At 36.0% G+C, this 57,671-nt stretch carries 60 protein-coding genes, 1 pseudogene and 1 riboswitch (2 of these 62 running past the window's edge); of the genes and pseudogenes, 47 read left to right on the top strand and 14 right to left on the bottom strand.

The annotated features are described in order from the left end of the window. The 3 genes and pseudogenes from AC4BHP_RS10970 to AC4BHP_RS10960 all read left to right on the top strand — a co-directional run. Positions 1-134, top strand: the 3' end of a protein-coding gene (locus tag AC4BHP_RS10970) for a TetR/AcrR family transcriptional regulator (protein WP_490552236.1). It extends 478 nt beyond the left edge of the window; the window shows 134 of its 612 coding nt (coding positions 479-612); its start codon lies off the left edge, out of view; it ends in the stop codon at positions 132-134. A gap of 18 nt (positions 135-152) precedes the next feature. Further along, a pseudogene (locus tag AC4BHP_RS10965) lies at positions 153-765 on the top strand (SpoVR family protein); the annotation flags it as partial. 297 nt (positions 766-1,062) lie between these two features. Beyond that, entirely contained in the window at positions 1,063-1,620 is a 558-nt protein-coding gene (locus AC4BHP_RS10960) for an Ltp family lipoprotein (RefSeq protein WP_490552234.1), read from the top strand. Positions 1,621-2,337: 717 nt separating this feature from the next. On the opposite strand, the gene AC4BHP_RS10955 is transcribed toward AC4BHP_RS10960, so the two are convergent. Beyond that, complete coding sequence (locus AC4BHP_RS10955; protein WP_066102172.1) at positions 2,338-2,862, bottom strand: hypothetical protein; 525 nt, start codon at positions 2,860-2,862, stop codon at positions 2,338-2,340. A 498-nt stretch (positions 2,863-3,360) separates the two neighbouring features. On the opposite strand from AC4BHP_RS10955, the gene AC4BHP_RS10950 reads away from it, so the two are divergent. Then, entirely contained in the window at positions 3,361-4,365 is a 1,005-nt protein-coding gene (locus AC4BHP_RS10950; protein WP_066102169.1) for a DNA/RNA non-specific endonuclease, read from the top strand. A gap of 450 nt (positions 4,366-4,815) precedes the next feature. After that, positions 4,816-5,016: a cold-shock protein gene (locus AC4BHP_RS10945; protein WP_066102150.1), complete on the top strand. Its 201-nt coding sequence runs from the start codon at positions 4,816-4,818 to the stop codon at positions 5,014-5,016. Positions 5,017-5,374: 358 nt separating this feature from the next. Here the strand turns inward: AC4BHP_RS10945 and AC4BHP_RS10940 are convergent, their stop codons facing one another. Next, on the bottom strand, positions 5,375-5,671 hold the full coding sequence (locus AC4BHP_RS10940; RefSeq protein ID WP_490552230.1) for a TetR/AcrR family transcriptional regulator: 297 nt from the start codon (positions 5,669-5,671) through the stop codon (positions 5,375-5,377). A 232-nt stretch (positions 5,672-5,903) separates the two neighbouring features. On the opposite strand from AC4BHP_RS10940, the gene AC4BHP_RS10935 reads away from it, so the two are divergent. Next, entirely contained in the window at positions 5,904-6,104 is a 201-nt protein-coding gene (locus AC4BHP_RS10935; RefSeq protein ID WP_066102150.1) for a cold-shock protein, read from the top strand. Positions 6,105-6,705: 601 nt separating this feature from the next. Beyond that, positions 6,706-6,906 carry a cold-shock protein gene (locus tag AC4BHP_RS10930; protein WP_066102150.1) on the top strand — a complete coding sequence of 67 codons (201 nt, stop codon included), beginning with the start codon at positions 6,706-6,708 and terminating at the stop codon, positions 6,904-6,906. 159 nt (positions 6,907-7,065) lie between these two features. Here the strand turns inward: AC4BHP_RS10930 and AC4BHP_RS10925 are convergent, their stop codons facing one another. Then, positions 7,066-7,776 carry a YwaF family protein gene (locus AC4BHP_RS10925; protein ID WP_066102161.1) on the bottom strand — a complete coding sequence of 237 codons (711 nt, stop codon included), beginning with the start codon at positions 7,774-7,776 and terminating at the stop codon, positions 7,066-7,068. Positions 7,777-8,631: 855 nt separating this feature from the next. On the opposite strand from AC4BHP_RS10925, the gene AC4BHP_RS10920 reads away from it, so the two are divergent. Beyond that, positions 8,632-8,832: a cold-shock protein gene (locus AC4BHP_RS10920; protein ID WP_066102150.1), complete on the top strand. Its 201-nt coding sequence runs from the start codon at positions 8,632-8,634 to the stop codon at positions 8,830-8,832. A 604-nt stretch (positions 8,833-9,436) separates the two neighbouring features. Next, positions 9,437-9,931, top strand: coding sequence for a hypothetical protein (locus tag AC4BHP_RS10915; protein WP_490552226.1), 495 nt, complete (start codon positions 9,437-9,439; stop codon positions 9,929-9,931). 189 nt (positions 9,932-10,120) lie between these two features. On the opposite strand, the gene AC4BHP_RS10910 is transcribed toward AC4BHP_RS10915, so the two are convergent. Next, positions 10,121-12,301: a beta-glucosidase family protein gene (locus AC4BHP_RS10910; protein WP_490552222.1), complete on the bottom strand. Its 2,181-nt coding sequence runs from the start codon at positions 12,299-12,301 to the stop codon at positions 10,121-10,123. Positions 12,302-12,877: 576 nt separating this feature from the next. Here AC4BHP_RS10910 and AC4BHP_RS10905 point away from each other — a divergent pair. The 4 genes from AC4BHP_RS10905 to arsC all read left to right on the top strand — a co-directional run bounded on the left by AC4BHP_RS10905 (position 12,878) and on the right by arsC (position 15,116). Then, positions 12,878-13,102, top strand: a complete 225-nt coding sequence (locus AC4BHP_RS10905; RefSeq protein ID WP_066102144.1) for a hypothetical protein — start codon at positions 12,878-12,880, stop codon at positions 13,100-13,102. 169 nt (positions 13,103-13,271) lie between these two features. Further along, positions 13,272-13,574, top strand: coding sequence for an ArsR/SmtB family transcription factor (locus AC4BHP_RS10900; protein ID WP_066102141.1), 303 nt, complete (start codon positions 13,272-13,274; stop codon positions 13,572-13,574). A gap of 26 nt (positions 13,575-13,600) precedes the next feature. Then, entirely contained in the window at positions 13,601-14,692 is a 1,092-nt protein-coding gene (gene arsB, locus AC4BHP_RS10895) for an ACR3 family arsenite efflux transporter (protein WP_490552217.1), read from the top strand. A gap of 4 nt (positions 14,693-14,696) precedes the next feature. Then, complete coding sequence (gene arsC, locus AC4BHP_RS10890; RefSeq protein ID WP_139891542.1) at positions 14,697-15,116, top strand: arsenate reductase (thioredoxin); 420 nt, start codon at positions 14,697-14,699, stop codon at positions 15,114-15,116. Positions 15,117-15,210: 94 nt separating this feature from the next. Here the strand turns inward: arsC and yeiL are convergent, their stop codons facing one another. After that, positions 15,211-15,873 carry a transcriptional regulator YeiL gene (yeiL, locus tag AC4BHP_RS10885; RefSeq protein WP_139891541.1) on the bottom strand — a complete coding sequence of 221 codons (663 nt, stop codon included), beginning with the start codon at positions 15,871-15,873 and terminating at the stop codon, positions 15,211-15,213. 93 nt (positions 15,874-15,966) lie between these two features. Between yeiL and AC4BHP_RS10880 the strand changes: the two genes are divergently transcribed. Next, positions 15,967-17,118 carry an MFS transporter gene (locus AC4BHP_RS10880; protein ID WP_490552209.1) on the top strand — a complete coding sequence of 384 codons (1,152 nt, stop codon included), beginning with the start codon at positions 15,967-15,969 and terminating at the stop codon, positions 17,116-17,118. A 59-nt stretch (positions 17,119-17,177) separates the two neighbouring features. After that, positions 17,178-17,579, top strand: coding sequence for a cytidine deaminase (locus tag AC4BHP_RS10875; RefSeq protein ID WP_066102130.1), 402 nt, complete (start codon positions 17,178-17,180; stop codon positions 17,577-17,579). A 41-nt stretch (positions 17,580-17,620) separates the two neighbouring features. On the opposite strand, the gene AC4BHP_RS10870 is transcribed toward AC4BHP_RS10875, so the two are convergent. After that, positions 17,621-18,907 carry an Ig-like domain-containing protein gene (locus AC4BHP_RS10870; RefSeq protein ID WP_148630802.1) on the bottom strand — a complete coding sequence of 429 codons (1,287 nt, stop codon included), beginning with the start codon at positions 18,905-18,907 and terminating at the stop codon, positions 17,621-17,623. Between the two features lie 331 nt (positions 18,908-19,238). Here AC4BHP_RS10870 and AC4BHP_RS10865 point away from each other — a divergent pair, with 331 nt between their 5' ends. Next, entirely contained in the window at positions 19,239-19,421 is a 183-nt protein-coding gene (locus tag AC4BHP_RS10865) for a hypothetical protein (protein WP_066102125.1), read from the top strand. A 115-nt stretch (positions 19,422-19,536) separates the two neighbouring features. On the opposite strand, the gene AC4BHP_RS10860 is transcribed toward AC4BHP_RS10865, so the two are convergent. Then, positions 19,537-19,767 (bottom strand): hypothetical protein, encoded by a 231-nt coding sequence (locus AC4BHP_RS10860; protein WP_066102123.1) that lies wholly within the window; start codon positions 19,765-19,767, stop codon positions 19,537-19,539. Between the two features lie 468 nt (positions 19,768-20,235). Between AC4BHP_RS10860 and AC4BHP_RS10855 the strand changes: the two genes are divergently transcribed. From AC4BHP_RS10855 to AC4BHP_RS10790, 14 genes are all read left to right on the top strand, one after another. Then, positions 20,236-20,436: a cold-shock protein gene (locus AC4BHP_RS10855; RefSeq protein WP_066102120.1), complete on the top strand. Its 201-nt coding sequence runs from the start codon at positions 20,236-20,238 to the stop codon at positions 20,434-20,436. A gap of 612 nt (positions 20,437-21,048) precedes the next feature. Further along, positions 21,049-21,645, top strand: a complete 597-nt coding sequence (locus tag AC4BHP_RS10850; RefSeq protein WP_140461114.1) for a protein kinase domain-containing protein — start codon at positions 21,049-21,051, stop codon at positions 21,643-21,645. Positions 21,646-21,870: 225 nt separating this feature from the next. Next, on the top strand, positions 21,871-22,203 hold the full coding sequence (locus AC4BHP_RS10845; RefSeq protein ID WP_066102117.1) for a zinc ribbon domain-containing protein YjdM: 333 nt from the start codon (positions 21,871-21,873) through the stop codon (positions 22,201-22,203). Positions 22,204-22,474: 271 nt separating this feature from the next. Continuing rightward, positions 22,475-24,091, top strand: a complete 1,617-nt coding sequence (locus AC4BHP_RS10840) for an alkaline phosphatase (RefSeq protein WP_306821540.1) — start codon at positions 22,475-22,477, stop codon at positions 24,089-24,091. Positions 24,092-24,675: 584 nt separating this feature from the next. After that, the gene (locus tag AC4BHP_RS10835; protein ID WP_490552200.1) at positions 24,676-25,575 is read left to right on the top strand and encodes an EamA family transporter; all 900 of its coding nucleotides are present in this window, start codon (positions 24,676-24,678) and stop codon (positions 25,573-25,575) included. A 643-nt stretch (positions 25,576-26,218) separates the two neighbouring features. Beyond that, positions 26,219-26,578: an ArsR/SmtB family transcription factor gene (locus tag AC4BHP_RS10830; protein ID WP_066102105.1), complete on the top strand. Its 360-nt coding sequence runs from the start codon at positions 26,219-26,221 to the stop codon at positions 26,576-26,578. 1 nt (position 26,579) lies between these two features. Next, on the top strand, positions 26,580-28,706 hold the full coding sequence (locus AC4BHP_RS10825) for a heavy metal translocating P-type ATPase (protein WP_490552198.1): 2,127 nt from the start codon (positions 26,580-26,582) through the stop codon (positions 28,704-28,706). Positions 28,707-28,810: 104 nt separating this feature from the next. Next, complete coding sequence (locus AC4BHP_RS10820; RefSeq protein ID WP_490552323.1) at positions 28,811-29,395, top strand: HAD-IIIA family hydrolase; 585 nt, start codon at positions 28,811-28,813, stop codon at positions 29,393-29,395. Next, positions 29,361-29,804, top strand: a complete 444-nt coding sequence (locus AC4BHP_RS10815) for a GNAT family N-acetyltransferase (RefSeq protein WP_490552196.1) — start codon at positions 29,361-29,363, stop codon at positions 29,802-29,804. The genes AC4BHP_RS10820 and AC4BHP_RS10815 overlap by 35 nt, the downstream gene beginning before the upstream one ends. Before the next feature lie 39 nt (positions 29,805-29,843). Further along, positions 29,844-30,317, top strand: a complete 474-nt coding sequence (locus AC4BHP_RS10810; RefSeq protein ID WP_490552194.1) for a methylated-DNA--[protein]-cysteine S-methyltransferase — start codon at positions 29,844-29,846, stop codon at positions 30,315-30,317. Positions 30,318-30,440: 123 nt separating this feature from the next. Continuing rightward, positions 30,441-31,280 carry a MerR family transcriptional regulator gene (locus tag AC4BHP_RS10805; protein WP_066102093.1) on the top strand — a complete coding sequence of 280 codons (840 nt, stop codon included), beginning with the start codon at positions 30,441-30,443 and terminating at the stop codon, positions 31,278-31,280. Positions 31,281-31,353: 73 nt separating this feature from the next. Then, positions 31,354-32,535, top strand: a complete 1,182-nt coding sequence (locus AC4BHP_RS10800; protein WP_490552191.1) for an MFS transporter — start codon at positions 31,354-31,356, stop codon at positions 32,533-32,535. A gap of 344 nt (positions 32,536-32,879) precedes the next feature. Then, positions 32,880-33,368: a GNAT family N-acetyltransferase gene (locus AC4BHP_RS10795; RefSeq protein ID WP_066102086.1), complete on the top strand. Its 489-nt coding sequence runs from the start codon at positions 32,880-32,882 to the stop codon at positions 33,366-33,368. A 997-nt stretch (positions 33,369-34,365) separates the two neighbouring features. Beyond that, positions 34,366-34,977, top strand: a complete 612-nt coding sequence (locus AC4BHP_RS10790; RefSeq protein ID WP_066102076.1) for a DedA family protein — start codon at positions 34,366-34,368, stop codon at positions 34,975-34,977. 49 nt (positions 34,978-35,026) lie between these two features. On the opposite strand, the gene AC4BHP_RS10785 is transcribed toward AC4BHP_RS10790, so the two are convergent. Further along, positions 35,027-35,965, bottom strand: a complete 939-nt coding sequence (locus AC4BHP_RS10785) for an alpha/beta hydrolase (RefSeq protein WP_490552188.1) — start codon at positions 35,963-35,965, stop codon at positions 35,027-35,029. A 284-nt stretch (positions 35,966-36,249) separates the two neighbouring features. On the opposite strand from AC4BHP_RS10785, the gene AC4BHP_RS10780 reads away from it, so the two are divergent. Next, a complete protein-coding gene (locus AC4BHP_RS10780) occupies positions 36,250-37,467 on the top strand; it encodes a BRCT domain-containing protein (protein WP_490552185.1) in 1,218 nt (405 codons plus the stop codon). A 34-nt stretch (positions 37,468-37,501) separates the two neighbouring features. Here the strand turns inward: AC4BHP_RS10780 and AC4BHP_RS10775 are convergent, their stop codons facing one another. From AC4BHP_RS10775 to AC4BHP_RS10765, 3 genes are all read right to left on the bottom strand, one after another. Continuing rightward, on the bottom strand, positions 37,502-37,912 hold the full coding sequence (locus AC4BHP_RS10775) for a putative ABC transporter permease (protein ID WP_066102067.1): 411 nt from the start codon (positions 37,910-37,912) through the stop codon (positions 37,502-37,504). A 40-nt stretch (positions 37,913-37,952) separates the two neighbouring features. Then, positions 37,953-38,081 carry a YpzI family protein gene (locus AC4BHP_RS10770; RefSeq protein WP_066102064.1) on the bottom strand — a complete coding sequence of 43 codons (129 nt, stop codon included), beginning with the start codon at positions 38,079-38,081 and terminating at the stop codon, positions 37,953-37,955. 182 nt (positions 38,082-38,263) lie between these two features. Next, on the bottom strand, positions 38,264-39,448 hold the full coding sequence (locus AC4BHP_RS10765; RefSeq protein WP_066102060.1) for a NupC/NupG family nucleoside CNT transporter: 1,185 nt from the start codon (positions 39,446-39,448) through the stop codon (positions 38,264-38,266). A gap of 257 nt (positions 39,449-39,705) precedes the next feature. Here AC4BHP_RS10765 and AC4BHP_RS10760 point away from each other — a divergent pair, with 257 nt between their 5' ends. The 8 genes from AC4BHP_RS10760 to AC4BHP_RS10725 all read left to right on the top strand — a co-directional run bounded on the left by AC4BHP_RS10760 (position 39,706) and on the right by AC4BHP_RS10725 (position 45,053). After that, complete coding sequence (locus tag AC4BHP_RS10760; protein WP_066102422.1) at positions 39,706-40,494, top strand: HAD family hydrolase; 789 nt, start codon at positions 39,706-39,708, stop codon at positions 40,492-40,494. Positions 40,495-40,672: 178 nt separating this feature from the next. Beyond that, positions 40,673-41,371, top strand: coding sequence for a Crp/Fnr family transcriptional regulator (locus tag AC4BHP_RS10755; protein WP_490552183.1), 699 nt, complete (start codon positions 40,673-40,675; stop codon positions 41,369-41,371). Between the two features lie 327 nt (positions 41,372-41,698). After that, positions 41,699-41,881, top strand: a complete 183-nt coding sequence (locus AC4BHP_RS10750; RefSeq protein ID WP_490552182.1) for a DUF1657 domain-containing protein — start codon at positions 41,699-41,701, stop codon at positions 41,879-41,881. Positions 41,882-41,913: 32 nt separating this feature from the next. Further along, positions 41,914-42,774 (top strand): DUF421 domain-containing protein, encoded by an 861-nt coding sequence (locus tag AC4BHP_RS10745; RefSeq protein ID WP_490552181.1) that lies wholly within the window; start codon positions 41,914-41,916, stop codon positions 42,772-42,774. Between the two features lie 80 nt (positions 42,775-42,854). Further along, positions 42,855-43,076 (top strand): hypothetical protein, encoded by a 222-nt coding sequence (locus tag AC4BHP_RS10740; RefSeq protein WP_490552179.1) that lies wholly within the window; start codon positions 42,855-42,857, stop codon positions 43,074-43,076. Beyond that, positions 43,073-43,651 (top strand): GNAT family N-acetyltransferase, encoded by a 579-nt coding sequence (locus tag AC4BHP_RS10735; protein ID WP_490552178.1) that lies wholly within the window; start codon positions 43,073-43,075, stop codon positions 43,649-43,651. Before AC4BHP_RS10740 ends, AC4BHP_RS10735 begins: the two co-directional genes overlap by 4 nt. 191 nt (positions 43,652-43,842) lie before the next feature. After that, complete coding sequence (locus tag AC4BHP_RS10730; protein ID WP_490552177.1) at positions 43,843-44,544, top strand: TVP38/TMEM64 family protein; 702 nt, start codon at positions 43,843-43,845, stop codon at positions 44,542-44,544. A 296-nt stretch (positions 44,545-44,840) separates the two neighbouring features. Continuing rightward, positions 44,841-45,053: a DUF3006 domain-containing protein gene (locus AC4BHP_RS10725; RefSeq protein ID WP_066102047.1), complete on the top strand. Its 213-nt coding sequence runs from the start codon at positions 44,841-44,843 to the stop codon at positions 45,051-45,053. A 174-nt stretch (positions 45,054-45,227) separates the two neighbouring features. Here AC4BHP_RS10725 and AC4BHP_RS10720 read toward each other — a convergent pair whose 3' ends face one another. Both AC4BHP_RS10720 and AC4BHP_RS10715 read right to left on the bottom strand, forming a co-directional pair. Beyond that, on the bottom strand, positions 45,228-46,505 hold the full coding sequence (locus AC4BHP_RS10720; protein ID WP_139891521.1) for an MDR family MFS transporter: 1,278 nt from the start codon (positions 46,503-46,505) through the stop codon (positions 45,228-45,230). A 241-nt stretch (positions 46,506-46,746) separates the two neighbouring features. Beyond that, positions 46,747-48,006, bottom strand: coding sequence for an esterase/lipase family protein (locus AC4BHP_RS10715; protein WP_490552175.1), 1,260 nt, complete (start codon positions 48,004-48,006; stop codon positions 46,747-46,749). A 247-nt stretch (positions 48,007-48,253) separates the two neighbouring features. Here AC4BHP_RS10715 and AC4BHP_RS10710 point away from each other — a divergent pair, with 247 nt between their 5' ends. The 5 genes from AC4BHP_RS10710 (at position 48,254) to AC4BHP_RS10690 (ending at position 53,297) form a co-directional block, all read left to right on the top strand. Continuing rightward, positions 48,254-49,105, top strand: coding sequence for a GRP family sugar transporter (locus AC4BHP_RS10710; RefSeq protein ID WP_066102037.1), 852 nt, complete (start codon positions 48,254-48,256; stop codon positions 49,103-49,105). A 23-nt stretch (positions 49,106-49,128) separates the two neighbouring features. Further along, positions 49,129-49,914 carry a glucose 1-dehydrogenase gene (locus tag AC4BHP_RS10705; RefSeq protein ID WP_490552173.1) on the top strand — a complete coding sequence of 262 codons (786 nt, stop codon included), beginning with the start codon at positions 49,129-49,131 and terminating at the stop codon, positions 49,912-49,914. A gap of 108 nt (positions 49,915-50,022) precedes the next feature. Then, positions 50,023-51,465: a 4-hydroxyphenylacetate 3-monooxygenase, oxygenase component gene (hpaB, locus tag AC4BHP_RS10700; protein ID WP_490552170.1), complete on the top strand. Its 1,443-nt coding sequence runs from the start codon at positions 50,023-50,025 to the stop codon at positions 51,463-51,465. Between the two features lie 275 nt (positions 51,466-51,740). Then, positions 51,741-52,061, top strand: a complete 321-nt coding sequence (locus AC4BHP_RS10695; protein ID WP_066102026.1) for a hypothetical protein — start codon at positions 51,741-51,743, stop codon at positions 52,059-52,061. An 804-nt stretch (positions 52,062-52,865) separates the two neighbouring features. Next, positions 52,866-53,297, top strand: coding sequence for a WapI family immunity protein (locus tag AC4BHP_RS10690; RefSeq protein WP_490552167.1), 432 nt, complete (start codon positions 52,866-52,868; stop codon positions 53,295-53,297). Between the two features lie 346 nt (positions 53,298-53,643). Here AC4BHP_RS10690 and AC4BHP_RS10685 read toward each other — a convergent pair whose 3' ends face one another. After that, the gene (locus AC4BHP_RS10685; protein ID WP_139891515.1) at positions 53,644-54,810 is read right to left on the bottom strand and encodes a pyridoxal phosphate-dependent aminotransferase; all 1,167 of its coding nucleotides are present in this window, start codon (positions 54,808-54,810) and stop codon (positions 53,644-53,646) included. 495 nt (positions 54,811-55,305) lie between these two features. Next, a riboswitch (SAM riboswitch) is annotated at positions 55,306-55,412 on the top strand. 81 nt (positions 55,413-55,493) lie between these two features. On the opposite strand from AC4BHP_RS10685, the gene AC4BHP_RS10680 reads away from it, so the two are divergent. The 3 genes in view from AC4BHP_RS10680 to AC4BHP_RS10670 are tightly spaced (at most 20 nt apart) and all read left to right on the top strand, a layout consistent with a single transcriptional unit that may run on beyond the window. Then, positions 55,494-56,507 (top strand): methionine ABC transporter ATP-binding protein, encoded by a 1,014-nt coding sequence (locus AC4BHP_RS10680; protein WP_139891514.1) that lies wholly within the window; start codon positions 55,494-55,496, stop codon positions 56,505-56,507. Beyond that, entirely contained in the window at positions 56,497-57,168 is a 672-nt protein-coding gene (locus AC4BHP_RS10675) for a methionine ABC transporter permease (protein ID WP_066102014.1), read from the top strand. Before AC4BHP_RS10680 ends, AC4BHP_RS10675 begins: the two co-directional genes overlap by 11 nt. 20 nt (positions 57,169-57,188) lie before the next feature. Next, positions 57,189-57,671: the 5' portion of a MetQ/NlpA family ABC transporter substrate-binding protein gene (locus AC4BHP_RS10670; protein ID WP_077247973.1), read on the top strand. 342 nt of this gene lie beyond the right edge of the window; 483 of the gene's 825 nt are visible here — the first part of the coding sequence; its start codon is at positions 57,189-57,191; its stop codon lies beyond the right edge, outside the window.

Below are 57,671 nucleotides of genomic sequence, written 5' to 3'. Positions count from 1 at the left end.
CTTACTCTATGATAGGAATTATCTCCTATTGGGTTGAACACAATTTTATCTATTCAGCCGATTTTATGAACGAACAACTACTAATGATTACTAGGTATTATGATTCAACTAAGATAACGTTTGTTAAACCATGAAATATATAGAATTTCTGCCAACGCATCCTCCGCGAACTTGATTTAACGAGCGGGGAATCAATCGAATTTGCAAAACTCAATGCAGGTGTGGTACAGCCATCACGAACATGTATTAACCGTTATCACTTGGGTATCAAGATGTTTGAGGATATCGAAGAACGATATAACAACCCAGACGAAGAGATGAAAAGGCGCGGGGTTAAACCAAATTCAGGCCGTGAAAAAATGTTTGAAGTGCAGGAGATTGAATCGGATATTTCCTTCCTCCGCAATTACCTCACAAAGGATTTAGTCATGCGTGAGGATATGTATCTGTTCCAGAAAAAAGGGCGCGATTATAAAATCGTCGATAAGGAATGGAAAGCGGTACGAGATCAGCTCGTTGGGATGCGGGTCAATGGAGGGTTCCCGTACATTACGGTGAATGATGGGGATTACTTGAAAAATGGAGAGCTCTATTTGAAACACTGGTTTGAAGATATCGAGCTGGATGTGAAGTATCTGGAGAAGGTTTTGCCGCATTTGCATTATTTATTTATGGGGTCGCACAGTTCATATGGAAACGGTGTTGGAAGGTAAGGGGATTTTGTTTAGTTATGATGGGAAGAGTGTGAGTCGGAAGTATGTGTGAGTGATGAGAAGAAGCCAATCCAAGATTGGCTTTTTTTGCAGTTAGGGATAACCAGTATTTCTCTTTCTTAATTTTGCTTTATTTAAAAATATTCATTCACAAACTTTTTCATATTATTTTTCTTTTAATATAGGAGTGCTGCTCTCCATTTGTGACATAAGAAAGCTTGTATTCCAGTACGCCACCATACTTGTGATAAAACAAATGGATAAATTGTGAAAAATAGCACAAACATCGGTAAATAAAGTAAAAATATGCTAAAGTGGTTTATATAGAAAGTATAAAGGAGTGTATATAGTGGGGGCAGTAGAAAAGAAGAAAAAGCCATTTTATAAAAAATGGTGGGTTTGGTTAATTGCAATCATATTGATTATAGCAGTGGGTACTTCTGAAGAAAATGAGGAGAGTAAGGCTGTTGATTCTTCTGATGTAAAAGAAACAAATGTAGTTAATGACACTAAAAACAAAGAACAAGAAAAAGAAGAAACAACTACTAAAGAAGTAGCAAAAGAAGAACCGAAAGAAGAAGCAAAAACTGAAAAAGTAAGTGTTTCAAGAGAATTTAGTTCTGCATTGAAAAAAGCAGAACAGTATGCTGAGAGCATGCATATGTCAAAGAACGCTATATATGACCAATTAGTTTCTGAATATGGAGAACAGTTCCCTGCTGATGCAGCTCAATATGCTATTAATAATCTTGAATTTGATTGGAATGCAAATGCATTAAAGAAAGCAAACTCTTATGCTGATGATATGGATATGTCAAAAAGCGCTATATATGACCAATTAGTTTCTGAATATGGAGAAAAATTCACTCCAGAAGAAGCTCAATATGCAATAGATAATCTAGAGTAATAGAATAATTTTTTTGACTAGAGTAGCAGTTTTGCTACTCTTTTTGTTAGGTGTTACAGGCATTATCCATCCATAGCAGAAGATGATTTGCATAAGATTATGAAACTAATTATAGATAAAGTGTGAAAAATAAAAGGTGAAAACTTCATTTCTGTTAATTTTATGGATAATGTTTGCTACGAATGATCCTGTATTGCAGGTTTGGCCGGTAAACCCGACTATGAGGAGCGGGGTGAGGTGAACCTGGATATGGTACGCCATTGATCAAACAGGGAAAAACCAGTTCATGGTCAAAGCAGACTGGGTGGATTCTGTGTGACCTGGTTCCAATTCGCCAGGTAGATCACGAAAAAAACGATGCTGTTTCATGAGAGTAATTTCTAGTGTTCATATGTGTGTTAAAGTAGAAGCCAATCAGCGATTGGCTTCCTTTTTATTGTTAAGTATAATATTTCGAAATTGAATGAGTTATCTAATGGTAATAAAACGATTTTTTGACTTTTTAACTTAATTGGTTTCGGTATCTATTTTTTTATTTCGATATATTCTTAGAGGATATTTCTTTACATTTAATATCTCCTTCTTCTTGGTGAGATTGTGGCTGTATCAATTAAGCAAGGAAGATTCTTAGAAGAAGAGAGACTGGAGTTGTTTTGTCTAAAGATTTCAATGGAACATTACAGGAGGGTTGAGCAAGTAAAACCAGCTATTGCTGGTTTATCTTCGTTTCCTTCGCCAAATCCACACGTTTGACAAGAGAAGTAATCCTGCAATGGTACCAGCAATTCTTTGATCGCGGCTTCGGGTATATTCTAAAAAGTCATCTGCATCATAATCTGCCAGTTCCCCGTTTGGAAACTTTTCCACGTCCGTTGTCAGCTTCGGCCATTCATCTGTTCGTCCGCACGGATCAACCTCAATGTGTAATCCTTTTTTATGTCCGTAAATGAGGTAGATTCCGCCTTCTTTGAGAGTTTCTTGTAACCAATCTCCGATCATGTCTTTCACTTTAACCCTAGGTTTCAGTTCTCCTTTATAGACCGTGTCCACTTGGATAATGTAACTGTCTCCATTTCGCTCCTTTACCATCCCTTTAAATACGAAATCGGCGTTCTTGAAAGCTTTTTCCGCGCGTTCAGGTTCCGCGCAGCTCAAAGCCTCTCCCGTAGTGGGAAAGGACAGGCTCCCTAGCAGAAGGAACAGAACCAATCCAAATCCTTTAGCCGTTCGCCAACTGTTCATACTGCTCATCCTCCTCTTATAATCCACATAACTTTAATTCAACTGGTATTTCGAAATAACCTTACCGTAAATTTGTTATTTATAAAGAATATTATTTAAAATTTTGAGGTAGTTGTTTTTATATTTCTTTATTTCAAGCAGGCTATATAATTATTTTAATGGATAAATCTTGAAAATGGAGCTGCATTCTTAAAAATGCCATTCAATAGGAAGAGATAGATGAAGAACATTTTGTTAATTGGACTTCTCTTGCTGGGATTACTCGTGAGCCACATATTAGTAAATATCCAGCCAAAACGCACAATATTTCGCATATGAAATCTGCGTGCGTTTTTTTGTTGTGATTTATTTTTCTTTATTTAATTTATATGCAGCGAATCCTAAATCAAAAATCGTGGAAATGAAAGGCAAATGAAAACGAAAGTAAAAATAGAATAGTATTATGTGATAAAATATTTACTTACATGTTATTAACGTTAATTATAGGGGAGTCCTAGAATGAAAAAGAAAATAAACTATATAATCTCACTTTTAACGATTATTTTTTTGGTGAGTTGTTCGAATGCTGATGATACATCTATTACAGATGTAGAAAAAGAATCACAAGAAGTAACCACAGTTAATACAGAAGAAAATAGTCAAAAAGAAGAAAAAGAAGAAACTACCCCTACGGTTAGTGATGAACCAGCAGTAGAGGAACAAGTAGTTGATGAACCGGTAATAGAGGAAACAAAAAACCAATCAAAGGATGAACGGTTCTCAGGATACAAACGGATTGAAGTTGATGGTGGCGATTTGTCTGGATATCGTGAAGCTAACGTTGTCGTTGACATTGGCTTTGGGGATCGTGAATATTGGGCATTTACGAATGAATACGGCCAATTAGTGCGGGTCATTGCTGACGAAATTATTCTGCAAGATGATCGTAGCGAACCTGTAACATCATCTGGAAGATACTACTCTGATGAGGCGAAAGTTCCTGGTGTTGAGAGTGATAATTTAGATGAAGGACATATCATCGCTGATTCTCTCGGCGGGGTATCGAATGCTTATAATATTACCCCGCAGGATAGTACACTCAACCGACATGGTGACCAAGCTTATATGGAAGATGCGATTCGTCGTGCGGGTGGAGCTACTAATTTCGAAGCAATTATCACCTATCCGAATACGAAAACACAGGTCCCTTCCCATTACCAGTATTCCTATACTATAAGGGGTAACGAGATTGTGGATAAATTTGACAATGTAAACCCTGATGAAGTAAACGCATCGCTCGGTTTAACAGAAAGTAAGCCTTCTGATTCAACTAGTTCAAGTAATTCTAGTAGTTCAACTAGTTCAAACACGAAAGGTGATATTTCTAGTGTTGATGTGAATGGTAATGGACAAGTGACAATTAAAGAAGCAAAAGATGCAGGTTTCAGTATGCCCATAACAAGTGACCATTGGTTATATCCTTATATGCGCGATAACGATAATGATGGAATGGTAGGGGAGTAACACTTTTAACTCTGAGACAAACTAGATGAACGAGAGAATAGTTCTTCGTTAAAGATCTATAAGCTTGGGATATCCCAAGCTTATTTTTTATTAATAGGTTTACTCAATCATTAGCTATTTTTGTTAGGAAAACGGATGGTATTTGAGCTGTGCTTTATATTTGATGTCTTTTTTAGAGGATAAGGATAGGGAATGTGAACGAGGTATTAGAGGATGCTACTATATGACGATAGGTTGTGGTGATGGTTCTGCTACTATTACACAAGAATAAACATCCAAGTATGAAAGGTGAGCGACGTATTATTTGCTATTTATAAAATTACCTGTTATTGTTAAGAAGAATTATTTTTGTTCGGTTTCAGATTGAGAAGAGATTTTGATTTTCGTCTAAGGTATTTGAGCAAGGATAGTAACACATTGTGTGGATATCCACACTAGGAGGCAACAATTATGGAACAAGGTAAAGTGAAATGGTTTAATGCAGAAAAAGGTTTTGGATTTATCGAACGTGAAGGCGGAGAAGACGTATTCGTACATTTCTCAGCTATCCAAAGCGAAGGATTCAAATCTTTAGACGAAGGTCAAAGTGTAACGTTTGAAGTAGAACAAGGACAACGTGGCCCACAAGCTACAAACGTTCAAAAAGCTTAATAAGAGCTAATGAAAGACCCTGCATATGCAGGGTCTTTTTTTGTTTTTAAATCAATTTGCGCAATAAAAAAGCCCTATTCAAGAAATGAATAGAGCTTAGACAACAAAAGAATGAAACTGTATAGCAAATGGTAGGCTAAGTATAGCACAGTGCTTGAATAATCCCTAATTTAAACTTGCTTAATTGCAAAGGGAGTATTTTTCTAATCTTTTTTATGAATACAATAACTGCTAGCTTCCTTAAAAATCCTTCATTAAACATTTAATAAGGTAACAAAAGTTTCCTTCATCACTTCTTCAGATGGACGGTCTCCACTTTTTACATATTTAGTTGACATTCCATATAGGATCCAACTAATCATAATGCTATGCAAGTCTGCTTTTTCATTTGACGAAGAGGGGTACTTTTTTTTAATAAATCTTTAAATACCCTTGCGAGTTCTTCTTTTATGATAGTTTCAATTTTGGGTGTAAATGCTTCATGTGAAGTTACATCTTTTAATATTCCCTGCAACACATCTTCACTGATGACTGTTTCCAATAAGTCATATTTATCAAAGAAGTGATAATAAAACGTTGCGCGATTAACAGTTGCTCGTTGCGTAATGTCTTTTATAGTAATATCCTTGAAATCCTTCTCAATTACTAACTCCATAAATGATTCCATAATTCTTTAGACATTACGAAGCAGTATATTGCACAAGGATAACCATCCTATTATGAAAGGTGAGATCGTATGGTTTGCTATTATTGGAATTACCTGTTATTCTTAAGAAGAATTATTTTTGTTCGGTTTCAGATTGAGAAGCGATTTTGATTTTCGTCTAAGGTATTTGAGCAAGGATAGTAACACATTGTGTGGATATCCACACTAGGAGGCAACAATTATGGAACAAGGTAAAGTGAAATGGTTTAATGCAGAAAAAGGTTTTGGATTTATCGAACGTGAAGGCGGAGAAGACGTATTCGTACATTTCTCAGCTATCCAAAGCGAAGGATTCAAATCTTTAGACGAAGGTCAAAGCGTAACGTTTGAAGTAGAACAAGGACAACGTGGCCCACAAGCTACAAACGTTCAAAAAGCTTAATAAGAGCTAATGAAAGATCCTGCATATGCAGGATCTTTTTTTGTTTATAAAAAATTTGGTCCATAAAAAAGCCCTATTCAAGAAATGAATAGAGCTTAGACAACAAACGAATGAAACTAGTATAGCACAGTGCTTGAATAATCCCTAATTTAAACCTACTTAATTGTAAAGGGATTGTTTGTATTATTTTTTTACGATGCAGTCACTAATCTACTGAAAATCCTTCTTTAAACATATTTAATAGAATTTCCTTCATCACTTCTTCCGATGGCCGATCGCCACTATTTATATATTTAGTCGACATCCCATATAGGTCCAACTATCCTCTAGTGATGAGCAGCTAACCAATCAGGAGTCAGAGCGAGAGACCACTGGCTTTTTAGCTTTAGAACATTTCCAAGCAGTATATTGCACACGGATAAACATCTTATTATTAATGTTGAGCGTCGTATTATTTGCTATTTTTAAATATACCTGTTATTCTTAAGAAGAATTATTTTTGTTCGGTTTCAGATTGAGAAGCGATTTTGATTTTCGTCTAAGGTATTTGAGCAGGGATAGTAACACATTGTGTGGACATCCACACTAGGAGGCAACAATTATGGAACAAGGTAAAGTGAAATGGTTTAATGCAGAAAAAGGTTTTGGATTTATCGAACGTGAAGGCGGAGAAGACGTATTCGTACATTTCTCAGCTATCCAAAGCGAAGGTTTCAAATCTTTAGACGAAGGTCAAAGTGTAACGTTTGAAGTAGAACAAGGACAACGTGGCCCACAAGCTACAAACGTTCAAAAAGCTTAATAAAGCTAATGAAAGATCCTGCATATGCAGGATCTTTTTTTGTTTTTTATTCAATTTGGTCAACAAAAATCCCTAATCACGGGCATATTTCCAACTCTCCAAATCTTATATGAATTTAACGAGTAATAAAAAAATTACCTAGTAAAAGAAGTAACGATTTTAATGAGTTGAGAAATCATTAGTCTCTTTTAATCGTTGAAGCTTATTCCATGGTAAATACATCAAAACCCATAAAATAACAATCATACAAGCTAAACCAAATATGTACCCGGGATTCCCAAGTACCTTTTCAAGCGGAACAAGTGGGGAACCAGGTGAGGGGACATTTAAAAACATAAAGTTTGTATCCCATATTTTATTTAATGGATAGATAATTGATCCTGTCACAGCTAAAAATAGGACTGAACCTACTATTCTTTTTTTATTTGGTTTTACAATCCCAGCGTATAACACCATGACACAATACATAACAAGTGCAAAATGAAAAATAAAGCTAAATAAACTCATAAATTCATAAATCGGGCGATGTGTCCAGTTACAAAATAATAAAGCTGCAATTGCACCAGGTAAGAATAAGTTATAGAGCTTTTCACCAATTATTAAGCTATTTGTATAGGCATGATATAAAATCGCAAAAATCGCAAAACTACATAATTCAAACGGTAGATAGTCAACTGTAAATTCATTTCTGTTAATCAAATAGATATTCTTAATTATCTCAAATAATAAAATAAACCATGCGATTCTTCGTTGTACAATACTCTGACTTTTGGCATCTAATTTATTGAAATGCTTACTAACCTTGATAACGGTCAACGTTATTATAATGAGCCATGCAATATGATATGGTCCAAATAATGAAAATCCCATTTTTCTACCTTCCTTTTTATTTCATGAAGAAACCATTTTGGCGTAAGCGCAAAATGGCTGGATTTATTATGATGAATATTTCGTATCTGTTTTTTCTACTAAATTATTGATATCCAAACTAATATAAGTGCCACGAATAGCACCCTAAGAAGAACAACACTATAAACTATTAATGACTTCATGGCTAAAGAATAAGTCTCCATTTTCACCATTGGCAATACGGCTGTCATAAAAATAATCCCTAATATTAAAATAGCAATAATCGGCACGACAAACAATCGGTTGGAATTTTCTAATTCTTTCAATATCTACCTTTCCTATTAATGAACAAGATGTCTATATATACTCTACATGGGAATGATCATTGGTGAGAATATATTTTATACAGGATTACTTTGAATCTCAAGATTAAGTCAGACTAGGGGATGAATCTGTTTAAATTCCCTTAGAATGAGAGTAAACCATTATCTTAGCCGAAGGAAATGTGGCTTTTTCCCTCGTTATTGGTGTCTTAACCATTAGAGAATACCCCCTCACCATTGGTCGAGGAGGTATCACCACTTATTTTTAGGATAACCTCTCTCCGTCGCAGGCAAATTATATTTTTTTGCGAAACGGGTTATATCATGTGGTTGCTCATCTTGAATGTTTCAGAGTATATATTGCATCATAGATAAATATCCAATTATAAAAGGTGAGGTCGTATAGTTTGCTATTATTGGAATTACCTGTTATTCTTAAGAAGAATTATTTTTGTTCGGTTTCAGATTGAGAAGCGATTTTGATTTTCGTCTAAGGTATTTGAGCAGGGATAGTAACACATTGTGTGGACATCCACACTAGGAGGCAACAATTATGGAACAAGGTAAAGTGAAATGGTTTAATGCAGAAAAAGGTTTTGGATTTATCGAACGTGAAGGCGGAGAAGACGTATTCGTACATTTCTCAGCTATCCAAAGCGAAGGTTTCAAATCTTTAGATGAAGGTCAAAGTGTAACGTTTGAAGTAGAACAAGGACAACGTGGCCCACAAGCTACAAACGTTCAAAAAGCTTAATAAGAGCTAATGAAAGACCCTGCATATGCAGGGTCTTTTTTTGTTTTTAAATCAATTTGCGCAATAAAAAAGCCCTATTCAAGAAATGAATAGAGCTTAGACAACAAAAGAATGAAACTGTATAGCAAATGGTAGGCTAAGTATAGCACAGTGATTGAATAATCCCTAATTTAAACCTGCTTCCTTGCAAGGGGTTTTTTATCAAATCTTCTATCCCACTTTTGGCTCTATTTATTAGTCACGTGGACATCTTCTAATGTTTCCTCATCCAGTGAATAAAGGGACTTCCAACCGAATTATTATGCTCTGAATACGGAAAAGGCAACTCCTTCTTACACATTATAATCATAGCGCCTGATTTTCCCTCAACAAAATAATTTAATAAGAGGATTTCTTATTTCTATTTATTTACAGAAAATTCATTTAAAATAATATCAAGGTTTAACTTGAATTTTATAGTAGAGGGAGTCTTTGGTGTTGAAGCATATATTTGCATTTGAGAAAGAAGAGGATTTTCAGGAATACAAATATTTGATTGAGAGGTTTTCCAAAAAACATAAAAGGCTATCAGCTTGAATTAGTAAATCATTGTGAGCTCAAAGAATTGCCAAAAGGAGTTGTATGGACAACAGATGAACTAGCCACAACTGTTTTTTCCAATATACCGATCCCAGCCTTTACAAATAAAGATCTCATTTATCTTTCTCCTGATTTGGTAAGCTGGAGGAGGTTATTTCTTACACAATTAGAGGGAAAGAAACATTCTAAAATAGAAGACTTCTATACTAATATGTCTGAAAACCATATATTAACTATACTTGGACACGAATTAACCCATCACTCCGATTTGTTTTTGGATGAATTTGATGATGAGAGAGAGAACAGTATTTGGTTTGAGGAAGGAATGTGTGAGTACTTATCAAGAAAATACTTACTAACTGATACAGAAAATAAGCAGATTACAAATATTGAGATAGAATTGATGGGTCTGTTTAAGCACAAATATGGTAACCATTCGTTAGAGGAGTTCGGAAGTGACAGTTATCAAGGGAGTTTAACAGTATTATGTTCGATTACTGGCGAAGCTTTCTTGCAGTAAAGTATTTGGTTGAAGAGGTTGCTAATAATGACCCCAAACAAGTTTTGAAAGAATATCATAAATGGCATAACGAGGGAAGAAAAAAGCCTTTAATAGAGTACTTCCATTTGGAAAACTTATTTTAAGAGCAAGAAAAAAGGATTGAATCTTATTGTTGATTCAATCCTTCTAACTATTAATTAATATTATTTATTCAACGACTACTGTTTCTTTGTATGGAGTATCTTCGCTGGATGTACCAAGATATACAGTGTACTCGCCAGGTTTCACCACGAAATCGTGTTCGTAGTAGTCCCATACACCCATTGGATGGTTCGTAGCAGTTGGGTCAATCGTGATGCTAACTTCACGTGACTCATTAGGCTCTAGGTAAACTTTTTGGAAACCAACAAGACGCTTAGGTGGCTGTCCTTGGACAGGAATACCTAGATATACTTGAACAACCTCAGCTCCAGCAACTTTTCCTGTGTTGGTTACGGTCACCTTTACCGTAATCGGGGATTTGCCATCTGTTTGTGATGGTGTTACTGAGAATTCGGAAAGCTCAAAGGATGTGTAGGATAGACCGTATCCAAACGGGAATAATGGCTTAATTCCTTGGGATTGGAACCAACGATAACCCATGTTAAGGCCCTCAGAATATCGGATAACTGGGAAGCCATTGCCTTCATCTGTACCAGGATAGCGCTCAGGTCTGCCTGCGTACAAAAGATCATCCTCAGAAGCTGCGTATGTGGTAGGAACTTTACCGGATGGATTTACAACGCCAAAGAGTAAATCGGCAACGACGTGACCATCTTCAGTACCTTGGTTCCATGCCTCAAGAACAGCTTTAGCCTTTTGGATCCATGGCATCATGACAGGGCTGCTGTCTTTCATGACTACAACCGTTTGCGGGTTGATATCCAATAGTTCTTCGATCATACGATTCTGATCATTTAGCATGTTTGGACTAGGTAAATCAAAACCTTCAGAGGCAACTAAGCCGGCCATTAGAATAACCATATCAGCTTTAGCAGCAGCTTCTTTGGCTTCGTCAAGATTTGAAAGATCTTTAGCGACAGTAACCTTGCTGACTGACGTGTGTGAACCAAGACCTTTAAGGACATTTTGCATGCCTTCTACCGGTGGTACCGTGTAGAGCGGAGTAACCTTGGATGAACCGCCACCACCGTTGCAGGCGTCATCCACGTACTCAGATTGACCAATGATTACGATGGAGTCATAAGCTTTCGGATCAAGTGGAAGCATTTCACCTTCATTTTTCAGAAGGACAGCAGCCTGCGAGCCAATTTTACGAGAAATGGCGCCATGGCCTTTTGCATCAATCTCACCAGGATTGTAAGGACGCTCGAATTGACCGAAACGGAACATTTGCGTATAGCGGCGAACCAATGCACGGTCAACAGTTTCAATCTCGAGGCTAGTATCCTGGAGTGCATTCTTGACGTTTGTCTCATTCAGCCATTTAGCATCGGGCATCTCATGGTCCATACCGGCGTTCAATGAAGCGGCAGCAGAACGGCAAGACCAGAAGTCAGATTGTACATAGCCTTGGAAGCCCCACTCGTCACGAAGAATATCGTTAAGGAGGTAGCGGCTTTCCGTTGCGTAAACACCGCGAACACGGTTGTAGGCGCTCATCATTGCGGCAATGTCACCATCTTTAACTAACATTTCAAAAGGAAGTAGGTAAAGCTCGCGCAATACGTGCTCATCCAACTCAACACTTGTGCGGAAGCGCTCGTACTCCTGGTCGTTAACAGCATAATGCTTACCCATAGCGATAACATCATGCTCTTGAATCGCTTTCGTAACCTCAACGCCCATTACGCCAGAAAGGTATGGATCTTCAGAGAAATATTCAAAGTTACGTCCAGCAATTGGAGTTCTGTGTAGGCAAACCCCTGGTCCTTCTAGTACGTGCTGACCAAGTGTAGCCGTCTCAGAACCAATGATATCCCCGTACTCACGCGCTAGCTCCGGATCAAAGCCGGCAGCAAGTCCGATGGTCATTGGCAAGGCTGTAGCAGGCGGGCTTGGGTGTCCGTCACCCATACCTACACCGACAGGACCGTTTGTAATACGGAAACGAGGTATTCCTAACTCATCAATGCCTTTTACATGGCGCTGTACTTGAAGCTGTGCCATAAGCTTGTCTTGCTCCTCAGGAGTCATGGCATTCATTTCATCCATAGATGGCATATCGTAGATGTTGATGGTCGCCATCGCACCGTGAAGCTGAGCAATCTTCTGCTCCAATGTCATTGCAGCTACAAGCTTTTCAGCACGCTCACGTGGTGACAATGACTTGTCCATCCATGGAAACTGTCCATTCTTTTCTGTATCAGTAGTATGTTGATTATTCATGTTGAACACTCCTAACACAATATTTTTATAAAAATAAACGTATTATTTCTAATACTTTTTATCTGATAGTCTAAACCGCTTACATATTTAAGATAACCAGATAATTCTATAAAATCCTAAGTAAAGCAAATGAGACTTCCTTTGTTAGATCTGCGGAATTCTCTTTTATGATTTGGTTTCAATGTGTAAATTATATTTTTTTTATCATTCTTTTACTCGTACTATTTTTGTTTTATTAGTAGATATTTTAGTTATATGCTATTTATTAAAGTGGAAAATCGAATAAATGAGTTTTGATGGTAGAAGTCTTCGTCAAAAAAGCAAACGGATGGGTTAGTAGTTATAAAGATTGTAGATGGAAATCTTTGTTTCTGGTTTTATATATTATAAGGACAACTAGGGCAGTGGTTATGAGAAAAAAGTCTAATAGGGTAAACAGAGAATCAAAATATTAAACTACCTCTTGAAGAAAGGGTTAAATGATACTAAAAGATATATAGTAAAGATAAGAAAAAGACGGAACTCATAATATCGTGATTGAGGAGTATTTCTAATAACATATAAGGGGACGGTAATTTGAGTTTATTACAAAAATGGTTTTATTGGCTACTTGCCTTTATATCAATCATTGTTTTTCTATTACATAATATGGGTCCCTATACGGGGCAGTTAAGATTAATCGCCTATATACTGTTTACTATTCTTTGTGCAGCTTTGCTTATTAAAAGTAGAGAGTCAAAGGCAAAGATAGCAGGAATCATTGTGTTTTACCTGGTTATTGGTATAGGTGGATATTTTTAATAAGAATACTGCTAGTCGAGAAGAGATTTTACTTATGGTTTTGGAAAGTTGAAGCAGTAAGCTGGTGATACTTTAGCTTACTGTTTTTTATTTTCTTGATTTTAATTATTAAGTCATATAATATAAGTAATGTCTTATATAAGCGTTTGGTTATATAAAGGAGGTATATATGAATACAATTGAGCAAATGGCTCAGCAATTAAAAGCAGTCAGTGACCCGAATCGGTTAAAATTATTGGCTTGTCTGAAAAAGGGAGAGGTATGTGTTTGTGATTTTGTGGATGTTCTTCAAATTTCCCAGCCTGCAGTCAGCCAACAAGTGAAAAAGTTGAAAGATGCAGGAATTATTCTGGAAAGAAAAAAAGGCACATGGAAACATTTTCGCCTAAATGAAACTCAACAGCCGTATATTCAGGCAATCATTGACCAGCTGGAGCCAATTAGTGTGAAATGCTGTTCATCAGATTGTTAAATCAACAAAAAGTGGGGGAGAACCAGATGGCAGAAAAAAGTGTGACGAAAAGGCTGTCTTTTTTAGATCGATATTTAACGGTATGGATCTTTGCAGCCATGGCAGTGGGTATTTTAATTGCGCTGTTAGTACCTGATTTTAAAACAATGTTAGATACTATGTCCGTAGGGACGACATCCATTCCAATTGCTATTGGATTGATTGTAATGATGTATCCGCCATTGGCAAAAGTGAAGTATGAAGAGATGTGGCGTGTATTTAAGGATTGGAAGGTATTATTGCTATCCTTATTCCAAAACTGGTTGCTCGGTCCGGTTCTAATGTTCTTCTTAGCAATTATCTTTTTACATGATTATCCTGAGTATATGGCCGGCCTGATTATGATTGGTCTTGCGCGTTGTATAGCTATGGTTATTGTTTGGAATGATCTGGCTCGCGGGGACCGAGAATATGTAGCTGGACTTGTCGCTTTTAACTCTGTATTTCAGATTCTATTTTATTCGGCATTTGCCTACTTTTTCTTAAATATCTTGCCAGGCGTATTTGGGTTGGAGAATTTTACTATTGTCATTTCGATGTGGGAAGTTACAAAAAGCGTTCTCATTTATTTAGGTATTCCTTTTATAGCAGGAATGGCAACACGATTCATTGGATTAAAATTAAAAGGGGAAAAGTGGTATCAAGAATCTTTTTTACCTAAAATCTCTCCTCTTACACTTATTGCTTTATTATTTACGATTGTGATGATGTTCTCCTTAAAAGGAGATAAAATTGTTGAACTCCCATTGGATGCCATTCGAATTGCTATACCATTGCTCATTTACTTTTTAATCATGTTTGCTGTATCATTTTTTGCTTCAAGAAAAGCAGGAGCATCCTATCCTGTAACGGCATCGTTATCCTTTACAGCTGCGAGTAATAACTTTGAATTGGCAATTGCAGTTGCGGTTGCTATGTTTGGGATTAATAGCGGCGTTGCTTTTGCAGCTGTTATCGGTCCATTGGTGGAAGTTCCTGTTTTGATTGCACTTGTAAGTGTAGCACTGCGCTGGGAAAAGAAATACTTCCATAGGAACAAAGTAGAAACGTCTGAACAAAAGTTCAATCAGGGGGAATAATTTAATGCCAAAGAAAAAAACACTTTATTTTTTATGTACAGGTAATTCGTGTCGCAGTCAGATGGCGGAAGGGTGGGCAAAGGAAATCCTGCCTGACTGGAATGTCAAAAGTGCTGGACTTGAAGCCCATGGATTAAATCCGAATGCAGTGAAAGCGATGCAGGAAGTAAATATAGACATAACTAATCACACTTCAGATGTGATTGATCCGGATATTTTAAATCATGCAGATTTGGTCGTAACTTTATGTGGGCATGCAGATGAACATTGCCCAGTAACACCGCCCAGAGTAAAACGAGTTCATTGGGGATTTGATGATCCGGCAAAAGCGGAAGGAAGTGAGGAAGAAAAATGGGCATTCTTCCAAAGGGTACGCGATGAGATAAGGGATCGGATTGATTGGTTTGCTAAAACTGGGGAATAAGCCTGTTAATTATTAAAGATAATGTAATGAAAAAAGCTAATCATTTAGATTAGCTTTTTTTACTTAGGCAGTGAATTGGACAACATATGTATCATTAATCAATTTTAGCTAATTCCTGAAGCCGCTCCCTATCCAAAATGATATAGCCACGATCATATTTTTTTATAAGATTTCCCTTACAGAATTGTGAGATAACATGTAATAAGTGACGGTAGGAAACTCCTAAATATTCACTGACTTCTGTGTGTTTTTCTTTGTAAAAATCATTTTCAGCTGACATTAAAATAAATGAAGCTAACCGATTTTCGAGCGGATAAATTTGAGTTTGGACAGATTTAAATGAAAGATAATGTGTTTTTTTGCTTAAAAATATGGACAAATGCCTCAGGAAAACCGGATCTTCTAATAATTGATTTTTACATATATGCATGGGAATAGCTAAACAGACCGTTTTTGTTGATGTTTGGACCCCTATAGAATATTGCTCTACTCCCAATAATTCGAGTTCGCCAATAAGTGACGGTGCTTCAATAAAATTAAGGAGAGATACTTTTCCGTTTTCAAGCGTGATATATAGTTTCGCTTTCCCTTCAACAATAAGGTATAGATACTCTGGTATAGAACCTTCTTTGTAAATGAATTCACCACGCTCAAATTCATGGACTTGAATAAATGGTTTTATCGAGACACTGGAAAAGGGTTGGATACTGTTTAAATCAATATATTGGCTGCGCAATGGTTCAGATAAAATCTGCACTTTTTTCCTCCAAATTATTAAAAAATATGAGATATCTCACATTATTGTAAGCGTGAAACATGCTATGATGCAATAAGTATGGAGGGAGAAAGAATGAACAATCCGCGTTGGTTTTCACAGAACTTTTTTTTATTTTTTATGACATGGGGTATATTTTTACCTTATTGGACAGGTTATCTTGTACAAGGAAAAGGATTGACAGTATCAGAAGCAAGCTTAATTATGGGATTTGGATTGGTGGTACGAGGGCTATCAGCGCTCTTTGTTTATCCAATCGCCTCCAGATACTGGAGTGCTCATAAAGTCGCTTTCCTTTTAATTATCTGCTCATTAGCAGTGACAATCCTATATATACCATCGACATCATTTACTTCCCTATTTGTTGTCACTCTTATTTTTAGTGCCTTTTATCCAACTTTACTTCCCGCAGTGGAAGGTACTGCTAGTATTTTAATGAGACAGGGGGATGGGGCATATGGAAAAGCTCGCTCATATGGCTCTCTTGGATTCATTGTCTCTGTGCTAGTAATTAGTATAGTTACTGGGTATTTTGGGGATAGTGGGATTTTATGGGCAATGATGTTCATGCTTGTTTTAATGCTTATCAAGTATATTTTACCTAGCCCGGATATACTAACTGAAAAACCGATCAAAAATGAAAGTAAAAATACAATGAAAATGAGCAGCTTATGGAAGATTAAAAGCTTCTCAATTGTTTTGCTAATCGTATTTTTACTTCAGGGTGCTCACGCATCTTATTATAATTATGGCTATATTTATTTACAGGATTTAGGTGTAAACACATACTATATCGGTATGATCATTAATATTGCTGTTATTTTTGAGATCATCTGTTTTGCGAAGGCTGATCATCTGTTTAGAAAATGGCAGCCATCTTCTTTATTATTGGTAGCTGCTGCTGGATCAACTCTGCGCTGGTTATTGGTAGCTGTATTCCCGAATGTTTGGATTTTCATGTTATCGCAGAGTTTGCATGCACTATCCTTTGCTTTGGCACATTATGCATTTATCCTTTATATAACAAACTCGCTGCCAAAAGAGCAAAATTCCAATGCACAAGGTGTATACTCGGCTTTTGCTATGAGTTTTAGCACAGCGATATTGACACTGGCAGGAGGATTTTTATATGATATTTCTCCAGGACTCTCTTTTGCCGGAATGGCTATTTTTACATTGCCAGCAATTATAATCATTTTAGTGACAAGAAGAAAATATCGTTATTAATTTGGTACAATCGTATAAATGAGTGTCTTTTCAATTTATTGTAATTGGAGATGATCTAGATGGTAAATAAAGAAACATTATTGGAAAGTGCCCGTGCTGTAAAATCAAATGCTTATATGCCGTATTCTCAATTTCCTGTTGGGGCTGCCCTTTTACTTAAAGATGGAAGTATTATCAATGGTGTAAATGTTGAAAACGTATCTTTTGGTGCAACAAACTGTGCAGAAAGAACAGCCATTTTTACGGCAATTACAAAAGGTTATCAAAAAGGTGATTTTCAGGCGATAGCTATTTCAGGGGCCACAGAGGATTATTTACCGCCTTGCAGTATTTGCAGACAGGTTTTAGTTGAATTTTGTTCTCCTGACATGCCAGTTTATTTAACGAATGCAAAGAAAGAATGTAAAGAATTGACTTTAAAAGAATTAGTGCCATATGCTTTTACAGAATTAGATATGTAATGAATGCAATGACAAGAGAGAGCCACCTGGCTCTCTCTTATTTATTCAATGGAATCTGCAATTACTAATGGGAGTGTAATATCCCATCCTGCTTGAGATGTATAAGTAAAGGAACCGTTTACTTCACCATAAATAGTGACAACGTCTTCATCAACAAAATCTGTATAACCGAGGTAAGCTACATAAATAATATCAGATACAGACCAGCCGTAAGAGGTTGGAGTAATAGAAAGACGAATTGCAGTCATTCCATCACTTTCCATTATTTGAACAATTTCACCTCTATATTTTACATATTCACCTTTGTAGCGGTCAGGGTTTTTATTCAGCTTGTCAAAACTAATGGTTTTAGCATTTGCTCTCTTAGCTTGTGCTTCTTCTTTTGCTGATAAGGTTCTTGTAAAAGCCACTTCTTTTGTTTGTTCCTTGAAATTTTCTTTAGTAGCTTTTATGGTGTATTTATATTCACCTTTTTCTTTTGTATTTACATTAAAGGAGAAAGTCCCATCTTTTCCGGCAGTAGCTTGATCCAGCTTTTTTTCATCCTTCATAATCGTTACTGTTGCACCAGGTTCTGTTTTACCTTTAATCGTATAGGAAGGTGCTTGTATCTGGCTATCATTTGTAACAGTAAGAGGAATATTAGGGATTGTTCTGTTTATGGAAATGTTCAAATGTTCTTCTGTATATCCCTCTTTATTAGCATCTACAACATAGTTGTAGGTACCTTCAGCTTTTGTATCAAGTTTGAAGGAAAATGTGCCATTTGCATCAGCGGTAACTTCTCCATTTTTTGTGCCATCTTTATTTAATATGACGGTTGCCCCAGGTTGTACGGTGCCTTTTAAAGTATAAGAAGGCACTTCTATATGACTATCATATGAAATATTCAAATCGATAGGTGGATACGCTCTCACTACTTCATACTTTAACTCTTTACTATACTCTTCGTTATTGGCATAAATGACAATTGGGTTTTCTCCTTCCTCAAGTACCACATCAGTAGAAAAGCTGTCTTCTTTGATAGTTACAGTTTTACCATTAACCTTTAATTGATCAGCATGTTCTACAGTACCTTTAATAGTGATAGTATCCTGAGTAGTTTTCACTTCTTCAGGTATTTCACTTGTTACATTCAGGCTGATTTCCATAGGAATAGGGTTTACAATGGATTCAATGATAAGAAAAACAAAGGAAGCTAGAAAGCAGCCACCCGCTAGAATTAAATTCTTTTTACCTTTCCCATTCTTCTTGATAAAGCCAATAATGGATAATATCAAAAAGGCTATAAAGGCAATAATTAAGGCTAGTACAAGAAAAACCAACATTTTGCACACCTCCAGATATTATTATTATATTGTTATAATTAATTTACCCGTTCTAGTAGACTATAAATATGGAAAAATATTCAGGGTGTCCTAAATGCAAAATAGAGGAAGAATGTATTAGAATCAAGGGGGAAATTAGTCCATTGTTCACCAATACCTTTGTAACCAACATTTTTTTAAATATGGTACTTTGTATTTGACTTAAGAAGCTTGAATTCGAAGTGTACTGCAGCTCTTAGTAAAGTATAATAAATTGTTGCAATAATTTTATGAAACAGAAGATGGACAGGAATTATTTATCGAATTTTAATTGATCGCCAGGAGTTATTTAATGAAGTTATTTAGATTAAACAGACCGTTTAAGGGATTTAAAAAAGAAACAGAGTTTTATTTGATTGCAGAATCTGAATTTATTGGTGTTAAGGAGTTTGTATTAAGAACGACGGATTTAAAAAAAGTGATATCTGTAAATGAAAGCGAATATCTAAAGAATTTTACTCAAGTAAAGAACTAAATCTTTGGTTGTTAATTTTACGAGATTTAGATCTACAGTGGAAAGGTCCTTTTTACTGGTCTTTATAGGATACCAATTTATAAAAAAAGATAAAAGTCAGCCTGTCTGCTGACTTTTATATAGAAGCTGATTTTCTGTTGGATAGTTCATTTAATCTTTGTAAGACATAATCATTACCTTTATTTAATTCGGATATTAGTTCTTTTAATTTTCTCGCTCTTTTATATTCCTTGATTTTATAATAGTATTCAGAGGAATCTGTAGCCGAGTCAACCGCCTTTGCAGCCTTTAAGATTTCTATATTAATCATGCTTTTTAAGCTTGTATTTACGATAGTTTCCTTCATAATAGTCACCTCATAGTTTTCTTGATTTTATACTAGCATAATATTTTTTTGATTCTGTATATCTAACATACCTGTTAGATACTTATGGTCTTCTTGTTAACTTCCAATCAATTTGTTATTTTCTGAAAATACAGAAAGGATAATAAAGAAAATGGGGAATATATCAGCCTTGATTTATGGATATAATCTAGAACAGGAGCAGATGAAACTGTGAATAAATAAAGATAATTACCCATTCTCTAGTATGAGGAGTATTAAAGCAGGATTTTTTATATTTGTCTTGAAATAATTTTAAGTAGTTTCTATCATTTAGATTCTAAAATTTGCTAATTTTTATAAAGCATGTTATTCTTAAGAAGAATTATTTTTGTTCTAAGCAGATTGAGAAAAGATTTTGTTTTTCGTCTAAGGTAATTTGAGCAAGGATATTAATACATTGTGTGATATACACACTGGGAGGCAACAAACATGGAACAAGGTAAAGTTAAATGGTTTAATGCAGAAAAAGGTTTTGGATTTATCGAACGCGAAGGCGGAGAAGATGTATTTGTACATTTCTCAGCAATCCAAGGCGAAGGTTTCAAATCTTTAGACGAAGGTCAAAGTGTAACATTTGAAGTAGAACAAGGTCAACGTGGACCCCAAGCTACTAATGTTCAAAAAGCATAATAGCCAAAGCTATTAAGAAAGACTCTCCCTTGAGAGTCTTTCTTTGATTTAATAACGAAATAGGCATTCTGAAAGGCTCTATTCCATATGGAATAGGGCCTTTATTCAGCCATATGCTCAACAAGTAAAATGTACAAATGGAACTTAGTGTAGGATAGGATATACTAATCCCCTTTAGGTATTTTAGGAGTTCGTATATCTCTTTAATAGAAATATACGAATAATTGGATATGCTGTAAGGCTTTAAAACTTCTTGTTGTTAAAACAAAATGACATTATCAAAAAGTAATCTGGAATATTCTAATATACAGATTTTCAAATCTTTTCACCTATCTTATCAACTGTTTACCAGTGCTGAAGAAAAAATGGATATTGTTAATTTGGACATCTCTAAATGAATAGTTTTTTTTACCCAATAAATAATATAAAGCAGAAATTTTAATTACTTCAAAGGTATATAGTATAATGATACTAATTCTTAATATTAATAAAGGAAGTCCCCATTTCAAATAAGCCTAGATAGTTTTGGACTTATATGATATGGGGTTTTTATTTTAAAATGAGGTGTTTACTATATCCTATAAAGCTTTAGCAGATAGTGTAGAGATTGAAATGAATGGATCTAAACCAAGATTAATTAAATATAGCCAGAATCTAATACTAATAGGTACAGGCAGGAGTGCTTTTGTATTTAAAATTAAAGATAAGGATTTGGCTTTAAAAATATATTTTCCTCATAAAAAGAGAATAGCCCTTGAGGAAGCGACCATTTACCGTAAATTGCAGCATATAGATTATTATCCGTCGTTATATGATGATGGTAATAATTATATTATCATTGATTTTATTGAGGGCTATACATTGTTTCAATGTCTACAAAAAGGTATTTTTGTACCTGAAGAGAAAGTTAAAGAGATAAGCAAAGCTTTAAAAATGGCGGAGGAAGTTGGATTAAATCCCGCTGATATACATCTTAAAAATATTATCATTACTTCTGATGGAGGAGTAAAAGTGATTGATGTTGCTCGTTTCATGCAACAGGAAAAAGATAACCAGTGGAAAGATTTGAAGAGAGCGTATTTTCAGATGTACTCAAAAAAATATTTCCCTAAAAAAGTTCCAACCTTCATCCTCAATTTGACGTCATTCATTTATAAAAGAAGATTTCTCCCAAAGCCAATACGGGTTTTATTTGATTCTACCGAGTAGATATTTTGTGCGTACAGTTGAAAGGGAGAGTCATGAAGCAAAAATGTTAAATAGAAACCTTATTTCAACTCAACCTAAATATATTGTGGCTATTTACCAATAAAACACTACTTTTAAAAGGCTGGTTGTCATGGTTATAATCTACTTTATGGATAAACATGAAAATATGTAAAATGCGAATACTATTAGTGTATAGATAGTATTAATTGCTCGGAGGTTAATAATATGACAACATTGCCAAATTGCCCTAAATGTAATTCTGAATACACATATGAAGATGGTCCGCTTTTAGTTTGTCCGGAATGCGGGCATGAGTGGACGTTAGAATCTGAAAGTGAAGATGTGAAAGTGTATAAAGATGCTAACGGGAATATTTTAAATGATGGTGACACTGTTACTGTTATCAAAGATTTAAAAGTAAAAGGAAGCTCCTCGGTTTTGAAACAAGGTACTAAGGTGAAGAATATTCGTCTCGTGGATGCTGATCATGACATTGATTGTAAAATCGATGGCTTCGGACCAATGAAATTAAAATCAGAATTTGTTAAGAAAATCTAAATAATCTTTTTAAAAAGGCGTTCAACAAAATATTTGTTGAACGCCTTTTTGCTGTGATTAATGTTGAAAAGTGAGAAAATAGTAGGTCTTTTAACACGTATGTCATGTAAATGTAATATTCATAAAGATACTTATGAATTTAGTAGCAAAAAATGTAAATAAAAATATATAGATAACAAATTTTAACATAATCTTATATATTCTGTAACTTTACTCCAATAATTAACATGTATACTTTATAATAGTTAAACTATTTTAGGGAGTGGATGAATTGAAAGCGGTTAACAAAAAGGTTTTATCTGTATTTATAGCGCTATGTTTGCTTATTGGTTTAAGTACCGGTTTTCTATCTCTTGAAAAAAAAGAACATGCCGAAGCGGCAGGAAAGAAAAAAACAGAAGTTAAAAATATCATTTTTATGGTGGGGGATGGAATGGGAGTCCCATTTTTAGCTGCTCACAGATATATGAAAGATAATCCAACCACAAAAATAATCGAAAACACAACATTTGATTCATATTTGGTAGGCATGCAAACTACATATGCTGATGATGAGGAGCAAAACATTACTGACTCTGCTTCAGCAGCAACAGCGATGTCTTCGGGTGTTAAAACATACAATGCAGCAATCGCTGTAGATGTTCATCAAAATGAAGTTAAAACGGTCCTGGAAGAAGCTAAAGCGCTTGGGAAATCAACCGGACTTGTAGCTACATCCGAATTAACACATGCAACACCAGCATCTTTTGGTGCCCATGATATTTCCAGACATAATATGGATCAGATTGCCGATGATTATTTTGATGAAATGATTAATGGAAAACATAAAGTGGATGTTATGTTAGGTGGCGGACTAAAGAATTTTGTACGCACTGATCGTGATCTAACAGAAGAATTCCAAAATAAAGGATATAGTTACGTTACAAATAAAAACGAAATGAGTTCGGATAAAAATAAACAGATTCTAGGGTTGTTTGCGGATGGTGGCCTTCCAAAAATGATCGATCGTACTAAAGAAATCCCATCATTAAAAGAAATGACAAATGTTGCAATAAATAAATTAAACAAAAATAAAGATGGATTTTTCTTATTGGTAGAAGGGTCGCAAATTGACTGGGCTGCGCATGATAACGATATTGTAGGTACAATGAGCGAAATGGAGGATTTTGAACAAGCATTTAAAGCTGTAATAGAATTTGCTAAAAAAGATAAGGAAACTTTGGTTGTCCTTACTTCAGACCATTCAACTGGTGGATATACTATGGGAGCAAACGGAGAATATAATTGGTTTCCTGAACCGGTCCAAAGCGCAAAAAGAACCCCAGACTTCATGGCAGCAGAAATAGCAGCCGGTAAATCTGTTGAAGAAACACTAAATAAGTATAGTGGCTTAGAACTAACGAGTGAAGAGCTAGATACGGTAGTGATAGCCGCTGAACCGATTGACGGTGTAAAAGACGTTACAAAAATTGATAATGCGATTGAGAACATTTATAATGCACGTTCAAATTCAGGTTGGACAACAAGCGGACACACTGGGGACGATGTGGCAGTCTTTGCATATGGACCTAAAAAAGATAGATTTAGTGGTTTAATAGATAACACAGACCAAGCAAAATTTATTTTTGATATTCTAGAAGAAAACAGTCCATACCTACCGCTGACAATCGAAGATGTATCCAGTAAGTCTACCAAAATAAAAGGAATGACTGCACCTGGAGCTACCATTTCTGTTAAAGTAGGAAAAGAGACAATTGGTTCTGGAAAAGCTAATGAAAATGGAGAATTTATAATTAATATCAAGAATCAAAAGGCTGGTAAAGAATTAACAGTATTAGCGAAGAATAAAGATAAAAGCAGCAAGGTTGTTAAATTACTCGTAAAATAATTACAAAAAAGACATTGCGATTTTGTGCAATGTCTTTCTTGTTTTTAGGAATGTTTTTATATTAGCGTTTAATTAGTTGGTTAAAAGAAAAATTATTAAAAGGAGAATTCTCAAAAGAAGATTAGAGTTTATATTTTACATTCAAAGAAATAGTCATTATAATCTAAATGGAATGCTAATTTTTTAAAAGCTGCAGAGCAAGTGTGTGGCAGGTGGATTTTTGAATGTTTTGTTTTCGCCACCCATCCCTTTATAAGGGGTGGGTGTTTTTTATTTTGGCCAGCTTCAGGGCCTAGGAGCTCGGGACATAGCAAAGCCACTACGGGGATGAAACTCCCTCTGTGCCTTTGTCTTATACTCCTCGCGGGCCTACAGGATGTAGGTCATGAAGACGTTGCCACAGGACGTGGCGTTCTTAGTCTTCGTTCCTTGAGTTTTAGCTTTATATGCAATCTAGCTTCAACGGCTAGAAACTCAGGACATAAGCATAGCCTCTACGGGGGATGAACCTCCCCTTCGAGTCTCTTTCTTATGCTCCTCGTTTCTGAGCGAGCCGTTTCAGCTTTTTATTTTAGGAGGTTTTTATGGGGATTTGGAGATATGCTTTACTTGTTTTTTTAGGCGGTTGTTCGTATGGGGTGGTTTCTACTTTTGTGAAACTTGCCTATGGGGAAGGGTTCACTCAGGGTGAAATTACAGGTAGTCAGTATTTGTTGGGTGCTGTTATGCTGTGGATTGTAGCATTATTTGTACCTATGGTTAAGTTGTCAGGTAAGCAAATAATAATTTTATTAATCAGCGGCTTCCCAATGGGACTGACGGGAATCTTTTATAATAAATCGCTGACCTATGTAGATGCATCGTTTGCCATCATTTTGCTTTTGCAATTTACATGGATTAGTTTTGTATTACAATATATTTTCGATAAAAAGGCTCCTGGTAAGAAAAATATTATTGCCACTGTGATCATTTTATTAGGATCCATTCTTGCATCAGGTATCTTGGCAAGTAATGGCGAAGTTTCATTAGTGGGTATAGTTTGGGGACTCCTATCTGCGACATCATTTGCCTCTTTCATTGTAGTAAGTGGACGCAGCAATATCGAAATTCATCCTATTTATAAGAGTGCATTTATGACAACGGGGGCAGCGTTACTCATTTTAATCGTATTCCCGCCAGTATTCCTTCTAAATGGTACATTGATGGATGGCTTATTTATATATAGTATAGTTGCAGGTTTATGTGCTTCCTTAATTCCTCCTATATTCTTTAATATAGGTATGCCTAAGATAGGAAGTGGGCTCGGGACTATCTTAAGTGCTTCAGAATTGCCTATGGCTGTATTAATGTCTGCTCTTGTGCTTAATGAAGTAGTAACTGGAGCACAATGGATAGGCGTAATTATTATTTTATGCGGAATTGCTTATCCGAATATGAGGATGCGGTGCAACCGTGAAATTCAAAATGAACCGATTGAATTGTAATATTAATTTTTTGTACAATAAAGATTTACTTAGTTCAATTTAGAGGCTGCCGACAATGTCGACAGTCTTTTTTTTTGTAGATATCGCTTAGCACGAAAACTTCCGGGACTTTAAAGCAGGAGAACTTCCTCGGTGTCGTCAATTAAAATATGGTTTCATCCTGATTGCTTAATTTAATAAAAAAAGGGAAAAAAATAATAATTAGTATAGCAATTGTTCCGCTTAAATAACCCAACCCCAATATAAAACCTCTATCTTTAAAAGATACATATTGCTTGTTTTTGCAGCTTGGACAATCCTTTCCTTCCTTAGTAAAGCCGAGTGACCAAATGTCTTTAACTTTCCACTTGAAATTACAGTGTGTACACCTTGCCAACAATCCATCAACCCCATCTCTATTCTTTGTTGGATTACAGGGAATTTCTGTATTTCATTTTACCATCAAATCAAAATTATTGGGAAAGTAGGAAGGTTAGAAAATAACCGTATAAGATTATACCTGCGAGAAAGTAAAGGTGATAGACTTTTGCTCAAATAATAAAATAACCCAAACCTTTTTCAATATTCAAACATATATTTGAATGATAAGTAGAAGGGATATATAATATAATCAAACGAAGGTTTGAATGAAGAGGGTGAAATAATGAGTAAAAAGGATACATGTGATGTATACGGGTTTGATCAAACTAAGGTTGATCGCATAAGGACAGATATACAAAGAGAAAATTTGTCCAGCGTTGCTCAATTATTCAAAGCGCTAGCTGATGAGAATAGAGCGAAAATAACGTATGCTTTATGCCAGGATGAAGAGCTATGTGTTTGTGATATAGCGAATATTATTGGTTCATCAGTTGCGACTGCTTCTCACCATCTAAGGACTCTTTATAAACAAGATATTGTTAAATATCGAAAAGAGGGCAAATTAGCTCTATATTCATTGGATGATGAACATATTAAACAAATCATCATGATTGCCTTAACGCACAAGAAAGAGGTGAAATGAAATGAATGAACATGTAAAAACAGATCAAAAAACATACCGTATTGAAGGGTTGAGTTGTGCTAATTGTGCCAATATATTTGAGAACAATGTAAAAAATCTAGATGGAGTCAAAGAAGCTAAGGTGAATTTCGGAGCATCCAAGATTTATGTGCAAGGCTCAGCTACAATTGAAGATATAGAAAAAGCGGGTGCTTTTGAGCATTTAAAAATACGAGATGAAAAAGAGAAAAAAATCGAAAAGACTCCGTTTTGGAAACAGAAAGAAACCTACAAAGTTTATATCTCAGCTATATTAATAGTGATTAGCTGGTTTTTAGGCCAGATATATGGTGAAGATCAGATAATTCCTACAATTGGATATGGAGCAGCGATTTTAATAGGTGGTTATACCCTTTTTATAAACGGCCTGAAAAATTTAGGGAAATTAACCTTTGACATGAATACCTTGATGACCATTGCCATTATTGGTGCAGCGTTGATTGGGGAGTGGAGTGAAGGAGCTACTGTAGTTGTCCTTTTTGCCATTAGTGAAGCATTGGAGCGTTATTCAATGGATAAAGCGCGACAATCGATTGAATCTTTAATGGATATTGCTCCGAAAGAAGCCTTGATTAGGCGTGGGCATCATGAAATTATGGTGGATGTCGAAAATATTGTGATCGGTGACGTCATGATTGTAAAGCCGGGACAAAAAATAGCAATGGACGGTAAAGTGATAAAAGGAACGTCAACTTTAAATCAGGCAGCCATTACGGGTGAAAGTGTTCCGGTTTTTAAAGCCATCGATGATGATGTGTATGCGGGTACATTAAATGAAGAGGGATTGCTCGAAGTAGAGGTTACAAAACGAGTAGAAGATACAACATTATCTAAAATCATTCATTTAGTAGAAGAGGCTCAAGCGGAAAAAGCTCCTTCACAAGCTTTTGTAGATAAATTTGCTAAGTATTACACCCCTGCAATCATCGTGATTGCGTTCTTAATTGCCATTGTACCTCCATTATTTTTCGGTGCGGAGTGGAGTGCTTGGATTTATCAAGGGTTGGCTGCTTTAGTGGTAGGCTGTCCGTGTGCTTTGGTCGTATCCACGCCGGTTGCTATTGTAACAGCCATTGGGAACGCTGCTAAAAATGGTGTTTTGATTAAAGGTGGTATTCATCTTGAAGAAGCTGGCCATTTAAATGCAATAGCCTTCGATAAAACAGGTACCCTTACAAAAGGTATCCCTACTGTAACAGATTTTATCGCCTTAGCTGAAAATAAAAATGAGTTATTCATGATTGCTGCTGCAATAGAAAATGGTTCACAGCATCCATTGGCCTCAGCGATAACAAAAAAAGCTGAAGAGATGGGTCTGAGTTATAAAGATATAATCGTGGATGAATTTCAATCCATTACAGGTAAGGGAATAAAAGCCAGTGTTAATAAAGAAACGTATTATGTAGGAAGCTTGCACTTATTTGAAGATTTGTTAATGGATCAGATTAAAACAGAGCAAAGGAATCAGATTCAGTCACTTCAAACCCAAGGTAAAACGATGATGATTCTTGGTACGGAAAAAGAAATATTAGCTATCATTGCAGTGGCTGATGAAGTGAGGGAATCCTCTAAAGAGGTTATTAAGAAGCTTCATCAAATTGGAATACAAAAAACGATTATGCTCACAGGAGATAATGAAGGAACAGCAGCAGCAATTGGTCATGAAGTTGGTGTTTCAGATATAAAGGCTGACTTACTACCAGAGGATAAATTAAACTATATTAAAAATCTCCGTAAAAGTAATCTACGTGTAGCTATGATTGGAGATGGAATTAATGATGCTCCTGCGCTGGCTGCAGCTAATCTTGGAGTTGCTATGGGCGGTGCTGGAACAGACACAGCCTTGGAAACAGCTGATATAGCTTTAATGTCTGATGATTTAAGTAAATTGCCATATACAATTAAGTTAAGTCGTAAGGCGCTGACCATCATCAAACAAAACATCACCTTCTCATTGGCAATTAAAGCGATCGCCCTATTGTTAGTCATTCCAGGTTGGTTAACATTATGGATTGCTATCTTTGCTGATATGGGTGCGACGTTAATCGTAACATTAAATAGTTTAAGATTGTTGAGGGTGAAAGAATAGAGATGATGCAGGAAGCAATTTGCTTCCTGTTTTTTTATATAAAAGGATTTTGTAATTGATGTAGAGAAATTGTAAGAAGAAGGGGATTATATATTATGAATCAGATAAATAAAATTGAAGCAGTTTTTATTGATCGAGACGGAACAATAGGTGGAGATGATACGATTCATTATCCGGGTAAATTTGAGTGTTTTCCCTTTACGCATTCTTGTATCGAGCAGTTAAAAAGAAATAATATAAAAGTTTTCTCATTTACAAATCAGCCAGGGGTTTCTAGAGGAATGGCAACCGAGCAAGATTTTATCGATGAGTTAAAAGGCTTTGGTTTCGATAATGTTTTAATATGTCCTCATTCTCCGGAAGATGGATGTAAGTGCAGAAAGCCAGGGATAGGAATGTTATTGAAGGCTGCTTCTAAACATCTATTAAACTTAGAAAATTGCATTGTGATTGGGGATAGATGGAGTGATATGGCAGCAGCTAAACAGGCAAATTGTTTGAAAATACTTGTAAAAACGGGATCAGGACATGCAACATTATTGGAACATCAGAAAAAAATTAAGAGAATGACAATAGAGTATATTGCTGAAGATTTAAAGGATGCTGTGCAATCGATTTTCCAATCACTAATTAATCAAGAGGAGGATAAAATAGGTGGAAATTTATCAGGCCACTCTAAAGAATCGTGAAGGGGTTAGCCAATTATTTAATTCGTATCGAGAATTTTATCATAAACCAAGTGATTTTGATGGTGCAATGACTTTTATTAGTGAGCGCTTAGAAAAGAGGGATTCAATTATTTTTGTGGCTGTGAATCATAAAAGGTATGTGGGATTTATACAGCTTTACCCGTCGTTCTCCTCTATTGCCATGAAACGAACTTGGATACTTAATGATTTGTATGTTATACAAGAAGCAAGACGAGAGGGAATTGGACAGCTGTTAATGGATGCAGCTATTAACTTATGCACGGAAACGGGGGCAAAATCATTATCCCTTCAAACAGCACCTGACAATGAACAAGCGCGAAGACTGTATAAAAATAATGGTTTTACTTTAGATAATGAGTATGACTCATTTATTAGGTATTTTAGATAATAATGAACAGAATGATTAATGTAAAGGAGGATATTTTAGGTGGGGAATAAATATGCCTATTATTATACGACGCTAATAGGTAAAGTAGGAATCGCAGAAGATGGGATCGGGATTACAGATGTGTTTTTAGGTGAAAAGCCAATAGAAGCTGAGGAGAAGGAAACTCAGTTAATCAAAGAAACCGCCAAGCAACTAGAGGAATATTTTAAAGGGGAGCGGGAGCAATTTACTCTAAAACTGAACCCTCGTGGTACTCCATTTCAACAGAGTGTATGGAAGGAATTGGTGCAGATTCCTTATGGAGAGACGAGAAGCTATAAACAAGTGGCAGAGAGGATAGGGAATCCTAGTGCTTCTCGAGCAGTAGGGATGGCAAATAATAAGAATCCGATTTTCATTATCGTTCCATGCCACCGTGTCATCGGTGCTACTGGAAAATTGGTCGGTTATGGGGGTGGACTTGATATAAAAGAGAAGCTTTTGGGACTGGAGTTTGAACTGATTACAAATTAAAGGTGATTCGAGCAGATCGCATTGATTCGTTTAGAATCAGTTTTATTTTGGCTTATAAATGGTCTTTGATAGTCTATAATGAAGTATATCTAATTGCATGAAAGAGACAATAAGGAGTCAGAAATGGAGAAACAATATTTTTTGATTGGTGAAGTGTCAAAGCTTACAAATACATCCGTTCAAACACTACGGTTTTACGATAAGATTGGCTTATTTAAACCTTCCTATACCGATCCTGATAACCAATACCGATATTATAGCAATACGCAGCTGTTTTATTTGGATATCATTAAATCACTGAAGCATGTCGGAGTCCCGTTGAGTGAGATAAAATCTGTATTACAGTTATCAGCGGGGGAGATGGCTGAATTTTTAGATGCGCAGGAAAGTAAAATTGAGCAGCAGCTGCGTCGGCTGGAGGATGTTAAGGCCATTCTGCGTTATAAGAAGAAGCAAATACTAAATCAACCCTCTCCTGAACAATTAGAAAAAGTGTATATAAAAAAATATGATAAACAGCGTATTCTTACTTATAATCAGGCACCTTCATCTGCCACTATTATTCCAGTAAAAGAATACGGCCATTTAATGAAAGTATTAGAAGACCATGGGACGGTATTTGATAGTGTCTATTGTGCGACGTATCCATTAAAAAAATATGATTCTATGCTAGATTGGCAATATACATCTATCTTTACACCAGTTCTCACGGACGAGGAAATCACGGTCTCAAATAAATATATGGAGATTGGTGAATTACCTGCCGGTGAATACGTATGTATTGCCTTCCATTCAGCAGAAGGAGTATATGAATCCTCTTATGAGACGCTTTATTCTTATATTATAAACAGAAAAATACCAACTGAAAAAATCGTCTATGAGTTGTATATGCCTTTTACCGATACGGCAGTCAATGAAGATGATTTTATCGTTGAATTGAAAGTACGAATAAAATCTACTTGACCCTATAGTAACTATAGGGTTTATTTTTATTAGTAGGAATTATAAACTAGTATACAAGAAAAGGAGTAAAACGATGTCAGGCAGCAAGAATCAGAATAAAGTACTTATCCTTTTATTAAGTAATATGTTTATTGCATTTTTAGGGATTGGCCTTGTAATACCAGTTATGCCTACACTTATGCGAGAACTTAACCTCGATGGCACGATTATGGGCTACCTCGTTTCAGCGTTTGCGGTCGCACAGCTCATTTTCTCACCATTTGCAGGAAAATGGGTGGATTTATACGGACGTAAGCGTATGATTATAATCGGTATGTTTTTATTTGGCATATCAGAGTTGATATTCGGTTTGGGAGAACAGGTATGGGTACTGTTCCTGTCCAGAATTTTAGGTGGAGTTAGTGCGGCATTTATTATGCCTGCAGTAACAGCATTTATCGCAGATATTACCACAATGAAGGAACGTCCAAGAGCATTGGGGTATTTATCAGCAGCAATTAATACAGGCTTTATCATTGGACCGGGAATTGGTGGTTTCTTAGCGGATATAGGTACGCGAGTGCCTTTTTATTTCGCCGCTGGACTAGGGATTTTCGCGGGAATCTTCTCCATTTTAATGTTGAAGGAACCTGAGCGCACAGTAGAAACGAATTCTTTAAAAGAAGTACCTGGCAAGAAAGGATATCATAAGCTATTTACGATTATTTACCTTATTCCGTTCCTAATTATCTTATCATCTTCACTTGGTCTATCTACCTTTGAATCTATGTATAGCTTATTCGTTGATCAAAAATATGGCTTCACTGCTAAAGATATAGCGATGCTCATTACGGTTAGTGCCATATTAGGAGTCATCGCACAAGTATTTTTATTCGAGAGAATTACAAGAGTAATCGGGGAAATATGGCTGGTTAAGCTATGTTTACTGGTAGGAGCTGTTTTTGCGTTCCTTTTAACAAGAGCATCCGCTTATTGGAGCGTGTTGGCGGTAACGTTTATGGTATTCCTTGCTTTTGACTTAATCAGACCGGCAATAACGACTTATCTATCTCGTATAGCCGGAAAAGATCAGGGATTTGTCAGTGGTATGAACTCAGCATTCACGAGTGTTGGGAATATTATCGGACCGGCAATTGGTGGGATTTTATTTGATATTGATCTCATCTACCCATATATTTTTGCGGCTATATTATTGGGAATTAGCTTGCTGATTTCCTTTGTATGGCGTGAAAGGACAACGGAAGTCCAGTCATAGATTGATTGTATTAGAGGCAAACCAGCTGTGTTTTTTTGCGCGGCTGGTTTTATTTTTAAAGTACTTATGGGCAATATCACTGTATTGATTTTCTTAAAACTCATTTTTCTATCTCCTTCAGCATATAATCGTGTAGTGAAGGAGGTCCGCCCAATAATCGGACAAGCATTTTTGAGGTATTATAAAGAGACATAGATAGTAATCGACGTTTCAGTTCAATCGTAAGATTAAGATATAAACTTTTTCAAACGTGATTCACAGAGAGTTTGTCCCTGAATAAAAGCTATACCTTGTCTATTAACCTGTAACCAGATTTATTAAATTCGCAAAGGAGTAAGCGATAGATGAAACTACAAATTCGATTAGCCAAGGATTCAGAAACCATGGAGATTATCGAACTATTAAAAGGGGCTGCGTCATGGCTCAAATCTGAGGAAATTGATCAATGGTCTTATTTATTGTCCGGAGGAGAGGATCTCGATATAGAGCGTGCTATTCTCAACAATGAGACCTATGTAGCAAAGTATGAAAATAATCTAATAGGGACCTTTACTTTATCATCTATTCAAAGTGAATGGGATCTCGATTTATGGGGGAATCAAGAGGATAGTTCCTTATATTTACATCGCCTTGCTGTAAATAATGAATATAGAGGGCAGGGACTGGGGTGTAAAATAATTCGGTGGATTGAAGAGAAATTTTCCGGTCGATATATGTATTTAAGACTAGATTGTGTGTCCAATAACCCCAGACTTAACCAGTTTTATCAGGATTGTAGATTCAAATTGGCTGGATCCACCGAAGAATTTAATAAATATGAAAAGTGTATTTAAAAAGGTAAATCAAGAGGAAGCGGTAAAAAGGATTGATAATAAAAGATATTTAGATTTAAAAAAGTTTAAGTATCAAATGTTTGAAGAAATGGTTACGGAATATAGGAATGTTAATTAATGAGTGAACGTATTAATAAGACATTTTTCTGGAAACTAGCCAACTAAAAAAGGACACCCAAATAGGCATCCTTTGAAAAGTTATTACTACCACGGAAATATGAGATAACACAAACATGCAATTATAGCTAAAACTAAGTTATAAAATATGTATTTATATTTTTTTTGTAGTACAGATATAATTGTTGAAATAATAGCAACTACCACTGCCATAGGAATAGTGAATAAAAATACGCCAAGAAAAAAAGTATCGATATAAACTAGAACAGTAAGTATGGCAGTGATGCTTGTCCATAGGATTGGATTTTTAAGCATAATTTAATCCTCCTCGTATAACTTGGTAATTATTATTTCAATATAATATAATATCGAAAACATTACTTCAATAGATTTTTGAAACCAATTTAAAGCTATTTCGTTATATACTACATACAATAATCTATACATAAACAGATATAGAAAAAGAAGGGCACCAATAAATAATAGGATTGAAAACATAATTATTATGCCCCCTTAACAGCAGAATCACTTCTCTTCGATATTCCATAGATGATACCGACAAGTCAGGAAAGAAAGGGAGTCAAATACGTATCGTGATTTACTCATAGGTTGCATAAATTTATCTGCTGAGTTGAGACCCTATAATGATAATAATGATAGACACCACCAGTAATTTGGAAATATACATCTATATGTTTTTCTTCCTAGCCTATATTATAGGAGAGGCTAAGGGCATTTATTTTACTTTCTCCTAGCTTTATGTTGATATTGTATAATGAAGATTACTATGATTGTCCAAAGAAGGAATATTATGATAGTGCTTTAAAGGTATTTCTGATTGGTCATAACACATAACTGATACATAGAAAGGATGGTCCAATTGGAGTCTTGGATAATGGACTTGATGAATCAATTTGGTTATTGGGGAGTGTTTCTCCTAATTGCTTTAGAAAATGTATTTCCTCCTATTCCGTCTGAAGTGATTTTAACGTTTGGAGGATATATGACACATGAAACTCAGTTAACGGTAGTTGGTGTCATATTGGTATCTACAATAGGTTCAGTTTCCGGTGCAATCATTTTATATTTCATTGGCCGATTGCTTGATGTCAGTCGTTTGGAAAAAATAATTGATCGGTATGGGAAGATCCTTCGTCTTACAAAAGAAGACATTTATAAGGCTGATGCCTGGTTTGATAAGTATGGTATTTGGACAGTCTTATTCTGCCGTCTAATTCCCTTAATTCGGAGCCTAATTTCTATTCCTGCAGGGATGTCCAATATGAATTTTCCATTATTCATTTTGTTTACAACAATAGGGACAGTTGTCTGGAATACCATCCTGGTCAACCTGGGAGCAAGTGTGGGAGAAAATTGGCATGAGATTGTAAACTATATGGACACTTTCTCAAATGTAATCTATGTCATACTCATTGTGCTATTTATCCTGTGTATTGTTTGGTATATTCGAAAAAGAAAAGAACGGAAGTAAACTTGAAAAGCCCTTATTCTCCAGATGAAATGGAGGACAAGGGCTTTTATTATTTGTTTGGCATATAGTTTGTTAAAAATGAACTAACTTTTTCTTCATACAATGCTGGATTTATATCATAGGCATTGCCATGCTCTGCTTTCGGTACTGAATAGAGGTCTTTTTCTGATGGAGTAGCCTCATAAAGCTCATGTACCATTTCAACTGGAACAAAGGTATCAGCTTCACCATGGATATAGAGGATGGGTAAATTTGTCTTCTTGACCTGCTCGATAGCTGAAGCTTCTCCAAAAGAGTACCCTGCCCGGATTTTTGTTAACAAACTAGTAGTTTGGATAATTGGGAAGCTTGGAAGATGATACATTCTTTTCAATTGATAGGATAGAACATCTTTGGCAGACGTATATCCGCAATCGGCAATAATTGCTTTTACTTGATTTGTCAGCTCTTCGCCGCTTGTCATTAAGACAGTAGATGCCCCCATCGAAACACCATGCAGGGCGATGTTTGAATCTTCTCCATTACGATCGATTATATAATCAATCCATTGAAGATAATCCTTGCGCTCTGGCCAACCAAAACCAATATAATCCCCTTCGCTAGCACCATGTCCACGCGCATCCGGCATAAGCACATTATAATTTAAAGTTTCATGATAATATTTTGCGTAGGCAGCCATATTCTTAGCCTTGCCTGCGTATCCATGCGCAATAATAACGGTTTGATTGGTTGGTTCATTAGCTTCCAAATAATAGCCTTTTAATTTCAGACCATCCATAGAAGTGATTGATACAGTCTCAAAGTTTGATTTGCTCATCCATGAAAGTGCCTGTTCCAGTAGAGAGTTGTCGGTTGAAACATCTAAATCTGGATTATCATCTAGAAAATCCTTATCAGAACGATAAACGGCTACTTTATAAAAGTAGAAGCTGGCTGCAGTCAGAATGGCTAGTATGAGTATGGTGATAATCGCAATCCACTTTTTCATAGTCCACATCCTTCTTCTAAATTGTCATAACAACTATCATACATCGAAAGATGACTTTTTGGTATAAGGTTTCTTTATCTATAATTACCTCAATTATCTATAATGCAGTAAGGATTATGTACCAGTGCGCGACTGAATAAGTGGAAGACCTGTTTGAAGGAAAAAATTGAACGTTATCACAGATAGTAGATGTTAAATTTTCCATAAATAAAATGTACAAACAACCTGTTAAAATATAGATATACAATTTACAAGTCAAATAGGATTTTATAAAGGAACTGACAATGACTCATACAGATAAATACCAACTACGACTTAAAGAATACTTAAAGCAAGCTGGCAATCCTTTGCTTATCAAATTACTCATCAATGGTTTAACAGTAGAAATGACATATCAAAATGGACTTCTTAATAAGGTAATCATGGTTGATCAAAACCATTTTGAAGTGGATGTAACTCAAGTAGTTCGAATCAGTGTAGATGTCCCTGACAAGATTTTGTTTAAGGGATTATTAAAGGTGAGGGCACATGTCATTCACACCTTCTCGGATTTTGAAAAGTTGAATCGAAATGGCCTGTATTTACATCATAAAGATTTAACGAAAAAAATACTCCAGCAGCAGATGGATTATGAGCAAAGAAAGCTAAGGGTCATTGTTTCAAATATTGTTGATATATTCGGCTTGGATAATGACAGTGGTTATAATGAGATTGAACAGGTAGAGTTTCTAAAGAATCAAGGATTTCACGTGGTCTATTATGAGCAAATTGAAAATAGTATTGAAGGAATTCATTTATTTTACGAGACTTTCATGGAGTATCACCGTCAAGAGATAGGCTATTCCGTATCAGGTCTGCAAATACTTTCTGCTGATTCACATGACTGCAACGAAGGGTTCATATTACCTTTTACATCTGATAAAGCAATTTTAACAGTTGATGATATTTGTCCTGAGGTAATTCCATCTGGAAGGATTGAGCCTATTGTCAGAATAAAAGCGATTGATCTAGCAGGAGAACGTTATTATTCCCTTCGGATGCATGGATTCTCTTTAATCAAGTTAATGGATATTCGAATTGGCGACCAGGTTTTGATGTCGGATGTACAAACTATTATAGGGGTGGAAATAGAAAAACGGACAGGTACAGAAACTTGCTTTGTCCTACCTGAATTTTGCCCCAATTGTGGGGATAAAGTAAAGAATGATGGTGAGCAACTATATTGTACAAATAGCGATTGCAGGAATAAACCGGTATTCAATCGAGAGCAGCATGGAATAAAAGGTAAGACTGTGGTTATAACTGGTACACTTTCAATAAGAAGATATGATTTCAGGAAATTAATTGAACAAGCTGGTGGAGTACTGGCGGGAGCGGTTACGAACCAAACAGATTACTTATTAATGGGGTCAAAAGGGGTAGGGACAGTCAAATATAGAAAGGCAAAATCTCTTAAAGTGCCTATCATAACGGAAGAACAATTTAGATTGATGATTGAATAGGTGAGGGACCAATGAAGCTCATTGGTCTCCTTTATTAATTTATGCGAAGGTTTGAGTGATTTTTCTGGAATAACCAAGAGTGTAAACGCGGATATAGGATAATTCCAGCTATTGATAAAGGCAACCATAATAGAGCATAGGGTACACAAATTTGTCCATAAAGATTAAAAGGAAGGGCACTATAATCCCATATAGATAGCTTTAGCCATATATTTAAAATAAGACCGGCGCATAGCTCTAGGAAGGTCACTAAAAGAGTACCAGCCAAAGCTTTCAGATACAGCGGGATCTTAATTAGAGTCAGGAACCCAAACAGAGTGAAGCAAATACCACCAAGCACCCCCATTGTCCAATGAGTATGTCCCCTCCATATTAGCTCTACTAACAAATAAAGAGCGCCGCCAATAATCCCAAGGTGTAAGGTTTTCATGAGAGTAAAAAACATTTGGACGCCTCCTGTGAAGAAGTTTATATAAGCTACAAGATTATTGGTCTTTTCGTGCTTCATCAGCTGTGTCCAAACGCGTAGAACCATTATTATGTAGTGCTTGATCACGGTCAGATTCAACGCGCTTGCTGTTTCTCAGCTTCTTTTCTTGTCGGTCTTTACCCATATTACTCACTCCTTTTCGTGGATTAAGCTTAGGGTAACCTTTCTTTGGTTTTTCATTACTATTTTTAAAGGGAAAATATACAAGTACAAGTTAGGAGAAATTGTAGGAATAGGAATCGCTAATTTTTATAAAAAAAGATAGGATTCTTGGGTTATCTCCAAGAATCCTATCCGAGGTAATTATTAAATAAATAATCCTACAATTGTAGCAGACAAGATAGATGCCATTGTAGCTACGATGAATAGTTTGAAACCAAATGCGCTTACTTCTTTTGCTTTTGCACCATTGATCGCTTGGATAGATCCGCTAATGATACCAATAGAAGAGAAGTTAGCAAATGAAATTAAGAATGTGGAAATAACAGCAACTGCTTTCTCAGACATGTCAGCCATTAAAGGTTGGAATTGTAAAATCGCAGCAAATTCGTTTGCTAACAATTTTGTACCCATTACAGATCCAGCTGTGATCATTTCGCTTGCTGGAATACCCATAATGAAAGCGATTGGAGATAAGAGATATCCTACAATTGTAGTCAAATCAACTCCAACAATTCCGCCAACAATACCATTTAAAAGTCCTAGGATTGCTAAATATGCAACTAGCATTACAGCAACAATTACGACTACTTTTCCACCGTCTAATGCTCCGGCACCAATGGCTTCAAATACATTTTTTGTTTGAACCATATCGTTAATATCGATTTCAGTATCTTCCTTCGTTGCTTTAACTGGTGTCATGATGGAAGTAATGATTAATGCACTAAACATATTAAGGAAAATAGCGATTAATACAAATTTCGCAGGCAGCATTGTCATATAGGATGCAATCAACGCTGCAGATACGCTTGCCATTGCTGATGTTGAAACAATAAATAGTCTGTTTGAATTTAGCTTACCAATTTGACTTTTAATTGCAAGAATTGCTTCTGATTGACCGAAAAATATAGAGTTAACAGCATTGAAGCTTTCTACTTGAGGTAAACCAGTGATTTTTGAAATAAGTCCGCCAATATATTTGATAATATAAGGAAGAATTTTGTAATGTGTAAGTACAGATAATAATGCAGATGTAAAAATAACAGGCATTAAGACATTTACAAAGAATGGAGAACCTCCTTCAGGAATCCATCCACCAATTACGAATTCGATACCTTCCTGGGAGTAACTTAATAATTTATTGAACGCTCCAGCCACTGCATCAACTACCTTTAAACCGACAGTTGTACCTAGTAATAAGAAAGTTAGAACTAACTGGAAGCCAATCATGATGGCAACAGCTTTAAAATTGATATTCTTTTTATCATTGGAAAATAAATAGGAAATTCCTATTAGCAATGCGATTCCGAGAATACCGAGAATAATGCTCATTAAAAAAACCTCTCAATCTTTTTATTTATATACAATCATTTTGCTCAATGGCAATAAAAATAACCATCAGCCTTGAAGAATTATACTTATATAACAAACTGACTTACAAGGACATATGTCCCAATAAAGGCTTTAAAATAAATATAAAAATTTTCTAAAAAGTGAGACCGATAATGGAAAATACTTTGAATCATGTAAAAGAGGTAGAAGTCATTTATAATAAATTTATAAATAGCATCGAGGAGAGAGGGCATTACATGATTAAATTAATAGCAACAGATATGGACGGCACATTTTTAGATGATCATAACCAATTCCCTGAGGATTTTTATGAAGTTTTTTATAAATTAAAAAAGAAAGGGATTATTTTTGGAGCAGCCAGTGGACGTCAATATTATAATCTTGTAGAGAGATTTCATGATATAAAAGAACAAATGCTATTTATTGCTGAGAATGGAACATATGTTGTATATAAAGGGGAAGAGTTATATTCTCATACATTAAACCTTGAAGAGGCAAGAAAATTTATAAAAATAGCAAGAACCATTGAGGGAGTACATATCGTCCTTTGTGGGAAAAAAGCAGCCTATATTGAAAGGTCGGAACCAGAGGCACTTGCAGAAGTAAATAAATATTATGCCCGATGTGATTTGGTTGAAGATTTAATGCTTGTAGAAGATGAGATTTTAAAGGTAAGCCTTCTTGATTTCAAGGGGGCTGAGCAAAACAGTGCAACCTTCTTTACTTCATTTAAAAAGGATTATCAAGTGACGATCGGTGGCTATTTTTGGATGGATATTATGAATGCGGGTGCCAATAAAGGCATCGCCATAAAGCGAGTACAAGAGCTTTTAAATATACACCATAATGAAACAATGGTATTCGGTGATTATTTAAATGACCTTGAAATGATGCAAAGTGCTTATTATAGCTTTGCGATGGGAAATGCCCATGATCAAATAAAGGACATAGCCAGATTTGAAACAAAAACAAATAATCAGTCAGGCGTGATCGAAACGATTAAAGAACATATACTGATTGCATAATAATTTGATAGATTTAAAGTAGAGTGACTTTGGTAGAAAAGGTCACTCTTATTTTGGTTGGAAATGATTATATATTTACCATCTCAAATATAAAAGCTATACTTCTACTCGTAATTCGTGATGGAATAGGGAAGATTACTGACAAACGAAGGTTAAATAATTGAAGGTGAAACATCTGATGCAAAAAGCTGAAAGAGAGAAGTTCATTTTAAAGTATCTAAAAAAATATGATATGTGCGAGATTTTTTCTGGCATTGATTTAAATGATATTGATGTTGTGCAAATAAAAAAAGGACAGTTGATTTGTTCTAAAGGCGATGAAATCAATGATATGTATATTCTCGTTGAAGGAAAAGTTAAAATATATACCATAACCCCTGATGATAAACGCTTAATATTGCGGTTCCAAAAATCATTAGGAATTATTGGCGATATTGAATATATACAAGGTACAGTTGTACTTCATACGATTGAAGCTAGTACTGATTGTCTGGTGTTAAAAATACCGTTTCATACCATTAGACATACTGTAGGTAATGACGCAAGGTTTCTGTCATTTTTACTAGACGTGGTTACACGTAGATTTCGTGCTAAAACTGATGCAGCAACATTAAATCTTTTATATCCTGTTGAAGTGAGATTAGCTAGTTTTTTATTATCAACAACTACAGATGGTGAGCGTCCGGTTTATCATGAAGAAGCTGTAGGTTCAAGTTTAAAGGATATTGCGGATATGGTTGGAACAAGCTACCGACATTTAAACCGTATAATAAAAACCCTTTGCAATGAGGATATAATCAGTAGATCGAATGGTAAATTATTTGTTAAGGATCTCAATAGGCTAAAGGAAATAGCAAAAAATAATATTTATGAATAATAAGTGAAGAGTATATTCAAATGAAATATACTCTTTTTTATTTTTGAAAAGCATACATAAACATAAACAGGGAAACCTTGAAGCTTTAGCGTTAAGTAAAGATCGTGTGTATAATACCGAACATTTTTCCAGGAAGCAATAGCAAAAAACGCCGTAATACTAACCGATTTAATGGAAGAGGAAGATTTAATAGGCCACAAATGAATACTCATATATTCGAACGGCTAATAAAGCCGGCCCTTCTGCATCAAGGACAGTATAGAAGAAATATTAGAGCACATACTAAAATAAAATGGGTAATTACCTTATGTAGTGGAGGTAGGAATGATGACTGTTAAAGCAACAGTAAGGATATGCCTGGCAAATCTTGAAGGAATTGAAGCTAGTCTATCAATTTTAGCGTTAAATACAGAACAAAAAGAGTCTGCTGCGGATTTGCATCAGGCAATGTTGCTTGTTGGAGAGATTGTTACAGATATTAAAAAAAGAGTCGAAATATTAACAAGCTAAACTCTTTATCATTCGGAGGATGTGTATTGGAAATGCCAGATTGGTTAGATGTCATAGTAAGATCCGTGCTTTTTTTACTAATTTTATTCATCATCACCAAAATACTCGGGAAAAAGCAGATAGCCCAGTTATCTATGTTTGAGTATGTCACAGGAATAACAATAGGGAATATTGGAGCTGAAGTTGTGACAGGCCTGGACCAAAAAATCCATCTGGGAATCATCGCGATTGTTGCAACAGCAGCTATTCCTTATGTATCAGGCCGGATCACTCTAAAAAGCAAGAAGTTGCGTGACTTTGTTGATGGCAATGGTACTGTTTTAATGCAGGATGGTAAGGTTTTGGAAGGTAATTTAAAGAAAGAGAAAGTTACTACTGATGAATTACTAGAGATGTGTCGTAAGAATGGTGTTTTTGATATTTCAGAAGTAGATTATGCTGTATTAGAGGCAAACGGAGTATTGAATGTCCTATTGAAAAAAGAAAATAGACCATTAACAGCAAAAGACTTGAATATGAAGGTTCCAAAAGAAAGAGAGCCACAAACGGTTATAATGGATGGAGTAATCTTATCTGAACCACTTATACGGATTGGCAAAAATCAGTCATGGCTGAACAATGAATTAGCTAAAATGAATGTGACATTGGATAATGTATTCATCGGACAAGTAAATACATATGGTGAACTAACAGTCGATTTGTTCGACGATAAGATTCGTGTTCCATCTCCTCAGGAAAGACCCCTATTATATGCCACGATGAAAAAATGCCAGGCAGATTTAGAATTATTAGCACTATCATCAGATGACAATGAAGCAAAACAGATGTATCTAAAAAATAGTAAAAAAATGCAGGAAGCAATTAAAAAGGTCGCCTATATATTAAAGCATTAAGGACAAGGGACATCCAAAATGGAAGTTCCTTGTTTTATTTTTGGTATATTTTACAATGAATGTAAAGAGGGAGGGTAATGATGCAAGTAGTAACTAACGAATTAGCAAAGTGGATTGAAGAAGTTGAAACTGACGCATTCTATTCGAGATTATCAAGAATAGAAAAAATTCCGGATAATCCTATGGGTAAAGAAATACGAAAGTTCGGTAATGCGATAGCTTTTGTGGCTCAAAATATCCCAGGTCTAGCATTTAACAAAATAAAAGGAATAATGGATAAAGATATTAATTTATTGAATTGATCCAATTATACAACGATAAAGGGGTTCCGGCGAGATTTGAAATTACCCCTGCACATGCAACATCCATTCTCTACTCGGCCCTTGCAAACCTTGGCTATTTACACACCAATCTGTATGCTGATCCACAAAAGTTATTAATAGATGGAGATGAAAATTCATCAGTTTCAATACGCGAGTTTAAATCAAACGAATTTGATTTATTTGCAGAGCTGTATATAGATGCTTTCGATATGCCGTTATTTTTAAAAGAAAATATCGCCCGCAATAATGAAATACTGTATGGTATGCCTGGATGGAAATTTTATTTAGCTAATTATATAGATAAACCTGCGGGCATAGGTGTACTATTTATGGGAGAGAGGGGGGCATACTTAGCTGCAGCAGGAACTATACCGCAGTATAGAAATAAAGGGGTTCAGGGAGCTTTAATACAACGACGGATTATAGAGGCAAAACGAAATAATTGTAAGGTAATAGTTGGTCAGGCGAGCTTCGGCAGTATCAGTCAAAATAATATGGAAAGAGCAGGGTTGAAAATAGCCTATACAAAGTCAGTATGGACTCATCAATCATAAGCTATATTGGAGGCACAAATTTGAGCCTTCTTTTTTTATTACCCGGGAAATGTTATTATAATATTTTTTGAAGAATATGGAATGAATGTATGAATAAATAGTCTATAAGTTTAAATTTTAGGGTATAAGGTAATATGCTGTCTTTCCAGTGCAAACTGGAAAGAAAAAGGCAAAAGAGAAGATGGTGAGAGATGAAGAAAAACATTTATAATCATTTAAATGGCAGAAAAATCTTTATTACTCTTTTACTCCTATTTGCTATTTTCTTTTTTGTTCAAATACAGGAAAGTACCTTTTATAAGGCCATTATAAATGGTAATCACGAATATATAAAAACAGCTGTATTGGACTCCATTCTATATGTCTACGTTTTCATGCTGTTTATCATGATTATCCAGAACTCATTTACAATTATTCCCCTGATTCTCGTGATTACTATCAACATTACTGTATTTGGATTTTTTAAAGGCTTTATTTGGAGCTGGCTTACAAGTGTTCTGGCGGCAATGATCATTTTTATCTTCATTAGGTATCTATTCACTGATCGTTTTTCGTCGAAAATTTCTCCTAAACAATTACAAAAAATTGAAGATAAAGGTGTTTCTTATATATTGGTTGCTAGAGTTACTCCTTTTATACCAACCAGCATCATTAATATAATTGCAGGATTAAGTTCAATTACATTGCAAAAGTTTATATTAGGTACGGCCGTTGGAAACTTTATTTATTTTTTTATCTTGGCCCTTATTCCAGCAGGTTTATATTCTAGTGGAATCAATGAATACGTGATAGTGGCAATAATCATTTTACTCATGTCTGCATCCTACTTGTTCTCCAAGATAAGAAATAAAAGGAAAAATGATTATACTAAATTAATGCGTAATAAATGTTAAAAAGAGGGAAGATGATATACTATCCCTCTTTCTTATTACCTTTTTTTCGTTAATCATTATTAGTGTAAAAGGATTTGTTATTTAATCATAATTAATTGTTTTATGCAATGGCTCTAACTGATATTGTCTATTTTTCGTTGAACCAATTGAGGGGATATTTGGGTGGATACGGAAAAGTCGCAACAAATCCAGCCAATTACTACTCGCCAAGGGAAAAGAGAGAGTCCTTTTTTAAAGACAAATGAGGACATATAACATGCAAATATCTTTTACAAAGCAATAAGGAGGAACAAACGATGATATTAATTGTTAATCGAATAGAAGGTAATTTGGCAGTCTGTGAGAAAACTGATAAAAGTATGGTGGATGTTGAGTTGAGCAAATTGCCTGTTGATGTAAGGGAAGGAGATATCCTTATTGAAAAGGATGGTAACTATAAGCTTGATTTAACGCAGACTGAAAGAAGGAAAAAACGTGTACAAGATCTTTTGGAAGACTTATTTGAATAAATACCTATTTCACTATCTTACGCCGAAAAAAGCTCAAAGCATTTTGCTTTGAGCTTTATTTTCGTGTACAACTACATATTTACTCTGCTAAAGAGGATTCCCTAAACTCAATATAAAACAGATGAGGAATGGGGTTAATTCTCCATTTACCTTAAAACCAGCTTACTTCATCGATTAATCGGTTATGCTCATTGGAGTCTCAATCTCTGCCTCAGTTTCAGGATGTATCCTTCTGTCGAGAGCAGGAACGATCTTGATAAAAATAACAATCCCAGCTACACCGATACCAGTAATAAAAATGGATGTAGCTAAATTGGATAGATACGCACTTAATGTAATCGTTAGAGAACAAATTAAATTGGCCACATTATAGGTTAATCCGTTTACAGCTAAATAAGAGCTCCTCGCATGTTCAGGGGGCAAATTAGCCATATAATTTTGCTGGACGGGCACACGCAATACTTCAGCAACAGTTGCGATGAACATTGCTCCGAATAAGAACCAGATATTATTAGAGTAAGAAATCACAGCATAGCCGGCTACAAAGACAATGCAGCTGGTGATTAATACATTTCGGTCGTTCAAATTAGAAACAAGCTTTGTCGCAAACAGGGCTAAAATTACAACCAAAATCGTATTTTCTGTACGTAAGAACCCGACCATCTCAATCCCGCCAAATTCGATTCCTAATAGATTCTGAATGGATAGATCCTCTGACAGTCTAATACTCATATAGCTTGTTAATTGGAATTCCATTGATAGAACAAAGATTCCTGCTAATACGTATAAGACAAAGAGTTTATCTTTAAAAACAGAATGATAATTTGAAAATAATTGTTTGACATGTTGGGGTGGTGTTTTTTTCTCTGTTTTATTTGGTATGTAGCTTTCTTCAATAAAAAATGTAATTAAGGTCCATGCAATCAATGAAGTAATTGAAAGAGCGAGGAGTAATTCAAAGAAGTATTCTCTAAACATAAATCCGCCAATGGCACCGCCAAAAGCGATGGATAGATTATTTGCCCAATACATAATGGTATACATCGATTTTCGTTCCTCAGGACGGCTGACATCAATCAGCATTGCCTGATTTGCAGGCCCTGCTAAGCCCCAGCATATACTGTTAACAGTCATCATAAAGAATGTAATCAGCGGTTCTGTAAACCATGGTGAATTGCAAATCATCATGGTAACGAATGCTAAAAATCGAAGCGATTCAGCAAATACGATTAATTTTTTTCTGCCGAAGCTATCTGAAAAATATCCTCCAAAGAAATTTATCGCTATGCCGACAAACACATTAATCAGCAATAAAAGTCCCGCCATTTTTACCCCGAAATGTGAAGATAAATAAATCGCCATGAATGGAAATATCATACCTCCAATGGCGGAACTTAAAAATGACTCTATAATACGTATTTTAATTGTACGGTGAAACTGTTTAAAACCCATGGTTGACCCTCCCCTTTTCCCATTATGTAATTTTATAACATTCTGATAATATTTCAATATAAATTAAGAAAACATGGAATATTGTTTCTATTTCTTATTCTATTTTTAAAAATGGAAGATTACATCCGTAATTTTACGGATAGAATCTACAACTTTCGATGGAGCATAAAAAAGCCAAATTCACAAATAAGTGAACTTGGCATAAGCATTTTTTTACTTCCTTTTTTCAAGCAAAGTGCAGTTATTCATCCAATGAGTGTACATTTTCAGCTATATCTTTATAAAGCGGATAAACGTTAAAGGCTGGCGTTTTACTGCTAAGGCTGAGAATGCCGATAAAATCAATATGATCCCAATTGCTCATGATAGGGTAGTAGTTCCATTTCCCTTTTTCTGCCACCCCATTATAGGCTTTTGCTGGTTGTCCAAATGGCGAAAAAGATGAAACCGTACTGACTAATCCATCGTTTGGCCACCAGCTTTTATCTATAATGGGTCCATCTTGTGGATTAGTTCTACTAAATTTCCCTAAGAAACTGGTAGGTTGATGAAGAAATAAATGAGTGTAAGCAGATGGTATATGCTGACCTGTCAAAATACTCTTTTTGGAGGTTTGACCGGTGTAGGAGAAATAATAAACATCTGATTTTGTCTCTACCTTTTGATTAAGTACAGCAGCCCCTGGTGTACTTAAATCATATGCACTTATATCAGTACTCTCCCAAATCTTACTGTTAATGACTTTGGAGAGATACGATTTAAAAGACTCCCCGGGTTCTATGCGAATTCCCCAATGGTCCAATTTAAAATCATATACTAAGTTTTCTTGGCTAATCCCTGTAACACTGGCGACATTAATGATTAGATCTTTAACAAAAGATATTATTCTATTTTCATCATCTGCATATGTTGTACCGTTATGTGGGGTAGCAATGCTGCTCACACTGTGCACCCACGATTTATTGCCTTCAAAAAGAGAGGACATACTTTCATTCGGGTGGACCTGATGATAGTCACGTTCTTCTGCACTGCCGTCTTCTAGAAGATCAACTAAACTGCGTGTTGTTAATCCTCCCATGCTGTGGCCTACAAGGTGAACCGGATGATCAGCATCCCACTCAGGGTAGACCCCTTCATAGGTGCGCCCATAACGTGAATGTCCATGCTGTTTGGCATGGGACGCTCCGTAATCTACCGTGCCGCCTTTAATATAATAATAGAGTTCTACTGAACGATCATAGTTGCTGGCTACTGGACTGACACTTGCTACAAATGTTTGATGGCCCATGCTTTCTAAGTACTCCGGAACATCCTTTAGTCCGCCCCAATAATTGTAACCTAAAAATTCGCCTTCTCCCCATCCACCTAAACCATGGACCAACACGATAGGATAATCATTGCCTTGGTTTTCAGCGGCACTCGCCTTTGTCTGTGGCAAAAAAGCAAAAAAGCTAATGATTAATCCTGTGACCAAAATAAGATTTGTTACTTTCAATCCCAAAACAATTCCTCCTTAAAATAAAAAGTAGCCCATGACAAAGCGACGGGTTTCGAGTTCTTACGAAGGAGTATTTTAATAATTCTGTCATTTATCACTATATGTTAGCGCTTACATATTAAGCAAGTGGAAAATTATGAATTAAATATAAATAGGAAATTCAGCCTAACGTTTCCGGATAGGTAAATAAGGGTATTTTACAGCCATATAAAAGTAAAAAGATTCTATAAGGGTAGAAAGTGGGATATGTATGTCGGGAATATTACTAGCATTATTAGCTGCTGTATGCTGGGGCAGCTTGGTATTAATTAGCGTAAAACTTGGTGGAAATGCTTATAGCCAAACATTGGGAATCACATTGGGTGCATTTCTCTTTGCTGTAATTATGTTGTTTTTTTCTGAACCTGTATTTAATCCTACAGTTTGGATTGTAGGGTTGATTTCAGGAGGACTGTGGGCAATTGGGCAAACAGGGCAGTTTATTAGCGTCAAGTATATAGGTGTATCGAAAACAGTACCCATTTCAACGGGCATGCAATTAATCGGAACTTCTTTATTTGGTTTGATTGTTTTTAATGAATGGAGCACGAAGGCTCAAATTATTATGGGGATACTGGCTCTTTGCTGTTTGATTGCAGGCGTGATTCTTAATTCAGTCGGAAATGATAGCGATGAAGAAGGAAGTCAGTTAAAAAAAGGCTTAATCACTCTGACATTATCGTCATTAGGGTATATAGGCTATGTTGTTATTATCAGATGGTATGAAATTGATGGCTGGTCAGCTATTCTTCCGCAGGCTACCGGAATGCTAATTGTTGGTCTTGTAATAGGCTTTTGGAAGCATGCGTTTGATAAATATACAGTGAGAAATATGCTTTCGGGGCTTGTTTGGGCAACGGGTAATATTGCACTTCTTCTGTCAGTTCCAAAAATCGGAGTAGCCACAAGTTATTCTCTTTCTCAAACAGGTATTGTGATTTCCACGCTTGGGGGGATTTTCTTATTGGGTGAGAAAAAGGATAAGAAAAGGTTGATAATGGTCATCGCAGGCTGTCTCCTTGTTATTGCCGGAGGCGTTATATTGGGATATACCAAGAAATAAATAGTCGAGAGGAGAAACGTACTATGTATAAAGATTTAGAAGGTAAAGTTGTTGTTATAACTGGAGCAAGTAAAGGGCTTGGAAAGGCCATGGCCCTTCGTTTTGGGGAAGAGAAAGCAAAAGTAGTTATTAATTATCGTTCAACTGAAAAAGATCTAGATGAGATTGTTCGAATCATTAAAGCCTGTGGTGGGGACGCCATCACTGTTCAGGCGGATATTTCGAAAGAAGAGGACGTTAAAAGGTTAATAAATGAGGCAGTTGAGACATTTGGTACACTTGATGTCATGGTTAATAATGCTGGAGTTGAAAATGAAATGCCTTCACACGAATTAAGCCTTGAAGATTGGAATAAGGTTATTTCCACGAATTTAACAGGATGTTTTTTAGGAAGCAGAGAAGCCATTAAGTATATGGTTGAACATAAGATAAAAGGTTCCGTCATTAATATGTCATCTGTACATGAGCAAATTCCATGGCCCCATTTTGTCCACTATGCGGCAAGTAAAGGTGGGGTTAAACTAATGAGTGAAACGCTTGCCTTGGAGTATGCTCCGAAAGGAATTCGCGTAAATAATATATGTCCGGGCGCAATCAATACACCTATCAATGAAGAAAAATTCAATGATCCTGAAGCGAAGAAGCAAGTTCTTGATCTTATTCCGATGGGATATATCGGTAAGCCTGAAGAGGTTGCGGCGTGTGCAGTTTGGCTTGCTTCGAAGGAATCAAGCTATGTGACAGGATTAAGCTTATTTGTAGATGGTGGAATGGCACAATATCCAGGTTTCCAGGCAGGCAGAGGATAAACATCCCTAAAAAGTCCAAGCCCTTTGGATAATTATTAGACATTCGTACATACATTATGATGGTATGTACATAGTCTACTGTATCTGAATATACAAGGGTGGAGTTTTATGCCGACAAGATCTGGATCGGAATACATCGAAAAAATAGATAATCTTCATTCATCGATATGGATAGATGGACAAAAAGTGAATGGTAAAATTTCTGAACATCAAGCTTTTAAAGGAGTCATAAAGAGTCAGGCTGCATTATATGATTTGCAATTAAAGGAATCCAACCGAGATATCATGACATTTCGTTCACCTGTTACTGGCAATCTGGTTGGGACCTCTTTTTTGGAACCAAAAACAAAAGAGGATCTAGAAAAAAGAAGACTAATGACACAAGTATGGGCTAAATCGAGCGGGGGGTTTTTGGGCAGATCACCCGATTACATGAATACTGTGATGATGTCCTTTGCTTCTGCAGCGGCTGTTTTTTCTGAGCAGGATGAACGTTTCACTAAAAACATGCTGACGATATTTGAGAATGCCCGCGAGCAAGATTTATCTTTCACCCATACTTTTATCAATCCACAGGTAAATCGCTCATCCTATTATGTTGAAAATTTTACCCAGACAATATCTGCGCAGACGACAGAAATAAAGGATGATGGGATTGTTATTAATGGAGCTAGGCTTTTAGCCACACAGGGAGGAATTACGGATGAATTACTGGTATTTCCTTCTAATGGTGCTAGCCATAATAAAGATTTTGCGTATGGATTTTCCATTCCAAGCAACACGCCGGGACTGAAATTTATATGCAGAGAACCATTTAGCTACCGTGATTCAGCATTTGATCATCCGCTTGGTTCCCGTTTTGATGAGGTGGATTCCATTGTCGTGTTTGATCAGGTATTGGTTCCCTGGGATAGAGTGCTCTTTTATGAGAATCCTCTTATAGCTCAGAAAATTTATCAGGAAAGCAGCTTCCATTTACTGGCTGCGCATCAGGTTACAAGCAGGAGAATCGTCAAGCTGAAGATGATTTTGGGGCTTGCTCAAAAGCTAATTGATTCCATTCAGGTGGGTGAGTATCAGCATATACATGATAAAATCAGTGAAATATATGTTGGTTTGGAATCATTAAAGGCGTTGCTGCTTGCATCTGAAGTAAATGCCAAGGCGGATAAGTGGGGAACGATGGTACCGGATGTAAATCCGTTACAGGCATCCATTTTATTGTTTGCTCGTTTGTATCCAAGATGTACAGAAATACTTCAATTAATCGGAGCGAGTGGGCTTATGGCCATTCCAACAGAAGCTGATTTTTCATCAGAAATCGGTGCGGATCTTGATTTGTATTTGCAGGGAGCTATCGTTGGAGCAGAAGAAAAAGTGAAGATTTTTCGGTTGGCATGGGATATATCCATGAGTGCTTTCGGATCGCGGCAATCCCTGTATGAACGATTCTTTTTTGGCGACGCAGTCAGATTGGCTTCAGGGCTCTATATGAGTTACCCAAAAGAAAAATATGTTAAATTAATTGATCAATTTTTAACTGAATACTAAGAGGGAGGACAGTTATCGGATAATGATAGCTGTCTTTATTTTTTGTGTTTTTGCACATCAACAAGTCTACATTAATCCATACATGGAATAAAATTGATGATTTTGTGGAAAATAGCTGATTTTTGTAACATTTAGTAATTAGTGGGATGACTTGCAAATCGATTAGAAACTAAATTAGTTATTATCTTAATATTATAGTAGGTATTGTAAATTATCTGTTTTTAATTAATAATTAGAGTATAATTTGTAACGACTTTTTATCGGAAGGGAACCAAATGAAAGTGAGCATTAAAGAGGAATATGAGAAGCTAGATGTTTCCATGGGACAGATAAAGTATGCAAAGAGAATACAAAAATTGTTATGCGAAAGATTGGATATGGAATTGCCAAGCGAGTATGAGCTATCTGAAATTGTGGTGGAACAGGCTTTGTTTACTTATATAGATATATTAGAAAAATATTATCGCTTGGATGGAAAACCGTGGGAAGAGTTTTATGCAATATATCATGGAGTAACTAATGTTCCTAGACAATTAGAGGACTTTAAAGAACAGAAAAAAGGGACTTTGCAACTTTTAAGAAAAAGGGAGAGCTAATCCTCAGCTGAAGTAAAACTTTGAGGAAAAAGAAGCACTTAGCTAATGCTACCTCTCTTTGTGAAAGAATAAACTGAAACTATCGGGAGTACCCGCTCCAATATCAGAGCTGTGATGTAGTGACCCCAATAAGTTAGAAATCTGACTTTTGGGGTGTAATACTGATCAGCTCTTTTTTTGCTATGCAGCTAGGGGCAGTATATTTCAATGGAGTATGGATATTTATGTTAAAGTGAACATGTAGGGAGGAGAGATAGTTGGTTTATTTCGCAAAGACTCAAAGAGTAGCATTATGGTATATAGTGCTATTAATGATATTGACAATTTCAATAAATGACTTTTTCGATTGGTTATTATACTTCCAAATGATATTTTCTTTAGTTATTCTTGTTTTATTATGTATCAGATATAAATTTGTGATAAATAATGACTATTTGACGTATCAAATATTGTTTTTTAAATGGCCTTTATATAAAACAAGTATATTTCCCCATCAAATAAAACAGATTAAATTTAAACGAGTCAATTGGTATACCAAAGGTGCTTTTATGCAAGTTAAAAAAGGACTTACCATCCGAATTGTAAATTTCAATCCCAACGACGTTTTCAAAGAATTAGTTGATTTTGCTAACAAACATGGTATTCCATATTCTAAAACGAAAGATTATATAATTATAGAAAAATAGTCTTATTCCCTAACGAGGGCAAGGGCTGGTTGATCAGCTCTTTTTTGCTATTCGGTTAAAGGAACAGATTAGTACAAGATGACCAAAGCTAATAAGTTATAAAATATGAGGTGGTAAAATGAAATTCCATCTATTGGGAGAAAAAGCTAAAGTAGAAATAGATATCATAGCTCGTGAATATCCGAATAGCTTTGATTATTGGGATGGAAACTGGGTTATTTCAAACGTGAAAGTTGAAATCCCTGGATATTATGTTGATTTTATTGCTAGTTTAAGAACTGATGACATTAGGGATTTTTTAAATGATTTGAAGTTAATGAATAAGGATTTATCGGGTAAAGCTATATTGAAAAATTTAGATAGCTTTATTTATTTTGAATGTGAAATGGATAAGTTGGGGCATATAGAATGGTCTGGAGAGACTTGTTATCCGACAGGAAGTGGTGCTGTAGTATCCTTTGAATTTGTATCAAATCAATCATATTTAGATGATTTGATTAAAGAATTAGAGAATATAATCTCTCTATATCCAGTTATAAGTAAACCGTAGCTATTGTATTAACAGGTCAATAGCAGAAAATCAAGGCTGTCAGTTGACGGTCTTTTTTTATGCTCCCCATTAGGTAAGACAGTTTGAAAAATCTGGCTTACCTAATGGGGAGTTTTTCTGTGCTCAAAAAAAAAGAACGCTGTATTGATCACATGGGGCGATTGATTTTGGGGCACAGTAAAATAGAATAGTATTATTAAAAAAACGAATTTTAAAAGAGGCGTTAATAGCATCTGTAACAACGTTATCAATAGAGATTGAGCGGCAGAACCCCTTAGAATTCAGGGTTCTGCTTTTATTATATTCATTGTTTACTAGACAGGGAGCAGTTCAATACCGCAGTTGTTTAAGTGAATATTCCTAGCTTTCCAATACGTTCAATAGCTTCTATTAGCCGGTCTTCGTCTACTAATAAGCCGACACGAATGTAGCCTTCTCCGTATTCACCAAAGCCTTTTCCTGCTGCAACGGCTACATCTGCTTTTTCAAGCAAATAATCAGCAAAGCTCTCGCTCTTAAAACCGGCAGGGACAGGAAGCCAAGCAAAGAATGAACCAGTTGGGGCTTCGACTTTCCAGCCGATTTTATTGCAAGCGCCAATGAGGGAATTTCGTCGTCGTTCATAGCGTTCGATAAGCTCTTCTACGCAGGATTGCTCCCCTGTCAAGGCTGCGATTGCCGCTTTTTGTACAGCAGGGAAGAGGCTGACGTAAAGATGATCTTGAATGAGATTGAGTGCTTCGATGATAGCTGGGTTTCCGATAGCAAAGCCAACACGCCAGCCTGCCATATTGTAAGTTTTCGAGAGTGTGTACATTTCAATGCCGACTTCTTTTGCACCCTCCGTTTCAAGAAAACTGATAGGTTTTTGTCCATCAAAGCCAATAGCTCCATAGGCAAAATCATGAAGTACGGTAATGTTATTTTCTTTTGCAAATGATACTGTTTTTTCAAAAAAAGCATGATCTGCGGTAGCTCCGGTAGGATTATTTGGGTAGTTTAAATACATTAGCTTTGCATGGGTCCTTTGTTCTAAAGGGATGCTTTCATAATCCGGCAAAAATTGATTATCTTTTGTTAGTGGAAAAGTTTCATAGTTTACGTTTGCTAATACAGCTCCAGATAAATAGTCGGGATAGCCTGGGTCTGGCAAGAGCATTAGCTCTCCATCGTTGAGCAAGCACATTGGTAGCTCAACTAGTCCGGCCTTCGTTCCAAAAAGGATGGCAACTTCAGTTTTAGGGTCAACCTCGACGCCATATTGCTTGTGATAAAATTGTGCTGCCGCTTCTTTCAACTCTTCCAAACCCCGAAATGGAGAATATTTATGAGTTTGTGCATCTTCAGCCGCCACTTGCAGGGCTTTGACGATATGCGCAGGAGTAGGTTGATCAGGATTTCCTTGTCCGAGATTAATAATGTCTCTGCCTTCAGCTATAGCGCTGTTAACTTTTAGGACAAGTGTTGCAAAAAATTGGACTGGCAGTTTTTTTAAGCGTTCTGAATATGTCATATAATTCACCTTTACGAAGAGAATATAGTTTTGAATATTTAAATAATAGATAAAATTCTATAACCTTTATTTAGAAATGTCTATAGTGAGCTGAAAGAATTTGAATATAGCGGTAGTAAATGGTTATTAGATTTGCTGAGTCATAGATTATAGGGGAACGTTTGATGAAGTGGGTGTGGTAGCTTTTTCAGAAATGATTGTTTTTCGGAAAATGTGAAATGTGGAGACTATACATTAAATGAGCTTGTTTGGCAGATGAAAATAGTGAGCGATGAAAGTGTTATTCAGTCGGCTTGCGAAAATGTAGAGTTTTACATTATCGTCAGTTCAGCCCTACGAAGAAGAATGGGGAGTTTTTTAATCCGATGTATGTGGATTGGAATATTTTATTGAAATTGCAATGATGAAAGCGGTTCAACAGTTTACGTCAAAAAGGTTTTTGTTGACAGACTATTCTGAAGTCTGTAATATCATAAACAAATCAAATAAAGCTATAGCTTATCGAGAGCGACCGAGGGACTAGGCCCTATGACGTCCGGCAACCCCCTTAATAGGGAAGGTGCCAATTCCTGCAGAATGTATTACATTCTGAAAGATAAGTCGAGATAGATGTATTTCGATGCCCCTTTCAGATGAGAGGGGCATTTTTGTTTCAAAAAATGTGTAGAGATAGAGGTTGGCATATGATAAAAATTCAGAATGTTAATAAGATTTACAAAACTAAAAGCGGTATAGTAAATGGAGTTGACAACGTTTCCTTAACAATTAAAAAAGGCGAGATATTCGGGATTGTCGGGTACTCAGGAGCAGGTAAAAGCTCGCTGCTACGCTGTATTAATTTGTTGGAGCGTCCAACATCGGGAAATATCACAGTTGATGGAATTGATCTGGCTAAGTTGAGAAGCAAGCAATTGCGTCATGCACGCTTAAAAATCGGGATGATTTTTCAGCACTTTTATCTTATTAGCCAGAAAACAGTTTTTGAAAATATAGCTTTTTCTTTAAAGGCAGCAAAAGTGCCGCAGACTCAAATACAAGACCGAGTAGAAGAACTGTTGAAAATGGTCGGATTAGCTGAAAAGCGTGAAGTGTATCCTTCGCAGCTAAGTGGGGGACAGAAGCAGCGTGTAGCGATTGCAAGGGCGTTGGCGAATAACCCGACAGTACTCCTTTGTGATGAGGCGACTTCAGCACTAGATCCGACGACAACGAAATCAATATTGAATTTGTTGAAAAAAATCAATAAGGAGCTCAATATTACGATTGTGTTGATTACACATGAGATGAATGTAGTAAAGGAAATTTGTAATCGAATGGCGATTATGCAGGATGGCAAGGTCATTGAGGAAGGCTCGGTGTATGATATTTTTGCTAAACCCCATGCCGATCTTACGAAGGAATTCATTAACAGTGTTGTTTCGTTCGATATACCTGACGCTATTTACCAAAGTTGCAAGGGTCCGATTGTCAAGGTGACGTTTAGGGGAACGGTTGCCGGTGAGGGAGTCATATCGGATACGCTTCAGCAATTTAATGTAAAAGGCAATTTTCTTCATGGCTCAATTGAATATATTCAGGAATTGCCTTTAGGTATTTTTATCATGGAGCTTCGCGGACAGAAGGAAGAGATTAATAAAGCGATATCTTATATAGAAAGTCGAGAGGCAGAAGTGGAGGTGTTCCAACATGGGCTTTGATTTCAACCACTTTATAGAGCTTATTCCTGAAATTAACACAGCATTTTTGCAGACGATTTACATGATTTCCATTTCTTTAGCTGTCGCAATCGTGATTGGTTTACCAGTTGGAATTCTATTATATGTGACAGAAAAGGGTTTATTTTGGGAAAACAAAACGGTTCAGAGGATATTAGGATTTGTCGTCAATTTGGTCCGATCAATACCATTTATTATTTTATTGGTTGCTCTTATGCCATTGACCGAATTTGTTGTAAAGACAACGATTGGACCAACAGCTGCTAGCGTATCGCTGTCAGTCGCAGCTATTCCGTTTTTTGCGAGAATCGTTGAAACGTCTTTACGAGAAATTGATAAAGGTGTTATTGAAGCCGCGATAGCAGCTGGTGCGACACCGTGGATGATTATTAAGGAAGTACTATTGCTCGAAGCGAGATCAGGTATCATTTCGGGTATTACACTTACATTAATTAGCTTGATTGGGTTTTCTGCTATGGCAGGAACGGTCGGTGGTGGCGGTATTGGTGATTTAGCGATTCGCTATGGGTATTATCGCTATGATAATACCATTATGATTGCAACTGTTATTATTTTAATCGTATTGGTTCAGGTTATCCAACTTGCCGGTGATTTCATCGCAAAAGTTATAGATAAAAGATAATAGAAAAGGGGAATTATTTCATGAAAAAGGGGTTAACAGCATTTATTTTATTCTTAGTGGTAGGTACATTGGCAGCTTGCAGCGGCAATGAAAGCATTGAGGATGCAAGCTCAGAGTCAAAGGATATTAAAATTGGAGCTACTTCTGGTCCTTATAGTGATATGGCAACGAAAGCAATCAAGCCAGGCTTGGAAGAATTGGGATACAAAGTAGAAGTGGTGGAGTTCAGTGATTATATTCAACCGAATAAAGCGTTAGATGGTGGAGATATTGATGCGAACCTTTTTCAGCATACTATTTACTTGGAAAACTTTGAAAAAGAGAACAGCATGGATTTGACAGGGTTAATTAAAGTACCGACTGCGCCGATGGGTATTTATTCAAACACGTATAAATCTTTGGATGAAGTGAAGGACGGAGCGACGATTACAATTCCGAATGATCCGGTAAATGCAGCTCGCGCATTCAATACACTTCAAGATGAAGGATTAATTGTAGTAGAT

The organism is Pradoshia sp. Z4_20 (assembly GCF_058216035.1).
Note: the sequence above shows the minus strand (reverse complement) of the source record. Positions and strands in the feature narration are given on the sequence as shown.

Coding starts and splice junctions, on each gene's coding strand:
- AC4BHP_RS10955 (WP_066102172.1), bottom strand. CDS start 2,862: ATGAACAGTTGGCGAACGGCTAAAGGATTTGGATTGGTTCTGTTCCTT.
- AC4BHP_RS10950 (WP_066102169.1), top strand. CDS start 3,361: ATGAAAAAGAAAATAAACTATATAATCTCACTTTTAACGATTATTTTT.
- AC4BHP_RS10945 (WP_066102150.1), top strand. CDS start 4,816: ATGGAACAAGGTAAAGTGAAATGGTTTAATGCAGAAAAAGGTTTTGGA.
- AC4BHP_RS10940 (WP_490552230.1), bottom strand. CDS start 5,671: ATGGAGTTAGTAATTGAGAAGGATTTCAAGGATATTACTATAAAAGAC.
- AC4BHP_RS10935 (WP_066102150.1), top strand. CDS start 5,904: ATGGAACAAGGTAAAGTGAAATGGTTTAATGCAGAAAAAGGTTTTGGA.
- AC4BHP_RS10930 (WP_066102150.1), top strand. CDS start 6,706: ATGGAACAAGGTAAAGTGAAATGGTTTAATGCAGAAAAAGGTTTTGGA.
- AC4BHP_RS10925 (WP_066102161.1), bottom strand. CDS start 7,776: ATGGGATTTTCATTATTTGGACCATATCATATTGCATGGCTCATTATA.
- AC4BHP_RS10920 (WP_066102150.1), top strand. CDS start 8,632: ATGGAACAAGGTAAAGTGAAATGGTTTAATGCAGAAAAAGGTTTTGGA.
- AC4BHP_RS10910 (WP_490552222.1), bottom strand. CDS start 12,301: ATGAATAATCAACATACTACTGATACAGAAAAGAATGGACAGTTTCCA.
- AC4BHP_RS10900 (WP_066102141.1), top strand. CDS start 13,272: ATGAATACAATTGAGCAAATGGCTCAGCAATTAAAAGCAGTCAGTGAC.
- arsB (WP_490552217.1), top strand. CDS start 13,601: ATGGCAGAAAAAAGTGTGACGAAAAGGCTGTCTTTTTTAGATCGATAT.
- arsC (WP_139891542.1), top strand. CDS start 14,697: ATGCCAAAGAAAAAAACACTTTATTTTTTATGTACAGGTAATTCGTGT.
- AC4BHP_RS10880 (WP_490552209.1), top strand. CDS start 15,967: ATGAACAATCCGCGTTGGTTTTCACAGAACTTTTTTTTATTTTTTATG.
- AC4BHP_RS10875 (WP_066102130.1), top strand. CDS start 17,178: ATGGTAAATAAAGAAACATTATTGGAAAGTGCCCGTGCTGTAAAATCA.
- AC4BHP_RS10870 (WP_148630802.1), bottom strand. CDS start 18,907: ATGTTGGTTTTTCTTGTACTAGCCTTAATTATTGCCTTTATAGCCTTT.
- AC4BHP_RS10865 (WP_066102125.1), top strand. CDS start 19,239: ATGAAGTTATTTAGATTAAACAGACCGTTTAAGGGATTTAAAAAAGAA.
- AC4BHP_RS10860 (WP_066102123.1), bottom strand. CDS start 19,767: ATGAAGGAAACTATCGTAAATACAAGCTTAAAAAGCATGATTAATATA.
- AC4BHP_RS10855 (WP_066102120.1), top strand. CDS start 20,236: ATGGAACAAGGTAAAGTTAAATGGTTTAATGCAGAAAAAGGTTTTGGA.
- AC4BHP_RS10850 (WP_140461114.1), top strand. CDS start 21,049: ATGAATGGATCTAAACCAAGATTAATTAAATATAGCCAGAATCTAATA.
- AC4BHP_RS10845 (WP_066102117.1), top strand. CDS start 21,871: ATGACAACATTGCCAAATTGCCCTAAATGTAATTCTGAATACACATAT.
- AC4BHP_RS10835 (WP_490552200.1), top strand. CDS start 24,676: ATGGGGATTTGGAGATATGCTTTACTTGTTTTTTTAGGCGGTTGTTCG.
- AC4BHP_RS10830 (WP_066102105.1), top strand. CDS start 26,219: ATGAGTAAAAAGGATACATGTGATGTATACGGGTTTGATCAAACTAAG.
- AC4BHP_RS10825 (WP_490552198.1), top strand. CDS start 26,580: ATGAATGAACATGTAAAAACAGATCAAAAAACATACCGTATTGAAGGG.
- AC4BHP_RS10805 (WP_066102093.1), top strand. CDS start 30,441: ATGGAGAAACAATATTTTTTGATTGGTGAAGTGTCAAAGCTTACAAAT.
- AC4BHP_RS10800 (WP_490552191.1), top strand. CDS start 31,354: ATGTCAGGCAGCAAGAATCAGAATAAAGTACTTATCCTTTTATTAAGT.
- AC4BHP_RS10795 (WP_066102086.1), top strand. CDS start 32,880: ATGAAACTACAAATTCGATTAGCCAAGGATTCAGAAACCATGGAGATT.
- AC4BHP_RS10785 (WP_490552188.1), bottom strand. CDS start 35,965: ATGAAAAAGTGGATTGCGATTATCACCATACTCATACTAGCCATTCTG.
- AC4BHP_RS10780 (WP_490552185.1), top strand. CDS start 36,250: ATGACTCATACAGATAAATACCAACTACGACTTAAAGAATACTTAAAG.
- AC4BHP_RS10775 (WP_066102067.1), bottom strand. CDS start 37,912: ATGTTTTTTACTCTCATGAAAACCTTACACCTTGGGATTATTGGCGGC.
- AC4BHP_RS10770 (WP_066102064.1), bottom strand. CDS start 38,081: ATGGGTAAAGACCGACAAGAAAAGAAGCTGAGAAACAGCAAGCGCGTT.
- AC4BHP_RS10765 (WP_066102060.1), bottom strand. CDS start 39,448: ATGAGCATTATTCTCGGTATTCTCGGAATCGCATTGCTAATAGGAATT.
- AC4BHP_RS10760 (WP_066102422.1), top strand. CDS start 39,706: ATGATTAAATTAATAGCAACAGATATGGACGGCACATTTTTAGATGAT.
- AC4BHP_RS10755 (WP_490552183.1), top strand. CDS start 40,673: ATGCAAAAAGCTGAAAGAGAGAAGTTCATTTTAAAGTATCTAAAAAAA.
- AC4BHP_RS10750 (WP_490552182.1), top strand. CDS start 41,699: ATGACTGTTAAAGCAACAGTAAGGATATGCCTGGCAAATCTTGAAGGA.
- AC4BHP_RS10745 (WP_490552181.1), top strand. CDS start 41,914: ATGCCAGATTGGTTAGATGTCATAGTAAGATCCGTGCTTTTTTTACTA.
- AC4BHP_RS10740 (WP_490552179.1), top strand. CDS start 42,855: ATGCAAGTAGTAACTAACGAATTAGCAAAGTGGATTGAAGAAGTTGAA.
- AC4BHP_RS10730 (WP_490552177.1), top strand. CDS start 43,843: ATGAAGAAAAACATTTATAATCATTTAAATGGCAGAAAAATCTTTATT.
- AC4BHP_RS10725 (WP_066102047.1), top strand. CDS start 44,841: ATGATATTAATTGTTAATCGAATAGAAGGTAATTTGGCAGTCTGTGAG.
- AC4BHP_RS10720 (WP_139891521.1), bottom strand. CDS start 46,505: ATGGGTTTTAAACAGTTTCACCGTACAATTAAAATACGTATTATAGAG.
- AC4BHP_RS10710 (WP_066102037.1), top strand. CDS start 48,254: ATGTCGGGAATATTACTAGCATTATTAGCTGCTGTATGCTGGGGCAGC.
- AC4BHP_RS10705 (WP_490552173.1), top strand. CDS start 49,129: ATGTATAAAGATTTAGAAGGTAAAGTTGTTGTTATAACTGGAGCAAGT.
- hpaB (WP_490552170.1), top strand. CDS start 50,023: ATGCCGACAAGATCTGGATCGGAATACATCGAAAAAATAGATAATCTT.
- AC4BHP_RS10695 (WP_066102026.1), top strand. CDS start 51,741: ATGAAAGTGAGCATTAAAGAGGAATATGAGAAGCTAGATGTTTCCATG.
- AC4BHP_RS10690 (WP_490552167.1), top strand. CDS start 52,866: ATGAAATTCCATCTATTGGGAGAAAAAGCTAAAGTAGAAATAGATATC.
- AC4BHP_RS10685 (WP_139891515.1), bottom strand. CDS start 54,810: ATGACATATTCAGAACGCTTAAAAAAACTGCCAGTCCAATTTTTTGCA.
- AC4BHP_RS10680 (WP_139891514.1), top strand. CDS start 55,494: ATGATAAAAATTCAGAATGTTAATAAGATTTACAAAACTAAAAGCGGT.
- AC4BHP_RS10675 (WP_066102014.1), top strand. CDS start 56,497: ATGGGCTTTGATTTCAACCACTTTATAGAGCTTATTCCTGAAATTAAC.